Raw genomic sequence first — 55283 nt, forward strand, 5'->3', positions numbered from 1 at the left:
AGCAACTGATCCCCATCGTTGAAGAGATCGGCCATCTGTCATTGGGTGCGATTACTGGTGCGCGCCTCAAAAGCCTTGGCCCCAAGCTGAAACCTAAGGCTTGCACAGATACGTGGTGGCGTGAGATTGTGACGCCCGCGCGTGCGGTCATCAATAACGCGCACGAGCTGGAGGGCACGCCGCTCATTCGCGTGAAGGCTTACGACAAATTTGAACGGATTGCGCAGGACAAGTTTCGAGGCAAGCCAAGCCGTGTCGAACGCATGCCGTCGGACAAGAACTGGGTGGAGGCATTTTGTGCCGCCGCTGATCCTTACAATGCGGCTTTGTTGCGGTTCATGTTCGAGACTGCCGCCCGTATCGATCAGGCGACCTCGCTTGAGCCTGATGATCTGCGTCCCTCCGAAAATCAGGTGAGGCTGAAAGCGCAGAAAGGGCATCCCGATGAGTGGATCACTGTCTCACCGCAGATGATGCAGGAAATGTGCGCGCTCAGGCCCAAGCAGCCGAAGAACCGCAAGACGGGAAAGTTCATGAAAGCGCGGGTGTTTGGCTATGGCAGTCCGACTGGATACTCCAAGCGTTGGCGGACAATCTGCAAGCGTGCGGGCATTCCCTATTTGTCAGCGCACCGCGCGGGACGGCATGGGTTCTTCACCGAGCTTGTGGTGCGTCAAGGGATTGATCCCGTGACCGCAGCCAAAGCAGGCCGCTGGTCGGACCCGAATTTGCCGATGCGGATCTATGCCCATGCCGAGACGGACGAGGCCGATGTACGGGCGCTATTCAGAACGCGTACGGTACAAAATGACCACTAAAATGCATTCAACTATTTGAAAAACAACAAGGACAAGCGCAATGAAATACACCCTCCTAAGGGGCAGGTTACTGGTTCGAATCCAGTCGGGATCACCATTTCGATTGGACGCTTGCGGGCTGAATAGCCCTACACCATCTCGATGACGTCTTTTGAGACGGAGAGGACGTAGCCTTTGCGGGCGACGTTTTTCACCAACATTTCGCTGACCATTTGATTGCCGAGCGTGTCGCGTAGGCGTTTGATGCGTGTGGCGCCTGCGGCTTCGTCGCAGTCGGACACCAAGCGCCCCGAGATCATCGCTTCAATCTCTGCGCCCGAGAGCATATCGCCGTCGAGACGGGCTTCGGCGAGGATCGACATGGTTTCCATCGCGGCGGGGGTCAGTTGAAATGCCATGTCGTTGAGGTAGACGGCGTTCTCGGCGCGGGAGATTTGCAAGCTCGACACCTGCATCCCTGCGCGTTCAATCTCGCTCATGCGGCGGTTCATGGCGATGATGGTCACCACAAATACCAAAGATGCAACGAGCAACGCTGTGGCGAAAATCAACAGCACGAAGATCACCATGCGGTAGCTTGTCAGCGTGTCGGAAAAGGCCGTGCCCGATTGCGCGAGGATTTCGAGCAGTTTGATCTGTGCGTTTGTGGTCAGATCGTTCTCGACAAAGATGCGCTCCACCCGTGCGTTGAACGCATTGGCATCGGGCAGGTTTGCGAACAGGAAGGCCGCAGCCGCAAGCAGGATGACCACAATCGCCCCGACGCCAAGCGCCACAACCCGCGCGGATCGCGCACTATCAGTATTTGAGGAAAAACGCGCCAGCACTGTCTTTCAGAGCCTCCAGTTCGGTTTCGTCGACCATTGCGGCAATCGTCAAAAGAATCCACCCGTCTTTCGCAAGACGTGGGGCAAGCACCGTCGCTGCGGCGTCTTTTGAACACGCGGCATCGGGGACTTCCGCCACACCGAAATGAAGCTTCAACGGGTTTTCCCGCTTTGCCTTATAAGAGACGTAGCACTCCGCCTGCGCGATAGCGGGCAAGAGCGCGATGAGGCCAGTGGCCATCCCGATACGGGCGATTTTAATGAGGCGTGTCATGCCCACATCCTTGGGCAAAAACCGCGTGTTATTCAATAACAAAGCCCGCCTTTATGCCTGCTATCCAATATCACGCGGCTGATATTGAGCGATTTTGCGGATCTGGCCCAAAAGTGATCCATCACCGACGCATCCTGTCCCGTGTCGGTCACGTCACATAAAGGAACACCAGATGAGACATACCAAATTCACCGCAGGCCTCATGGCGTTTTCAATCTCCGTTGCAGCCTATGCCGCTCCCGCCCGCGCAGGTGACGAGGACGTTGCCCGCGCAGTTGGCGGACTTCTGACCCTGTTTGTTGTCGGCAAGCTCATCCACGAGTCGAATAAATCGTCCACGCCCGTGGCCGCCCCACAGCCGACCCACAAACCGCACAACAATAAAGGTCATAATGGTCCGTCCCGTCACAAGGCGCAGCCCTATTCCCATTTCGACATTCCCGCACAATGTGTTGTGAAGGTCGATCGCCGTCATGGTGCGGATACGTCGATTGCCGTTGAACGGTGCCTTGATAAAACCCGCCGCTCCAACGCGCCCCTGCCAAAGCGGTGCGAAACGGATATCCGCGCCAAAAGCGGAACGGTCGAAGGTTATGACATGAGCTGTCTGGGACGCTTTGGTTATAAGGTTGCCGACAACCGCCGCCATTAACACATACCCTGACACATCCTATACGCGGCACTCATGTCCCCATGGGTCGCGTCACTCGGGCGGGAGGTTTCATGCGGACCTTCCGCCTCTTTTCCAACCTGTTTCTTGCCATTCCCACCGCGATGGGGTTTCACAGGTCTATGGTAAAAACAGCTCCAGACTATTCATTTGAAACTCAAGCCGCCGCGCGGGGCTATGGCCGTATCGTCGGTGTGGATGAGGTGGGGCGTGGCCCGCTCGCCGGTCCCGTCACTGCCTGCGCCGTTTGGCTCAACCCTGATCGTATCCCCGAGGGGTTGAACGACAGTAAGGCGCTCACCGAAAAACGCCGAATCGCACTTTACGATCAGATCATGGAGGTGGCGGATGTCTCTATTGCCTCCTGTTCGGTCGAGGAGATCGACGAGATCAATATTCTACAGGCGTCCTTGCGGGCGATGGAGCGTGCGGTTGCAGGTCTTAAAGTGCCCGCTGACTATGTTCTTGTCGACGGGAACAAGATTCCCCCCGCCTTTGGCCTAGATGCCGAAGCCATCGTCAAAGGCGACGCGCGATCCGTGTCGATTGCGGCGGCCTCAATCGTTGCGAAAACATGGCGTGATCGGCTGATGGTGGATTTAGCGCAACAGCATCCAGGTTATGGATGGGAGAAAAACGCGGGCTATGGGACAAAATTGCATCTAGAGGGACTCCGAAATCTTGGGGTGACCCCACACCATAGACGTTCGTTCAAGCCCATACACAACATCTTGTATCAAGATAAATAACTAAGTGACTGATTCAAAAAAGAAATTGACCGGGAATCAACTTTGACTCATCTTTGTCCTCATAAAACGACGCCGAAAACGGTGCGGTAACGATGCCCCATAAGGGGCACGATAAGAGGCAGAGTATGACGACTAAAACACGTGAGGCAGCCAAAGAGCTGCCGCTAAACCAGATTCTTGGTGGCGATTGCATTGAGATCATGAACAGCCTTCCCGAAGGCTCGGTTGATCTGATCTTCGCAGATCCTCCCTATAACCTTCAGTTGCGCGGTGACCTGCATCGTCCTGACAACTCCAAAGTCGACGCAGTTGATGACTCATGGGACCAGTTCGACAGCTTCAAGGTTTATGACAATTTCACCCGTGCTTGGCTTGCCGCCGCGCGCCGTATTCTCAAACCGAATGGCGCGATCTGGGCGATTGGCTCCTATCACAACGTCTATCGCATGGGCGCCGAGCTTCAGAACCAAGGCTTCTGGATTCTCAACGATGTGGTCTGGCGCAAGTCCAACCCGATGCCCAACTTCCGTGGCAAGCGGTTCACCAATGCCCACGAGACGATCATCTGGGCATCGAAAAACGAGGCCGCCAAATACACCTTTAACTATGAGGCGCTCAAGGCGCTGAACGAAGGCATCCAGATGCGCTCGGATTGGGTCTTGCCAATTTGTAACGGTGGCGAACGCCTCAAAAACGAAGATGGCGAAAAGGCACACCCAACGCAAAAACCCGAAAGCCTGCTGCACCGTATTCTGGTTGGTACGACCAACCCCGGTGATGTGGTGCTTGATCCGTTCTTCGGGACGGGGACAACGGGCGCGGTTGCGAAAATGCTTGGCCGTGAGTTCATCGGCATCGAGCGCGAAGAGAAGTATCGCAAGGTTGCTCAGAAACGTATCGATTCCGTGCGCAAGTTCGACAAGGACGCGCTGCATGTTTCGACCTCGAAACGCGCCGAGCCACGCGTGCCGTTTGGCCAGTTGGTCGAGCGCGGCATGTTGCGCCCGGGTGAGGAGCTTTACTCGCTCAACGGTCGCCAGAAGGCAAAGGTCCGTGCCGACGGCACGCTCGTTGCCAATGATGTGAAAGGCTCGATCCATCAGGTCGGCGCACATCTAGAGGGCGCGCCTTCGTGCAACGGATGGACCTATTGGACGTTTAAACGCGATGGGCAACAGGTGCCGATTGACGTGCTGCGTCAGCAAATCCGCGCGGAGATGAACTAGCCCCCGCGGCCCTCATAACATTCGGCATCCGCCATTTTGCCCGACGCAAGTCCGACAGAGATCAGACGCGTCATTTGCGGGTGCCGAAATGCGAATTTTTCACCAGAATACCGCCAGGTGCCTGTGGTCTGACTTCCACGGCATCAACTTATGCCCCGCCTTTTGGCGGGGCCTTTTTTTGTCTGGCAGTTAAAGTTCAGGAAGCGGATTGCGACCGTATTTGTAGTCGTCCCAATCCTCGATGTCAGGATAGTATTGTTCGCGCCACGCCCGCACTTTCGGGTTCATAATGCGACGCCACAGCGGTGGGACCATCGCGGCAAAAGCGATCACGGTGTAGCCACGTGGAAGCTGTGGCGCATCGGTTTTGTCGTAGTTTTGCAGCAGGGGGAAACGGCGATCCGGTTTGTAGTGGTGGTCCGAATGGCGCTGCAAATTGATCAGCAACCAATTGGTCGCCATATGCGCGGCGTTCCAACTATGATGGGGTTTGACGTGTTCATATTTGCCGTCCCCGAGGTGGCGGCGCGTGAGCCCGTAATGCTCGATGTAGTTGGTCAATTCCAACTGCCAGATTGCGACAATGGCTTGCCAGAACAACAGCAACAGCCCCGTCACACCTCCAAGCAGCACAGCCAGAATCATCATCAAAATCTGGAGCGTCCAATAGCGGAAATGCGGATTGCGCGGGTGCCACGGCGACAGGCCGCGACGGGCCAACATCGCCGCTTCCGCCCGCCATGCCGAGCGAGGGCATTCGCGCAGAACGCGGAAGAAATACCGGTGGAACCCCTCGTTATAAAGCGCCGTCACCGCATCGCGCCGCGTGCCGACATGGACATGGTGGACAAGCAAATGCTCAGAGCGGAAATGGGAGTAGAGAACCGAAGCCAACAGCAGATCGGCAAGCCATCGTTCCATCGTATTGCGTTGGTGCATCAGCTCATGGGAATACACGATCCCGATGGTTCCTGACGACACGCCGAGGCCAAAGAACAGGACAATGGTGGCCAGTGTGGACAGGTGATCGGTGTGGGTGACAAAATAGATTAACCCAAAGATGTTCACGAACTGCAACGGGAACCAGATCAGCGTGACCAACCGATACCAGAATAACTCCTGTTCAGGCGTTTCGGGATCAGGGTTGTCGAGGTTCAGACCCAGTACGGCGTCCAGAGCCGCGAACAGATACCACGCGTAGAGTGGCACAAGGGTCGTCCACCAACCGCCTTTCACCGCGCCAATCCATAACAGGGGAACGATCCCAAGCGACAACCAGAAGGGTATCGCGTTTCGAGTAGAAATCTTGGCCATATTCATCTCGGCACCTCGTAATGTCACGTCACCGTGGTTTCTACCGCTTAATTGTCGAAGATTGCTTGAGAAAGATCAAATGCCTTTCGCATCAGGGTCGGCAAGTCGGAGGGCCGAAAGTCTGAATGATGCAGTAAAACGGCATGTTGTGGCGCCGTGACGGGATGTGACACATGCACACGCAAGATCAGATGGAAGTGGGTGAAGGTGTGGCGGATCGCGCCAATATCCTGCCATTCGGCATCAAAGGGCGGGCGGTCAGATGGCGCGTCGCTCCACTCCGAAGTGGGCCAACCCAGCATCCCGCCGAGAAGCCCCTTTTCGGGCCGTGTCTCCAACACCCATTCTTTCGCCGCTGTGCGTGAGACATAGATATGGCCCAAGCGCACAGGCTTGGGTTTCTTCGGCAGTTTCTTGGGTAGATCGGCAGCCACGCCTTCACGGCGGGCACGGCAATTCTCGCTGAGAGGGCAAATGCCGCAACTGGGTGATTTCGGTGTGCAAACCGTTGCCCCCAAATCCATGACCGCTTGCGCATAATCGCCTGCGCGGTGTTTGGGGGTGAGGCGCGTGGCTAAGGCCATCAGTTCGGGCTTTGAGGTCGGAAGCGGTGTCTCTACTCGATATAGCCGCGACATCACGCGTTCTACATTGCCGTCCAAAATGGTCTCGGGCGCATCAAAGGCAATCGCGGAGAGGGCTGATGCCGTGTAAGGCCCAATTCCAGGGAGGGTCAAAAGTGTGGCGTGATCATTGGGAAACACGCCGCCGTGATCCGCGACTATCACCCGCGCACATTTGAGCAGATTGCGGGCGCGGGCGTAGTATCCGAGCCCTGCCCATTCGGCCATAACCGCGTCGTCGGGAGCGGCGGCCAGATCCTGCACCGTTGGCCACAGCGCGGTGAAACGTTCGAAATAGGACTTCACCGCCGCAACAGTTGTCTGTTGCAGCATGATCTCGGAGAGCCACACCCGGTAAGGGTCGGGTGTGACGCCATTCGCGCGATCTTGGGGGGAGACACGCCACGGCAAATCGCGCGCATGAGTGTCGTACCACGCCAAAAGCGTGTCGGCGATTTCAATACATTTCAATTCGTCACGCAATGTTTAGCATCCGTCATCGGCTTTCTACTGGTGCAGGGCGTCGGGACCACTACAATAGGGCGCAGGGCCAAAGAGGCCAGATGGAGACTTGGAAAATACGATGGCAGCTAAATCGGGTAAAACATTCGCACGGAGACGAAAGGGGTTCGAGATGACCTCTGGTCTTTTGCAGTCGCGAATCCGAGCAGCAACCGAGGCCCGCGGATTTTCCGAGACGCGGTTGTTGACTCATTGGCCCGAGGTGGTCGGTGAGCAAACCGCCGCGATGGCCCGCCCGATCAAGGTATCCTATGCCAAGGGTGGGTTTGGCGCGACGCTGACGCTTTTGACGACGGGTGCATTTGCCCCAATGTTACAAGCCGAGTTGCCCAAAATCCGTGACCGCGTGAATGCGGTTTACGGATTTAGTGCCATCAGCCGTATTCATATTACACAGACTGCGCCCACGGGTTTTGCCGCGGGTCGCGTTCAATTCGAAACGACGAAAAAAGACACAAAACCCGCCCTTGATCCAAAGTTGGTTCATGAGGCGCATGAGATGTCGACGGGTGTCCATGACGAGGGATTGCGCGCTGCGCTTGAAAAACTCGGGGCAAACGTCCTAACCAAAAACGCCAACCAATCAAAGGTGGACCCATGAATAGACGTACTTTCCTTACCACAACCGCATTCGCTACGGTTGGCATGATGTCGGGCTTTGCTCTGCCGAGCTTTGCACAAGAAACAGAGAAGGCAGAGCCAGCTACCATTGTGGTGCCTGATTTGACGATGGGTGATGCAGATGCGCCGATCGAGATCATCGAATACGCGTCCTATACATGTCCGCATTGCGCAAATTTTCATGGGTCTGTCTTTAAACCTCTGAAAGCAGACTACATCGATACCGGAAAAGTGAAATTCGTCTACCGCGAAGCCTACTTTGACAAGTTTGGCCTCTGGGCGGCAATGGTGGCACGTTGTGGTGGAGCAATGCGCTACTTCGGTATTCAAAGCCTGCTTTATGAGCAGCAAACAGAGTGGCTTGCCGGTGGTAAAGATGCGATGCTGATCGTCGAAAACCTGCGCAAGATCGGTAAAACGGCGGGGCTGTCCGATGCCGAACTGGATGCCTGCATGAACAATGGCGAAATGGCGCTGGCAATGATCGATAAATCCGAGAAAGAGGCTGAGGCGGATGAGATCAATGCGACGCCGACCCTCGTCATTGATGGCGTGAAACACTCCAACATGTCCTACGCAGATCTCAAGAAAATTCTGGACAAAAAACTGGCTGAATAAGCCTTATTCCAGTCCGAGCCGAGCGAGGATGCCGTCGAGAACCGACCAATCCTCGCTCGTTAAGCGCACGGGCAGGGTGACAACCTTTTGGCGAAAGGCGCGGGGCAAACGCACCGCGTCTTTTTCCGTTGTGACCATCTGTGCGCCCAAGGCGAGGGCCTCGATCTCCAATCGTGTCATCAGCTGCGTCGACAAGGGTTGATGGTCGCTCAAGGCTTCGGCACGAAGGAGATTCGCTCCGAGGCCTTTCAGTGTGGCAAAGAACTTCTCGGGATGGCCAATTCCTGCGAAGGCCAGAACGGGTTGGTCGACCCAATCAAAGCCCGTTTGCAAGGGGGTCAGCGCGGCGCTCAGGCGCGGGACCGTCACCGCATTGGACCAAAGAGCGGAAAAGCGCTCTTGCGCTATCGCGTCTCCAATCGAGATGACTGCATCGGCGCGTGCAAGGCCGCGTGAGATCGGTTCGCGAAGTGGCCCTGCGGGTATGACCCGCCCGTTGCCAAATCCGCGATGTGCATCGACAACGACGAAGGTCGCGTTTTTCTCAACACTGCCATTTTGCATTCCGTCATCAAGGAGAATGACATCTGCACCGTCCTCTTGCGCGGCACGGACGCCTGCGGCGCGATCCTTGGAGATCCATGCGGGGGTGAATGCGGCAATCAGCAACGGTTCATCACCGACTTGGTCCGCGCTGTGGCGGCGCTCGTCGACACGTACAGGGCCATCGAGCGATCCGCCATAGCCGCGTGATACAACGTGTACCGACTTTCCGCGCTCTATGAGACGTTGGGCCAGAGCGATGACCGTCGGTGTTTTGCCTGTCCCACCAGCATTGATGTTGCCGATACAAATGACGGGAACGGATGCTTTGAGCCCGCTTTTTGCGACGCGACGAGCGGTTTGGTCTGCATAGATTGCGCCAAGAGGTGCCAGAACGCGAGCGGCAAGGCCCGGGCGGTCGGCAGGATTTGACCAGAATTTTGGCTCTTTCATGCGTCCATCGCCTCCCGTAGATCGAGGAGATCATGGAGCAGGTCGGCGGTGCGAGTCGAGACTTCCGCCCCTGATGACATCACCGTCCACGCCGCATTTGCGGCCAATGCGGAGGCATCGGGGGCCAGAAAGGCGCGAACGGCATCGCTCAAGTCACTGTCCGAGCGCACCATTCGTGTGGCGCCTGCTGCCGCCAAGCGGGCATAGGCATTTTCGTGATGAAACACATGTGGGCCGTGGACAATCGCCGAGCCGTAACCCGCCGCATCATTGGGGGAAATCCCACCATCCTTCGTCAGGGACGAGCCAAGAAAACTTGTCGGGGCGGCGCGATACCACAGGGCGCTTTCGTCTATTTCCGAGTCAGCAATGAGGACTTGGACCTCTTCGCTCACGGGGGTGTGGTTGTTGCGGTGGGCGACGCGCAGTCCTGCGCTGGCGGCCTGTTTCTCAAAGGTGTCTTGGGCTGCCGCATCCTTGAATGTTGCGATCAGCAAAAGACGGTGGGCATGGCGCATGACGGTTGTGTGGGATTTGATCACATCGGTAGCTTCGCCCGCAGACAGGCAGGCGGCAAACCACGTCGGGCGCGTTCCAATGTCTTGGGACAGTTCCACAAATCCGTGTTCCTCGAACCGATGCGACAGTGACCCTTCCTCAAGGGGGCCGACCACGTCGATCCGTTGTTCATTCACGCCCATACGAAGCCATGTTGTGGCATCGTTGTTATTGCTCGCGATGACATGATCGAACTGGGACAGGGTGGACTGGCGCAGTGACGGGAGAATAAACCGCGCGTCGAATTCGTGGGCGCACTCAGGGGCGGCAATGGCTACGCTCGGGATGCGGGCCTCTTGTACATGCCAGAGAAGTGACGGGCGAAACCCGTCTCCGACCCAGCCCAGAACGGTTGGAGACCAGTGGTCCAAAAAGCGTCTGACGACCATCACGCATTCCTCGGGAAGCGGCATATGGATGACGTTATTGAGGCGATCCATCTGTTCCGGAAGCGGGTCTGTCGTGGTTAGAAGGCAGGACAGATCAGGGCGTTCGTCGCGCAGTGTATCCAATAATTCGAGGGTTGCGGTAACGGAACGCGTACGCGCGACATGAAACCAGATCAATTCTCCCGCAGGACGCGGAGGCAAGGCTCGGGCAAGCCTGCAGTCAACGCCGTCTTGGGAGAGAACGCCAGAGGACTGAAGTCGCTTTAGCCGCTTGACGGCTTGCGATTCCGAGCGTGCGGTTGTGGCGAGATAGACGCGAAGAGATGTTGGTTTGGCCACGCGGCCGATCCTTAGGAATCAAGCTCTTCGGTAGAGCTCGCGGCGACTTCTTCGTCACGCAACCGATGGAGGTGAGCGATGAAGTAGCGCATGTGGGCGTTGTCGACGGTGCGTTGAGCCTCGGACTTCCACGCCGCATGTGCGGATTCGTAGTCAGGGAAAATGCCGACAACGTGGATGTCATCTGTATTGCGGAATGTCGTTTTGGTCGGGTCGACCAGTTCGCCACCGAAAACGAGGTGCAGTCGTTGAGCCATGATGTCCTCCGTCGGGTCATTGCGGGTGCACCCTATCCGATCCAGTTGGGCGGTCAAGACGATCCGGTGGCGGCGCGCGGGCGTCTGCCTAAAAAATGCGCAACGTCTCATTTATGAGGCTGAATTGTGCCGCTAGCTGTTTCTCTTGTTGGCGAGAGCGGTCAGTATTGATCCATGAGTTCAGATAACCCTATCACGCCCGCACTGATCGTGTTTTCCGATCTTGATGGGACACTCCTTGATCATGACACCTACGATTGGTCTGCGGCGATCCCTGCATTGGAGCGGATGAAAACCTTGGGTGTGCCTTTGGTGTTGGCGAGTTCGAAAACGGCGTTTGAACTTTACGAATTGCGGGCCGCGATGGGGTTTGCGGATGCTCCTGCTATTGTCGAAAACGGGGCGGGGTTGCTTCCTGCTGATGGGAAGCCGCGCGAGGATGCCAAGGTCTATAATGCGCTTCTCTCGGCGCTTGCTGATGTTCCATCCGCTTTGCGAAAGCATTTTCGCGGGTTCTCTGAGTGGACCACGTCGCAGGTCGCACGTGAAACAGGTTTGTCGCAGGCCGAGGCGGCCCTTGCCGCAAAGCGTCAGTTTTCTGAACCGGGACATTGGATCGGAAGCGAGGACCAACTGTCCGACTTTCTTGCGGCTCTTGCGGAGCGTGGGATTGTCGCACGGCGCGGCGGGCGGTTTCTCACGCTGTCCTTTGGCGCGACGAAGGCGGATCGTGTTGCGGAAATTACTCGTAGCTACGACCTGAAGCCCGTGACAATGGCGCTCGGCGACGCGCCCAACGATGTGGAAATGATCGCGGTGGCGGACTTTGGTGTGATCGTCGCAAACCCGCATGGCGCCCCGTTGCCTGCGATGGCGGGTGAAGCCACAGGGCAGATCACTCGAACCACAGATGCGGGCCCTGTCGGGTGGAATAAAAGCGTGTTGGCACGCATGGAACAAATTTACGGAGTAAAGAGGTGACTCATGGCTGATTTTCATCAAGGCGGACACGTCGCGACATTGCACAACCTGCGACACAACACGGCGGAGGATCTTGCGCGTGAACTGAACATCTTTGCGTCGAACCGAAAAATCACCCTTATCCTTCCGTCCCTCTTTTCTGAACTGGAGGGCGAGGCCCTGCCCGCGATTATTGACGAGTTGAACAAGGTGGATTTCATCCACCGGATCGTCATCGGTTTGGACCGTGCTGATGAGGCCCAATACCGCTATGCGCGAAAGTTCTTTTCCAGACTGAAGGCGGATCACGTGGTGCTGTGGAATGACGGCCCACGTCTTCGGGCGGTAGATGCGCGGTTGCGCGAATTGGAATTGTCACCCGCCGAACCTGGGAAGGGGCGCAATGTCTGGTTTTGTATGGGCTATACAATCGCGCGGGCGGATAGCGCGGTTGTGGCGGTCCATGATTGTGATGTTGTGACCTATTCGGCCGATATGCTGGCGCGGTTGGTCTATCCCGTCACCAATCCGAATTTCCCCTACCAGATGTCGAAAGGATTCTATCCGCGTGTGGCGGATGGCAAGTTGAACGGCCGTGTGTCGCGCCTCTTGGTCTCGCCGATGTTGGCTGCTTTGCGAAAGGTGCTTGGGCCGCGTGAGTATCTCGATTTCCTGTCGGATTTTCGCTACCCGCTCGCGGGGGAATTTGCCATGCGGACGTCGATCCTTCCCGATATGCGCATTCCGTCTGATTGGGGATTGGAGATCGGTCTGCTGTCTGAGGCTTGGCGCAATCTGAGCCCGCGTGCCGTGTGTCAGGTCGAGATTTCGGACCGCTACGATCACAAGCACCAAGACCTCAGTGAAGAGGATGCGAACCAAGGGCTGTCGCGGATGTCCGTGGATATCTGTAAGGCGCTCTACCGCAAGCTCGCCGCTGATGGCACGGTGTTTTCCGAGGAGATTTTCCGCTCGATCAAAGCCACTTATTACCGTGACGGATTGGATCTGATTGAAACCTATTTCAATGATGCACGGATGAACGGGCTGCATGTGGATCGCCATGTCGAGGAACGTGCGGTGGAACTGTTTGCCTCGAACATCATGCGGGCGGGGCAGGTGTTTTTGGACAACCCAATGGAGACGCCATTCATCCCGAACTGGAGCCGCGTTCACGCCGCCGATCCCGATCTTGTTGCCAATCTGGTTCAGGCTGTATCAGAGGATATGGCGGACTATGAGGAGCGTTGAGTGAGGCGTTCAAGGATGGCGTTTGAAAGCGCCGCGCTGCCCGCGACAAGGCCATCAATTGCGGGGTGAGGTTGGTTGAACAGAGGGCGCGCTCCCGTGCGATCCGTGACCACGCCGCCTGCTTCTTCCATGATCAAAACCCCTGCGGCCACGTCCCATTCCCATGTCGGGCGCAAAGTGAGCATTGCGTCATAACGGCCTTGTGCCACAAGCGCGAGACGGTAGGCCAGTGACGGGCGGAATTTGTGGTCGAACAAGGGGGGGAGACCCTGCCAATGCTCAGCGGCCAGAATGCCCTTTTTCATCAAAACGCGCGCTCCGTCCAAGGTGCCGCACTGGCCAACGTGAATCGGCTCACCATTCAATGTCGCGCCGCCGCCTTTGGTCGCCGCAAACAGGCGGTCGCGTAGCGGCAGGTAGACGACGGCCGCAATCGGTTCGCCGAGTTCAACAATGGCCAGTGAGTGCGCCCAATTTGTATCGCCTTGGATAAAGCTGCGCGTGCCATCAATGGGATCGACGATCACCACACGCTCTTTGGTCAGGCGGGCGTCGGTGTCGGTGGTCTCCTCGGAGAGCCATCCATAGGTCGGACGCTCTGCCGCAAAGCGATCACGGAGATAGCGGTCAACGGCCAAGTCCGCCTCCGTCACGGGGCCTGCGCCGTTGCCTTTGTCCCATACTTCGGGGTTCGATTTCCAAAACGGTGTGGCCAAGCGCCCCGCCTCGCGGGCGGCGTCGATCAGCAATGCGAGGTCATCAGTCACCGGCAAGGGTCATTCCTTCGACCAGAAGCGAGGGCACCACGGTGCTCAGGTGCGTGCGGGCATCGTTTGCGGGAATGATCGTGGCGAGCATGTCGCGCAGATTGCCCGCGATGGTGCATTCATTCACGGCATAGGCGATCTCGCCGTTTTCGACCCAAAAGCCTGCCGCGCCGCGTGAATAGTCGCCCGTCGTGGGGTTGATGGTCGAGCCGATCATCGAGGTGACGAGCAGGCCCGTTCCCATATCGGCGATTAACTCGTCTCGGCTCTTCGTGCCCTGCGTCAGGCTTACATTGGACAGCGATGGGGAGGGCGGGGATGACACGCCCCGCGAGGCATTTGCGGTGCTTTGCATGTCCAGTTTGCGGGCGGATGCGAGGTCAAGTGTCCAGCCCATGAGGCGTCCGTTTTCAACTATCGCCCGTTCCTTGGTGGGCAATCCTTCTCCATCAAACAGACGCGAGGCGGTGACGCGTTTGCGGTGCGGTTGTTCCATAATGGACAGGTTCGCAGGCAAGACGAACTCACCCATAGCATCGCGCAGCCAGCTTGAGCCGCGAGCAATCGAAGCGCCGTTCACCGCAGCGAGTAAATGTCCGATCAGTGAAGACGAGATGCGTTCATCGTACAAAACAGGGTAGCTGCCCGTCTTCGGCTTGCGTGCGCCGATACGGTCCACGGTGCGTTGGCCTGCGAGCGTGCCGATGTCCTCGGGTGTGGGCAGGTCGGTTTGGAACACCCGTGACTCGCCGCAGTAATCACGCTCCATGTCGGCGCCTTCGCCCGCAATGGCCACGCAGGAGGTCATACGGTCGGAGCGCATGTAACTGCCTTCAAACCCGTTTGAGGCGGCCATCTGGATGCGGCGACGGCCATAGGCGGCGGAAGCGGATTGGACTTGGCTTACGCCGTCAACGGCCAAGGCCGCAGCTTCTGCGCGGGCCGCGTCCTCTTGGAGCGCGGCGGGGCTTGGCTCGTCTGTCGGATCGTAGAGTTCCAGAACAGAGGTGTCGCGGTCTTGGGCCAACTGGCTCTCATCCGCCAGACCGATATAAGGATCTTCGGGTGCCATGCGGGCCATCGCAACCGCCCGCTCGGCCATTGTCGTGAGCGTTTCCTCACGGGTGTCCGACGCCGAAACACTGGCTTGTCGTTTCCCGATCAAAACACGCAAGCCGATATCGACGCCCTCGGAGCGCTCTGCATGTTCCAGCGCGCCTGCACGCACGTTGATGGACACAGATGTGCCATCCACCGCAACCACATCCGCCTCTTGTGCGCCTGCGCGCTGCGCTGCATCCAAAAGCTGTGCGGCCAGTGCCGAGAGGTCTTGCGCCATGTCATTTCCTTTGTCTCGTTTGGATAGAGGACTTAAGCCGCATGGCTCGGTCTCGCAAGGGTGTGCAGGGCGCCTGCGCGGTGCTTAGAACGGAAGCGGCAAGCCGTTGGCGAGGATTTGTCCGTCTTCGGTGCGTTCGATATGGGACACCAAAACCCCTGGCTCCGAGCCCGGACGCGCGAGCATACCGAGCATCATCTGTGCCATGCCACCAAATTCAGGTGGCGCGAGGCCGATGCGTGTCAGCGTGTCGATGAGCGAGGTGACATTTGTCAGCGTTGCGTCGATGCTGCCGATCAAATCTGGGAAGCCCATAGTGGCCATGCCGCCCTCGTTTGCCTTGAAGGCACCTGTGGCGTCGATTTTCGCGCCAGCGAAGGATATCAAGAGTGTTTCGAGATTGAGCGTTTCGAGCGTTGGCATGTCGTTTTCTGCAAATGCGGTCGGGTTTGAGGGCGTGAGATCCTCTGATACCAAAGCGCTTCCGCTCAACTGCACAGTCACGGTTGCAGGCTCTTGGTTCAGCTCGCCAAGCGGGTCGAACATCGCCCAAAGCGCCGAGGATACCCCGAGACCCTCAAATGACATGCCAAGGCCGAAGGGTTGCGGCGTGTCGCTTCCGGTCATGGGGAGCGTGATGTTCGACGTCATTTTGGACACAAAGAACTGCGCATCCTCGACTGGCACGGCGGGGCCGGAGAGTTTCGCGGCAAGGTCGCTGCTGCTGGTCTCATAGCTGACGTTGCCATCCAAGGTCGACATGTCGATCCACGTGTGACCGATGGTGCCTGTCGCATTTGTGGAAGAGGGGCTGTCACCGTCCGCAAATTTTGCGTCGAATGTGCCTGCTTCAAAGGATTGAGCGAAACGGGCCGAGATGGCCTCCAGAGCTGAACCCATGTCCGCAGTGTCTGTGCTGCCTTCGTAATCCCCTTCGCTCGCCACACCTGTCATCGTGGCATTGATTTGGGTGCGTGGACCCTCGGCACCCGGTTGGTACATCTGGAAGGTATATCCGTCAGCGTCGAGTTTGAACTGACCCTTGATATTGCTCGCATCCCGTTTTGACGTCCACGCGCCGGATACGTCAGTCATCGCCATTTCAGTGGTTTGATCCAAGGCCAGATCATCATCGGCTGACACTTCGGACAAGAACTCGAAATCGATCCCATCAACGGTGTAGGTCAGGTCATCGGGATCGCCAGAGACGATGATATCCCCTTTGATCAATATGTTGCTCGTCATTTCTGCGAGGGCTTCGTCTTCTGTAAGCGTGCCGTAGGATGGGAAGGATGACTGGCTTGTCACTGGGGAGACGAACACCATTTTCACCGAGCCATCGCCCAGATTGACGAGGTCCAGTTGTTCCGTCGTTGTCACGGTTTCAAACCCGTCTTCTTCGGCGGAGCGGAATTCGATGTTGCGCGCGATGAGCGTTTCTCCGTCGCGCTCCAAATCTGCGGTGAGAGTTTGGCCAAACAATTTGACTGTCGCTAATGTGTCATTCCACACATCCTCTGGCGTCACATCCGCGACGGCGGGCATGGCAATGGCGCTGCAAAGCAGAGTGGGTGGGATGAGTGCGAAAATGCGCATGGAATATCTCCTCAAAGAAAGTTGTGCATAACGTTTCTCGCTTTGCTCGCAGGGTCAAGGCTCGAACGTACTTGCGGCTCAACTTAACATGAGCCAATCAGGTCATATACATTCGTTTTAGGCAAAACGTGGCCGATGGCTTGCGATAAGGAGGCATAGGATGATCGATGTAGAAAAAGAGGGCGAACGTTGGGTTGTGATCATCAATCGGCCTGAAAAGGCAAATTCGCTCACCGCAGATATGCTTTCCGCATTGATCGATACCGTTAAGGCCGCGCGAAGCGAGGCAAAGGTTTTGGTGCTCACTGGAACGGGAAAAGTTTTTTCTGCAGGGGCGGATTTGGACGCAGCGAAAGCGGGTCTTGCCGTGTCGCCGCTTTGGGAAGACCTGTCGAGCACATTGGCTGAATTGCCGTGTCTGACGATTGCCGCATTAAACGGGACGCTTGCGGGTGGTGCGTTCGGTATGGCGTTGGCCTGTGACCTGCGTCTGTGTGTGCCGGATGCTAAGTTCTTTTACCCCGTGATGAAGCTCGGCTATTTGCCGCAGCCGTCCGACCCCAAACGTCTCGCCGCACTTGTCGGGCCAGCGCGGGCCAAAATGATCCTGATGGCGGGTCAAAAGATTACCGCAGATGAGGCGCTTTCGTGGGGGCTTATTGAGCGGATCGTGGAGCGCGAGGCGCTTATGACGGCCGTGTCTGAATTGAGCGAAGCCGCACTTACGGCCTCTTCTTATCACGTCGCAGGGATCAAGGAATTGATCAAGTGATGCCCTAACAGTCCTCGGCCCGACATCTTACCCGTTCAGAACAATGAGTTCGGTGTCATTTTGAAAAGCGGTAGAGGCGGTGGGCGTTGCCAGCGAAGAGCGCTTTGCGTTCGTTCCACGTGAAGCTCGCGGTGATCTCGTCAAAGGCCCGCCAGATCGTGCTCATGTCACTGAATTGTTTGTCGGTTGGGAAGTTGGAGGCAAAGCTCACGCGGTCGGTGCCGAAAATATCTATCGCCTCAAGGACGTAATCGCGGATGCTCTGCGTGGTCCAGTTCGGCACCGTATTGCCAAGGCCAGAGATTTTCACATCCGCATGGGGAAGCGCGGCAAGTGCCTTCATCCCCTTGCGCCAGACCTCGCGGCCTTCGTCGCTGTGGTCCCACGGCAGGGCGGCGTGTTCGAGATGGACGGGAATGTCGGGGTGCAGTGCGGCCAGTTTGGCAAAAGGCTCAAGCTGGTGGCCAAAGCACATCAGGTCGAAATCCAGCCCATATTTGCCCAAGAGCCCGTATCCCGCGCGCCACGTCTCGTCATCGAGATATTCGCGGTCGGCCCAACATAGCGCGGGATTACCCTCGACCCGATTGAGGATATGGCGGATGCCGCGTGTCAGGGGCATGGCCGCATGGGCGTCAAGGATGCCCTCGACCTCGGAGACAGGTTTCGAGAGATCGCAAAAGCCCATGACCACCAAGGGCAGGCCCGTCGTTTTCCTGCCTGTAGCGAGACCGTGCAGCCAACGGGTTTCGCCCACCGGATCCGCCTTGCTCCATTCCGCCTCGATATGGACCACGCCGACCACATCGACGTCCGCAGCATCGGCACGGTAATCCTCGGGCAGATAGGGCTGCACCTCTGCGCCGCCGCGATTGCCGTTCTCGTCAACGGTATCGGACAGCGCCTCATAAGGGTTGATCGGGTCGCGCCAATGCACATGGCTGTCGATGATCGGTGGCAGCATGGTGGTTCCTCCCTTTGCCGCGTGTCAGGCCTCGGGTTTGAGCAGGATTTTCCCCGCGGCCTTGCCCGCCAGCATGTAGTCTAACGCGTCCTGAGTCTGCGCCAGCGGGAAGCGCGCGGCAATCAGACTGTCGAAAACATCGCCGTTTTGCGCGATCAAGTCGAGGGACTGTTTGAACTCGACGTTGAACTGGAACGAGCCGTTGACGGAGATTTCCTTGAGCATGATCTTGTGCAGGTGGATGGCCGTTTCCGAAAGCTGGATGTTGGAGAGGATCGACAGCGTGCCGCACCGTTTGACCGCATCAAGCGCCCCGTTGAAGGCATGGGGCGAGCCGCTGGCCTCGATCACGGCGTCATAGCTGTTTGCGGGGGGCGTTTGGTCCGGGGCGACAAAACCTTCGCTCGCGCCGACTCTCTTGGCCATTTCCACAGCACTGTCGCGCACATCGGACACGTGGACCTCGATCCCCCGCGCCTTTGCCGCGACAACCGCCAGAAGCCCCATCGGGCCGCAGCCAGTCACGAGCAAACGGTCGCCCGCTTTCGCACCCGACATCGTGACGGAATGCATGGAGCAGGCGAGCGGCTCGGTGAAGGTGATGTGGTCGGGGTTTGCGCCCTCTGGCGTGGGGTGGCAGCAGGCGGCGGGAAAGTCGAATTCCGCCTGAAAGAAGCCGTCGATATGGGGCAGGGTAGTGGCGGAGCCCGGAAATTTCTTGTTGGCGCAGTGGTTTTCCTTGCCCGCCTTGCAGGCCTCGCAGGTGCCGCAGTTGATGATCGGGTTGAGCGCGACGAGCTGCCCCTTTGTCAGGTCCGATTGCGCGGGGTCAGTGACATAGGCGCAGGCCTCGTGCCCCAAGGTAACGGGGCGCTGCATCTCGAAGCCCGCATTGGAGAAATGGCGGTAGTAGTGCAGGTCGGTGCCGCACAGGCTGGCGGTGGCCAGTTTGAGCCGCACGTGGCCTTCAGGGATATCTGAGGGCAGATCGCGCTCAATCGTGTCGATGGTCATTGCGGCGCTCAGAACGGTGGCGAAATGGGTCATGGTGTGGTCCTCAAAATCCGATGGAGTAGCCGCCATCGACGGGCAGGGCGGTTCCGTTCACATAGGTGGCATCATCGCCCAAGAGAAAGGCAACGGTCGTGGCGACGTTTTCGGGCGTGCCGAATTTGTGCGAGGGGATGCGGCCCTCGATCTTGTCGCGGCGCGCGGGGTCTTTGGCGAGGACCGCGCGGGTCATATCCGTGTCGATGAATCCGGGGCAGACCGCATTGGCGCGGATGCCGAAGGGGGCTGCGTCCACCGCGATGGAGCGGGTCAGCCCGATGACGGCGGTTTTCGCAGTCACATAGGCGGCGGCACTGGGCAGCGCCATCAGCCCGCCCATTGAGGAGATATTGACGATCGCCCCGCCGCGCTCCTTATGCAATTCGACATAGCGGCCGCAGGCGGCGAACATGGCTTTCACGTTGATGTCCAGCACCTGTTCCAGGGCGTCGGCGTCGACCTCCCACGCAGGTTTTTTCAGATGGACGCCTGCGTTGTTGACCAACCCGTCAATGCCGCCCGTTTGCGCGTGAATGGCCTCAAGCCATGAGACATCGCGCCAGTTGGACAGATCGGCCTTGTGGTAGCTGAGACGGTCGCTTTGCAACCTGTCCAGATCGCCTTCGCTACGGGCCACCACATGTACATGGGCGCCGCGTTTGAGAAGGGTTTCGGTCTGGGCGAGGCCGAGGCCCTTGTTGCCACCCGTGATCACGATATGCGTCATTGGTCTGCCTTTTTGAGTGCGTTTTGGTAGAGGGCATTGAGCTGGTCCATGAAGGCGCTTTCGCTCATGTCCTTGAGAAAGAAGTCGGGGAATACGGCGCAGGCGTCGTCTACGAAGTGCAGGAACCATGCATCCCGCGGACGGGTCCATGCGGTGCGCATGGTCTCGAAGCCCCCTTTGAAGAATCCCGCGTAGGTCGGGTCGTTCTGCTTGGCGCGCCATGTGTCGATATGGGCGGGCTGGCCCTCGTTTTCGAGGTAGACGCCCGACTGTATCGGTTCGGATGTGACCCACGCGGCGAAGTCTTTGGCCGCCTCGGCGTTCTGGCGACGGGCCGATACTCCAATCCCCGCGCCGCCTAGAATGGAGCGCCGCGCCCCCGTGTCAGAAAAGACGGGGAGGTCAACGTAGCGCAGTTGGTGTTTGCGGAAGCCGGGCCGCGCGTAGTTCACATAGCCGAACAGCGCAGGCGATCCCGCAAAGTCGTCGCTCTCGGAGAGGATTTCGAGCACGTGGATCGGGTTCCACTCGACCGCCTCTTGCGGCCCGAATTTGAACAGGGCCTTGAGAACGGCAAGCGCTCTCTCCCCGTTGGCGCGTGAGCAGAATTCGGTCGCGCTGAATGGCAGCTTCTCCTCGCCACGGCTTGCAACCATCGTGAGCATAAGATCAAAGGCGTCCACGGGTTTGAGCGCGGTGACAAGGCGGAAATCGGTGGCGCTTGCGGTCAGCACCTCGTCCCAATGAGTGGGGAAGGGCGCGTCCATATCGGGGCGGACCACCGCCATCTGGCAGGCGCCATCAATGGGCCACGCCCAGTATTTCCCGTTCCACATATAGGATTCGACCGAGCCGCCCATCGAGGTCTCGATAGGCATGGGGGGCAGCGGCAAGAGGCAGCCGCTTTCCGCGATCTGGCCCACATGCGGGTGGTCAAGGATCACGAGGTCATAGGCATCGGCGAGGCTGTGGATCGGGACATCGGCGAAGTCCTGAAGGCTGCGCTTCTCCCAGTTGATCTGGACGCCTGTCTGCGCGTGCCAACGTGCGGAGGCGGCAACAAGGCTGTCATATGCGCGCGGGTGATCCCACGTCATGCCAGTCAGGGTCACGGGGTTTGTCATGGATAGGGCTCCTCCCAAGCCAGAATCATTTTCGAAACACACTCTCCAATATAAAAATAAGTTTTGCAATGGTTTGGCGTGAACGCACAAGTGCGGGCATATATATGTGCAAAAATTAGAAATTGGCGCTTTTCTTGCAGGAGAATACTGCGCCAGTAAAAATGTGTTGCGATCTCTTTGGTAAAATGTTTTTTTATATACGAATCGTGGAGGATGGATGTGACGCATAATTTTGTGCAGGTAGAATTGCCGCTGGATGGCGTGCGGGTGTTGGATTTTTCGCAATTTCTGGCGGGGCCGGCATGCGCGATGCGTCTGGCTGATCTGGGCGCGGAGGTCATCAAGATCGAGCGCCCGCGTGGTGGTGACCAATGCCGTGCTATGGCGGTGGCGGATCAATGGGTTGCTGATGACAGCCTGCTCTTCCACACCATCAATCGCGGTAAAAGCAGCGTCGCGGCCGACCTCAAATCCGAGGCTGATCTCGACGCAGTCAAATCGCTCATCGCCTCCGCTGATGTCATGATCCATAATTTTCGCCCTGGCGTGATGGAGCGTATCGGGCTTGGTTTTGACGAAGTTTCCGCGCTCAACCCGCGTCTCGTTTATGGCGTGGTGTCGGGCTATGGCACGCAAGGGCCATGGCGCGACCTTCCGGGGCAGGATCTTCTGGCGCAGGCGCGTTCGGGCATGGTTTGGCTCTCGGGGAGCGATGGCGATGCGCCGATCCCCTTTGGCGTTTCGATCACCGATATCGCCGCAGGTGCCCACCTTGCCCAAGGCATCCTCGCTGCACTCTTCCGTCAGGCCCGCACGGGGCGCGGCGGTCTTGTTGAGGTGAGCCTGCTGGCGACGGCGATGGATTTGCAGTTTGAGCAATTCACCAGCTATCTCAACGATACCTCCGACGCGCAGCCTCGCCGCTCAGCGGTCAACGGTGCAAACGTTCACGCGACGGCCCCTTACGGTCTTTACGAGACACGCGACGGGCATCTCGCGCTGGCCATGGTGGCAATTGCGCAATTGGCGGAGCTTTTGTCGATCCCCGCACTAGACCCCTACGCCGACCCCGATCTGGCCTATTCACGCCGCGACGAGGTCAAGGCGATCTTGCGCGATGCGTTGAAAACTAAGCCGACGCAGCACTGGCTGTCGCTGTTGGAGCCTGCGGGTGTGTGGTGTGCGCAGGTGCTGGACTACCCCGCACTTTTGAAAAGCGGGGCGCTGGAGGCGCTCGGCGTCGTGCAGGATGTGGGCGGGATCGAGACGACCACCTGTCCTATTCGTCTCGACGGTGCGGTGCTGCGCAACAGTATGCCTGCACCGCAACTGGGTGCGGATACCGCCCGCGTCCTTTCAGAACTCAACAACAAGAAAACGGGAGTGAGCGCATGATTGTGGAGGACTATTTCGAGGACTACGAAATCGGGTTTACCCGTACCACTTTCGGGCGGACGATTTCGGAGGCCGATATTCTCGCCCATGCGGGTCATACGGGAGATTTCTTCCCGCACCACATGGACAAGGAATGGTGCGCCACCCAGCCGTTCAAGCGTCGGATTGCCCACGGCACTTTGGTTTTTTCGGTCGGTATCGGGCTGACCGCCTCGACCATCAACCCGCACGCCATGTCCTACGGCTATGACAAGCTGCGCTTCGTGCGCCCTGTCCATATCGGCGACACGATCAAGGCCAAGGCAACAATCACGCAAAAGCGCGATCATCCCAAGAAGCCTGACTATGGCTATGTCCACGAGGCTATCGAAATTACCAACCAGAACGATGAGACCGTTCTGGTCTGCGACCACCTCTATCTGGTCAATCGCAAGGAGGCGCTTGGTTAGCAAAAGGGTGACGGAGGACGGTGCATTTGCACCGCAGCATAATTGCTCAAAACATTTCGGGAGGAACCAAAATGACAAAAATACTCACAACATTAGCAAGTGCATCCGCACTGGCGATTAGCCTGTCTACCGCGGCCTATGCCGACGGCGCATCCTATGGCATTTCCAGTAACGGCTTGAGTGGAACGTTTTCCTCAGCCGTGGCGCGAGGCTTTTCGGAAGCCGCAAAAGAGCAAGGGGTCAACGCGATTGTGCTTGATTCACAAAGCGATGTGCTCAAGCAGACCAATGATATTGCTGACCTTGTTTCGCAAGGAGTGGATGGAATCGCCATTCACCCCAATGATTCCGTTGTCGCGATGTCTTGGGTAGACAGTGCGATCGCTGCGGGTATTCCCGTCGTTGCGGCCGCGTCGATGGTTGGTGACCCGACCGCGCGTCCGATTGACGACGTTTATGAGGGCATGGTTGCACTCGTGACTCAAGAAGAGGTCGGTGCGGGCTATCAGATCGGTGAAATGGCGGCGAGCCTCCTGTCCGAACGCGGCATCGAGACAGCAAAGATTGCAATCGTCGAAGGTAGCGCGGGCAACTCCGAGGTTGCACAGCGCACACAGGGTTTTGAGGCCGCGCTGAAGGAAGCCGGACAAGCCTATCAGATCGCGGCAACGCAACCTGGTGATTGGACCATCGAAAAAGGTGAATCTGCCTGTCAGAACATGGGTGCAAGCAATCCCGATATTGATCTCTACTTCACCCAATCCGACGATATGGCTGTCGGTTGTGCGAGGGCAATCAACAGCGCAGGATCGGATGCTCTGGTTCTGGGGATGGGCGGCTCGCAGCTCGGCATAGATGCGGTAAGCGAAGGCAAGATTGACGGAACGATTTGCTACAAGCCTGAGGAAATCGGGCGCCGTGCCTTTGCTGCGCTGCATGAGGCGGTCAGCAATGAGGCAAGCGGTGGTGAACAGTTCATCACCTATCCAACTCCAACTATTACCCGCGACAACATCACGGACTGCGTACCCCAGTGGTAAGCGCCGGTTTTACTGATGCCCTGAAGGAGAAGGGCTGTTTCCTGATCACACGCTGTGGATGCGGCGGGGGATCATCTATCGGCCATAGGGCCGGATTTTTACTGAGGAGGAGAAAACAATGACATCTACATTCAAACTTATGGGCTGCGCTTCGGCGCTTGGTCTCGCGATTGCTGGTGCTGCTAACGCACAGGAAACGGGCCCTTTTGGGCACTCTAGCAATGGCCTGAGCTTCCCTTTTGCTGCCGCAATTGCCAAGGGCTTTGCCGATGCAGCTGCCGAAGTGGGCGCAGAGGCGATCATCCTTGACTCGCAAGGTGACGTGCTCAAGCAGACCAATGACATCGACGACCTTCTGGCGCAGGGCGTGGTCGGGATTTCCGTGCTGCCCAATGACTCTGTTGTGGCGACCGCATGGGCTGATAAAGCTGCCGCTGCGGGTGTGCCCTTCGTGGCGTCTGCGGGTCAGGTCGGTGATCCAACCACTCGTCCGATTGATGACGTCTACGAGGGCATGGCTGCGCTTGTAACCCAACACGAGGTGACTGCGGGCCATCAGATCGGGCTTTTGGCTGCGAAACTTCTCGATGACGACAAAACCGCCAAGGTCGCCGTGATCGAAGGCGCCGCTGGGTATGCCGAAGTTGGTCTGCGCACCGAAGGGTTCGAAGCAGGCATGAAAGAAGCCGGTCAGCCCTATGAAATCGTCGCGGCGCAACCGGGCGACTGGACCTCGGAAAAAGGGGAGTCCGCTTGTCAGAACATCCTTGCGTCCAATCCTGACGTGGATCTGTTCTTCAATCAGGCTGACGATATGGTTGTCGGCTGTGCCCGTGCGGTAGACGCCGCAGGATCTGACGCGCTTCTGTTGGGCTTTGGTGGTTCCAAACTGGCCATCCAAGCCATCAAAGACGGCGCCGTGGACGGCACTGTCTGCTACAAGCCAGAAGAAATCGGGCGTTTGTCCTTTAACGTCCTGCACGACATCGCCACGGGAACAGCGGATCACAAGGAGGAGTTTGTGACCTACGAAACGCCTGCTGTGACCATCGACAACATCGACCTTTGTGTCGGGCAGTGGTGATCGGGCGTGACCCATTCCGACTATCATAAGGGTGAGCAGCCGCTTCTAGAGCTGCGCGGAATCCAGAAGACATTCCCAAACGGGACGGTCGCCCTCAAGGGTGTGGATTTCGCTGCCTATGCGGGCACTGTTCACGGTCTTCTCGGTGCCAATGGTGCCGGGAAGTCCACACTGATCAATGTCCTGTCTGCAAGCTATGGATCTTCGGGGGGCACGATGTTGTGGAAGGGGGCTGAGGTCGCCTTTTCCGCGCCGCTTGAAGCCAATAAGGCAGGCATCGCGACGATCCATCAAAATATCCCTTTGGTTCCGACCCTGTCGGTGCTCGAAAACGTCTTTTTGTGGAAAGAAAAGGGGTGGCGGCGCACAGCCGAGGACGTTGCCACCTTTGCTGCGCTGTGTGAGGACGTGGGCTATTCGGTGCGTCCCGACACGTTGGTCGAAGACCTCTCCATCGGCGCACGCCAAATGGTCTGTATCCTTCAGGCGCTCAGCCTCGGGGCCGATCTGATCGTGATGGACGAGCCGACCGCCTCTTTGGCGAAAGAAGAGCGCGAGATCGTTTATTCCACCGTGCGCCGTCTCGCGTCGCAGGGGAAAGGCATTATTTTCGTTAGCCACTTCCTCGACGAGATCGTCGCACTAACCGATGAACTCACTGTTCTGCGTGACGGGCGTACGGTGATGTCGGCGCGGACAAATGATGTAGGTGAAAGCGAAATTGCCGAGGCCATCGCTGGTAAAACGGTGAACGCGCTTGAACATCTGCGCCACCAACGCGGGACAATCCGCGATGAAGTGGTGCTTGAGGTCCGTGATCTAGCCTCTCCCGAAGGGCTTGAGAAAACCGATCTGACAGTACGTGCAGGCGAAGTTGTCGGCATCGCGGGGCTATTGGGGTCGGGGCGATCGGAACTGGTCCATGCCATTTTCGGCTCGGATAAACAGGCCACAGGTGAAGTGCGTTTCGACGGTCGCCTCATGGCCCGTTCGCCGCGCAAATCGGTCAAGGCTGGCATGGCGCTTGTCCCCGAAGATCGCGACCAACAGGCCATTGTGCCCGTGTTCGAGATCTGGCGGAACAACTCACTTCCTTACCTCGACAAGACCGCCAAATGGGGTTGGTTGTTGCAAAACGATGTCGAGATGCAATGGGCCGACAAGGCGATCGAGACGCTCAAGATCAAGACAGACAGCCCCGAAACCTTGGTAACAGAGCTTTCGGGTGGCAACGCCCAGAAGGTGACGATCACACGTTGGCTCTTTGGCGATGTCAAACTCCTCATCCTCGACGAACCCACCGCAGGGATCGACGTGGGGGCCAAGGCAGACATTCTGTCCTTGGTGCGCGAAATGGCGGCCCAAGGGGTCGCAGTGATCATTATTTCCTCGGAGTTCGAGGAAATTCTTTCCGTCTCCGACCGTGTTCTCGTGATGCGCGATGGGGAAGTCGTGGCCGAACGTGACGCTGCCGATACGAGCGACCACGAGTTGATCTTGCTTGCTAGTGGCAAGAGCGAAACGCATGAACAAACAACCTCGGACACAGGTGTTCCGACTGAAGAAAGGCTGCACCATGCTTAAATCCGATTGGAAACGTCATTTTGGCCTGCGCGAAGCAGGTGTGTATTACGCCCTGATCATTCTGATGTTGATCTTGGGACTTGTGACCCATTTTGCGGGACGGCCCGCCTATTTGAGTGCGACCAACCTCACCAATATTCTCTATCAAGCCTCTATGGTGGGGATGATGGGGGTTGCGATGACCGTGATCCTGATCACAGGCAACTTTGACCTCTCTGTGGCCTCTGTGGCCGCGCTCGGGGCGGCCGTTACTGTGGCGCTTGCGGGGCCTTTGGGCTTTTGGGCTGCGGCAGGGATTGCCTTGCTTTCGACCATCGGTGTGGGCGTTCTGAATGGCACGATTGTGCAGGTATTGGGGATCAACGCCTTTATCGTGACCCTTGGCACATTGACCGCAATTCGCGGCCTCGTTCTGATCCTGACCAACGGGCGTTCGTTGCTAGTTTCTACTCCTGAAGCTAAGGCGCAGATGGTCGCCTTTGAGGGTGGTAAAGTGCCCATGCAGATGGCGCTTCTGGTCATCGCCGTTCTCTTGGTTGTGTGGTTCGGTAGCAAGCTGTTGCGCGCGCGTTCCAAAGGGGAAGCTATGCCCGTCTCCACACCCGGTGGTGTGGTCGCAGGGCTCGTTGTCGCTGCAATTGCGCTGATGGCGGGGCCGGAGTTAACAGTGGCCAAACCTGTGATCTATGCGGGCATCTATACAGTTGTGGTCTGGGCTGTTCTATCCTTCACGACCGTGGGGCGCCGCGTCTATGCTGTGGGTGGCAACCCTGTTGCAGCGCGTTTGGCGGGGATTAACGTCAATGCCTACAAAATGGCGGGTTTTATTCTGGCAAGCGGCACGGCAGGATTCGCCGGCATCCTGTTCGCCAGCCGTCTGGGGGCGGTGAACCCGACCGCCTTGCAAGGGGCTGAGTTGACCGTCATCGCGGCGGCAATTCTCGGCGGCACCTCGCTCTTTGGCGGCGCGGGCAGCGTGATCAAAACTCTCGTGGGTGCATTGCTGTTGTTTACGCTGACCAATGGTTTCAATATCCTTAACCTTGGTGCAAATTACCAAGGGGTGATTGAAGGCACTGTGGTGGTTGCCGCTGCGGCGATCTACACTGTAGGCGGTAATAAACGCAAAAAGGCCGCTGCCTGATCCAATCTGATCTGGTCGTGCCTTGTGACCAAGGCGCGGCCAACGGGTCGGGACGGTAGCTACGAAAGGCGCGAAAGGTACATTTATGGCAGACCAAGACAAGACCACAGGTCGCAAGACTGGCCAGAAATATACCGTGCCCGCTTTGGACAAAGGCTTGGACGTCATCGAGCTTTTGAGCAAAAGCGCCGCTTCAATGTCACAGGCTGATATCGGCCGGGCCATGGGGCGCAGTGCCAGCGAGATTTTCCGCACGCTTTCTGCCTTGGAGGCACGCGGTTACATCCGCCGGACACAGGGTGGGCAGTACCGTCTGACGCTCAAGCTTTTCGAGTTGAGCCGCACTCACTCGCCCTATGAGGAGTTGCTGCGCGTTGCTCAACCTGTGATGCGTGATCTGTCCGAAGAGGTGGGTGAGACCTGTCATTTGACCACCCTGCGCGAAGGCGAGATTGTCGTTCTGGCACAGCATGAAAGCCCAAAGCCGCTGCGCCTGTCCATCGAAGTGGGCTCACGACATTCGCCTTTGGCGACATCCTCGGGGCGGATCATTCTCTCTGCTATGGGCGATGATGAGCGCCTCTCGTTTTTGCGAGCTTACACCGAGTATTTCGACCTTCCCAAGGAGGTGCAGGATGCCTTTTTGGTCAAGGTCAAGAATGCGCAGGACTGCGGCTATGAAATCTCTGTGGGCGAACGGTTTGTCGGCGGGCTGGACGTAGGCGTGTTGATTGGCTCGCCAAAGTCAAAGGTCAAAGCCGCGCTTATCGTGGCCACGTTGCAGAGCGCGCATGGCCCTAATCTGGAACAAATTCGTGAAGCGGCCCTGCGTGCGGGCCGCAAGATAACGGAGTTGGTCGGCATCGACTGACCTGACCACTACATCGAAGGAAATAGCGCTATGGGATTCAGTCAGAATTGGCCCAGACCAGAGAAGGCACGCCCGATTGTCATTATCGGTGCGGGCGGGATTGTCGTCGACAGCCACATGCCCGCCTATCGTCAGGGCGGCTACGAGGTCGCGGGGATTTGGAACCGCAGCCGCGACCGCGCCGAGGCCGTGGCCGAGACATTCGGTATTCCCAAGGTTTTTGACAGTATCGAGGAGGTGGCCGCGCAAAAGGATGTGATCTTCGATCTTGCATCCAGCCACCACGTCCACGCCGACATGCTCGAAAAGCTGCCCGATGGGGCGCCCGTTCTGATCCAGAAGCCTCTGGGCGTGGACCTTGCCGAGGCGAGTCGCATTCTTGAGATTTGCCGTCGCAAATCGCTAACCGCGGCTGTGAATTTCCAGTTGCGCTATGCGCCGATGATGTTGGCGGTGCGCGATGCCATGGCCAAGGGGTTCTTTGGCCAGTTGACCGAGATCGAGGTGCATCTCAACCTTGTCACTCCGTGGCATCTTTTCCCGACCTTGGAGCGTGATCCTCGGGTCGAAATTGTCTCTCATTCGATCCATTACATAGACCTGATCCAGAGCCTCGTGGGTCTGCCCAAGGGTGTCGTGTCGCGCAATTACAGCTACCCCGGATCAAAGCTGACCGACACGCGGACCACGGCCATTCTCGAATACGACAATGACCTGCGCGTGGCGCTGTCGATCAATCACCACCATGATTTCGGCCGCTCCCACCAAGATAGCTCCATCCGTTTCGAAGGCGACGAGGGCGCGGCGGTGGTCAAGCTCGGCGTGCTGCTCGACTACCCCCACGGTGAGGCCGACGAGCTGTGGATGGGCAAGCGCGGAGGGCCGATGGAACAGGTGCCGCTTAATGGCCATTGGTTCCCCGATGCTTTCGAGATGATCATGAACAACATGCAGCGGTTCGTGTCTGGCGAGGACGACGTGCTGATGACCAATGTTGAAAGTGCGTGGCAGACCATGGCAATTGTCGAGGCCTGCTACGCCTCCGCAAACCGCCCTCTGGAACCCGTGCCCAACCTGTCGAAAGGAGCATCGTGATGGAACGCAAAGGTTTTGCCATTCGGGTCAAACCCGAGTTTATGGAGGACTACAAACGGGTGCACGCCGATGTCTGGCCCGAGGTGCTCGACAAAATTCGTGATTGCAACATCCGCAATTATTCCATTTATCTCCACGAACCCGAACACCTGATGTTCGGCTACTACGAGTATTTTGGAACCGATTACGAAGCGGACATGGCCAAGATGGCTGCGGATGCCAAGACGCAGGAATGGTGGGCGCTGTGTATGCCCATGATGGCGCCGCTGGAGACCCGTAAGGACGGGGAGTTCTGGGCCGAGATGGACCGCATATTTTTGATGGAAGAGTAAACGTGTCAGACACTACAGCCTTGCTCGACGGAATTCTCGTCGTTGACCTGTCCCAGTTTCTCGCAGGGCCCTATGCCTCTTTGCGGCTTCAGGATCTTGGCGCGCGGGTGATCAAGATCGAACGCCCCGACGGCGGCGATCTGACCCGTTCGCTTTACCTGTCGGACACTGTGGTGGACGGGGAAAGCACGATCTTCCATGCCATTAACCGCGGCAAGGAAAGTCTTGCGCTCAATCTAAAAAAGGCGGGGGATCTGGCCGCGCTCAAGAAGCTGATTTCCAAGGCTGATGTGGTGATCCAGAATTTTCGTCCCGGCGTGATCGAGCGGTTGGGCTTGGGCTATGAAGACGTCAAACACTTTGCCCCTCAGGTCGTTTATGGTTCGGTTTCCGGCTATGGCCCCGACGGGCCTTGGGTCAAGCATCCCGGTCAGGATCTGCTCGCACAGGCCCGTTCGGGTGCGATGTGGCTGAACGGTCATGAGGGGGATGGTCCTGTCCCCTTCGGTCTGGCCGTGGCGGATATGTTTGCGGGCGCAAACCTGTGCCAAGGCATTCTCGCTGGCCTCGTGCGCAAGGGTATTACGGGAAAGGGCTGTCTGGTCGAGACCAGCCTTCTGGAGAGTATGGTGGATTTCCAGTTCGAAGTTCTGGCCACCCATCTCAACGACGGCGGGCGCTTGCCCGAGCGGGCGGGATATCGCAATGCCCATGTCGGACTGTCCGCGCCCTATGGTGTCTATCCTGCGGCGGACGGCTATCTGGCCTTGGCGATGACCCCGCTGGACCGTCTGGTTGGGCTGCTCGAACTGGATGCGCTGGCCCCCTTTGCCGCGCAACCCGACACGTGGTTTTCCAAGCGTGACGAGATCAAGCAGATCATCGCGGAGCGTTTGGCGACGCAGCCGACCGAGCATTGGCTGTCGATCCTGCAACCCGAGGATATCTGGTGCGCCAAGGTTTTGGATTGGTCTGAATTCCTGCAAGAGGATGCGTTCAAACGTCTCGATATCATTCAGCAGGTCGAGAACATGCACGGCACATCACTGCGCCTGACGAGAGCGCCGCTGCGCATAAACGGTGAACGCGCCCGCTCCACCACCGCCGCGCCCGACATAGGCGCGCAGTCCGATAGTATTCGTCGCGAGTTTGATCTGTAGGACCATGCGGCATTCGCGTCGGTTTTAAGAACGAAAAAGCCAGCCCCGAGAAATCAGGGCTGGCTCTTTTGTCTAAAGGCATAAGGAGTGGTGGCTTACCGCCCCATCCATCCGCCATCGACGACGAGGATTTCACCGTTGACGTAGTCGGAGGCATCTGAGGCGAGGAAGACGGCGGGGCCGGCGAAGTCTTCGGGTTTGCCCCAACGGCCTTGCGGGATTCGTTCAAGGATCGCCTTGGAGCGCACGGAATCGTCTTGCAACGCCTGTGTGTTGTCCGTGGCGATATAGCCCGGTGCGATGGCGTTGACGTTGACGCCTTGCCCCGCCCATTCGTTGGCGAGCGCCTTGGTCAACTGGCCGATACCGCCCTTTGAGGCTGCGTAGCCCGGCACGGTAATGCCGCCTTGGAAGGTCAGCAGCGAGGCGGTGAAGATGATTTTGCCCGACCCGCGTGCCAGCATTCCGCGTCCGATCTCGCGGCTCAGTACAAATTGCGAGGAGAGGTTCACGTCGATCACCTCGTCCCACCATTCGTCGGGATGCTCGGCGGCGGGTTTGCGCTTGATGGTGCCTGCGTTGTTAACAAGGATATCGGGCGCGTGGCCGTCATCCTCGATCGCCTTGGCAAAGGCATGAACGGCGGCACGGTCGGAGAAATCGCATTGGTAGGCGGTAAACTTGCGCCCCATGGCGGTAACAGATTTCTCCACCTCGGAGCCTTCCAGCTCCAGCGTGGCAGACACACCGATGATATCCGCGCCCGCCGAGGCCAGCCCCTCGGCAATGCCGCGCCCGATGCCGCGTTTGGCACCTGTCACCAGTGCGGTTTTTCCTGTCAGGTCGAAGGTCTTGAGAATGCTCATGCGTCTGCTTCCACTTTGATAAGGCTTTTCATGGCGGTCGGGCTGCTGTCGAGGGCTTCAAAGGCGGCCTGAATGTCGGACAGCGGGGCCACGTCGGTGATGATGGTCTCCGCATCCACACCCCCCGCGGCGATGATCGCGATGGCCTTCTCGTAATCTTCAGGCTCGTAGACCCGCGCGCCGATCAGTTGCAACTCGCGCCAGAAGAACTGGAACATGTCGATCTCGGGCTTCTTGGCGTGGATCGCAACCATGACGATGCGGGCGCGGGTGGCGGCCACGGCGGTCATGGCGTCAACACCGGGCTGGGTGCCCGAGACTTCAAAGACCACATCCGCGCCCTTGGTGCCTGTGCGTGTGTTGATCTCTTCCTTGAGGTCCACTTCGGCGGGATTCACGGTGTCGAACCCGAGTTTCTGCGCGATGGCGAGGCGGTTGGGGTTCACTTCAGAGATTACCACATTGCCGCCCGCATCACGGGCAACCATCGCCACGAGAATGCCGATGGGGCCGCCGCCGATGACGACGACATCCTCACCCGCTTTTAGCCCCGACATACGCACATCGTGGCAGGCTACGGCGACAGGTTCGATCAGCGCCGCATGGTCGAGGCGCAGTCCGTCAGGCAGTTTGTGCAGCGTGTGGGCAGGCACGTTCCAAAGCTCCTGCATCGCGCCGTCCGTGTCGAGGCCGAGGAATTTCTGGTTGTGGCAGATATGGGAATGACCCGCCTTGCAGGCAGGGCAGTTGCCGCAGGGATCAAGCGGGCGGACGACAACGTTTTGTCCGACCAAATCCTGAGAGACGCCTTCGCCGACGGATTCCACTGTGGCCGACATTTCGTGGCCGATTGTGCGGTTGGTGTCCACGCGGGCGTCCATGTTGCCGTGGAAGACATGCATGTCGGTTCCGCAGATCCCGCAATAGGCAATCCGCAACCGTGCCTGACCCTTTGCGGGTGGCGCTGCCTCGATCTGCTCGACAACGAATTGCTTGTTCCCGCGATAAAATGCGGCGTTGATTTTCGGAGTGCTCATTTGTGCATATCCTCATGTGCGGCTTGAAGTTTGTCCCAGTCGAAGGTGACACCGATCCCTGCTTCGGAGGGGGCAACGGCCATGTGGTCTTCGACCACGAGGGGACGGGTTGTGTATTCGTCGATGGGGAAGGAATGGACCTCGATCCACTCCGCGCCGGGCTGGCCCGAGACGAGGCTGACGTGGAGTTCCTGCATGCCGTGGGAGCAGACGGAAATCCCGTGTTTACGGCCCAATGCAGCGGCCCTGAGCCAACCCGTGACCCCACCACAGTTGGAGGCGTCGGGTTGGAAATAGCCCAGTTTGGCGTCGTCGACCGCGTATTCAAATTCGTGGATTGTATGGAGGTTCTCGCCCATGGCCAGCGGGATTGAGGTGGCCTCCGCGATGCGGCCGAAGCCCTTGTAGTCGTCAGGGATTGTCGGCTCCTCGAACCACGTCAGGTTATAGGGTTCAAAGGCTTTTGCTGCCTCTATTGCCTGCTCGACGCTCATCGAATAGTTGGCGTCCACCATGAAAGGCATATCCGGCCCGATCAGCTCGCGCACGGCGCGCACGCGCTCCACGTCCTCGGCGAGAGTGGGCTGGCCGATCTTGATCTTTACCGCATTGAAGCCACGGTCGAGATAGCCGCGAATGCTGTCGAGCAGCTTGGGCAGGGGGAAGTTGAGGTCAATCCCGCCTGCATAGGCGCGGCAACGGTCACTGTCCCCGCCTGCCATTTTCCAAAGCGGTTGGCCCGTGCGTTTGCCGCGCAAGTCCCACAGGGCAATGTCCACGGCGGAGATGGCAAAGGAGGCGATCCCGCCGCGCGCCACGTAATGCACATGCCATTGCATCCCGTCATAGAGCGCGTCGATGTCGCCTGCGTCCTTGCCGATCAGGAATGGAGCAAGGTCATGCTCGATCATCGCCGCAATGGCGCGTCCGCCTTTTCCGCCTGTGTAGGTATAGCCCGTGCCGGTTGTACCGTCGGCGAGCCGCACGGTGGCGCAGACGAGTTCGAAGTGGGTGTGATCACCATGTTTCGCGTCGGTGAGAACTTCGGCGAGGGGGACGTCGAACAATCTGACGTCAACGGCAGTGATGCGTGTGTCTTGGGAGTTTGTGGACATATTTGCTTTCTCTTTTGGTCGGACCAAACATAACCCAAATATCTATTAGATCCACCGAGAGTCAACAAGAACTCCACAATCTTGATATTTTGTTGTACAAAAATCGGAAATCACTAGGTTTGCACCAAGACAGAGCCGACAGGGGCAGGCAGGACACTGGACATGAAAGAACATAATGCAGCGCACCGCGCGTCCGATCAGGTGGTTGCTGAAATCGAAAAACGCATCCACACCCGCGAATTGGCCGAGGGGCAGCCTCTGCCGCCCGAGCGCGATTTGATGGAGGAATTCGGCATCTCCCGCACGGTCGTGCGCGAGGCGGTGCGCATCCTTTCGTCGCGCGGTTTGGTCGAGGCGCGGCCGCGCTTTCGCCCCGTGGTGCGTAAGCCCGGCTATGACGGGGCCGTGGACGTCCTGAGCGGTATCGTCCCCAATCTGTTGACCACGAAGGACGGGGTGAAAAACCTCTTTGACACCCGTGTGTTGATCGAAGGGGCGCTGGCCCGTCAGGCAGCGCTCACCGCGCGCAAGGACGATATTGCCGATCTGAAAGCGGCCCTTGAGGCCAATGAGGCGGCGATGGAAGACAGCGACGAATTTTACGCCACGGACAAGGCGTTCCATAACGTTCTCTACAAGATTTCGGGCAACCCCGCGCTTCTGGCTGTGCATCGCGCCTATACCACGTGGCTTGAGCCGCACTGGTCGCAGATGCCCCGCCTCAAGGAACGCAACGCGCGCAACTATCAGGCGCACAAGGATATTTTTGACGCAATCCTGATGCGTGATCCCGATGCTGCCGAGAAGGCACTGGTCGAACACCTCGAAAATGCCTGGACGCAGGTTAGCTCCACCTTCGACAATTCGGAGGCCTGAAACGCAACGGACCGCCTCAAGTGAAGCGGTCCATCGAAGGGCTTTACAGGGATCGCGTAGGAGCGGTGGGCGCGGGCACGTTTCGTTTAAAGGCTATGGATACGATGTTTCTCCAAGAGATCCGTCAGAATATCGCGGGCATGTTCACGGTGGGCATGGTGAATACGTCGTGCAGTATCCGCATCGCCTTTGAGGATGGCGCGATAGACCGCGCGGTGATCCTCATTGGACTGGACGGGTAAGGGGCGGATAAAAAGAGTCGATGCTTTGGCGCGTCGCACTTGATCACTCATCATCGCCACAATCGAACTGACGCGGGAGTTGTCGCCCAGACGGACAAGTTCGGCATGAAACCGGTCGTCGGCCTCGGCCCATTTGTCGAGGCTCTCTTCTTTAATCGCTTGATCCATATCGTGAATCGCGGCTTTGAGGTCGGCAAGCTCTTCTTTCGAATAGCCCGCCTCGGCAGCGCGGGCGGCGGCCAGACTTTCAAGCTCGGTCAGCACATCGTAGATTTCGCGCATATCGCTGGCAGAGACCGGCAGGATGCGTACACCTTTGCGCGGGCGCATTTCCAACAACCCCTGACTTTCCAGCATCAAGGCTGCCTCGCGGATCGGCGTGCGCGACATACCCAGTCGCGCCGCCAGTTCTGTTTCCAGATGGTCTGATCCCGCTGCAAGCTCGCCCGAAAAAATCAGGCCGCGAAGTTCCTGAACTGCCCGTTGGGCATTAGATGCAGGTTTAGACGTGTCTTTGTTCACGGATGGTTGATTCCCAACTGGATCTTCCTTGCCTCGGCGGCCGAGGTATAGACCGCTTCCTCGATTTCGATCACCTTCAAATAGGCGGGTGCTGTGTTCTCCAAAACACCGTCGCCTAAAAGAGCGGAAATTACATGGCTCTGCAAGGCATGAACGCAATCACCGCCAAAACCCTCCCATGTATCAGGGCCGCGCAGGGTCTCCTCGGTCTGTGATTTAAAGGGACGCAAATGCACCGCGCCGTCACCTGTAATGCGGATGCTGCCCTCCGTGCCTTCGAAATAGGCCTCGCCCATCGTGCGGCGCAGGTTGTCGGCGTCATGGTCAAGATGCCGGTTGCCGTCAAAAATGGCTCGTACTCCGTCGGGATGATCAAAGAGGACATAGCCGGCATCTTCGCCCCGTATCGCCGAATTGATCCTGCGGAGATCGGCATAGACATGTGTGGGGTCGCCGAGCAGGTAGCGGAAGGTGTCGATCCAGTGAACCCCAGTCTCGTGGATCAGGAACTTCTCCATCTTTTGAAAATAGGGCTGGCGATCGAGATAGGCCTCTGGCCCCTGTCCGTCTCCCGGGCGAAAGCGGAAGGTCATTTGTTGGAGCTTTCCGATCCGACCCGCATCAAGTGCGGCTTTCACCGTCCGATACCACGGTTGGAAACGGAAATTTTCATGCACCACTATGGTCGCGCCCGCAGCATCGGCTTCGGCGGTGATCTGGCGCGCCTCGTCGAGGCTTGTGCAAAACGGTTTCTGGCAAATCATGTATTTCACACCTGCCGCCAATGCGGTGCGGATGGTTGTGGCATGTGCCTCCGGCGGCAGGATGATGTCGAGCAGGTCGGGAGACGTCTCGGAGAGCATCCGCGCCAGATCGTCATAAGCGGGCAAACCCGTTGCCTGCGCTCGAGTGATATCGCGGTTGCATGAGGCCACGGCACGCGCATTTTTCATGCGTGCCCAACTGTCGTAATGGAAACGGCTAAAGTAGCCTGCACCAACGCAGGCTACTCTCACCAGGGAGGTTCGTAAGGGGGTCATTCGCGTTTCAACAGACGCAACACGGCGTCCGCTGCCTCTTTCGTCCCTGCAACACCGCCTAGATCGCGGGTGAGGCTGTCGGCACGGGCAACGACGTCCTCAACCGCCTCACGAAGGCGTCGGCCATCTTGGGCCATTGCTGCATTGTCATGTTTCACGGCGAGCCAGTCGAGCATCATTGCGGCCGACAGGATCATGGCGTGGGGATTGGCCACACCGCGGCCCGCGATATCGGGTGCGGAGCCGTGGCAGGGTTGGAACACGGCCTGTTGCAGACCGATGTCGGCGGAGGGTGCAAGACCAAGCCCACCCATCAGACCAGCACCGAGATCGGATAGGATATCGCCGAACATGTTTTCGGTCACGAGCACATCGAACTCCCACGGTTTTTGGACCATCCAGAGCGCGGTTGCATCCACATAGGCGTGGTCCGCAATCAGGTCAGGATGACTATGGGAAATGTCGTCAAATATTTCACGGAAAAAGGCGAAGGCGCGGAACACATTGGCTTTGTCGACACAGGTCACACGACCGGGGCCGCGACCATTTTTCTTACGTGTGGCGGCCAAATCGAAGGCAAACCGGAAAAGTTTTTCGGAAACATCGCGGGTGATGCGCAGGGTTTCCGTCGCTTCGTCCTCCGAGACTTCACCACGCCCTTGGGAATAGAATAGGCCTTCAGTACTTTCGCGGATCAGCACAAAGTCGATCTCGCGTCCTTCGGGTAGATTGAGGGGGCTTGCCTGTCCCGCGCTAAGGCGCACAGGACGCACTCCAGCGAACAGTCCGAAGGCTTTTCGAAGCTCGATTTGCGGCGAAATTTCGGTGCCATCGGGGTAGCGCACATCGGGCAGACCCATGGCGGACAGCAGGATAGCATCGGCTTTTCGTGCGCCCGCGAGTGATGTTTCAGGAAGCGATTCTCCGGTTTTTGCATAGTGGGCAGCACCCGCAGGTAATGTGTTGAAATTGAATGCGTAACTATTTGAGTGCGAAGCGATATTCTTAAGAATGTCGACCGTGGGCGCCATGATTTCAGGGCCGATTCCGTCGCCCTCGAAGACTGCGATTTCAAACGTCTTGGTCATTTCTGACTGCGCCTTTCTTTGTTTGTTCTAAACGGAGCAACGTCATTGATGCATCCGGCATTGACAGCTTGCTATTTAATGCATACATAAAAAAATGCAATACTAAACGCAATGCAGTTGGGAGGAGCTAACTGATGAAAATTTCTATTTCCGCAACACTAGCGGCGCTTTCGCTTGCTATGGGGGTTTCAACGTCCGTACAGGCGCAAGATTATCCCTATCGTGACATCACCAACGCTGTAGTCTGGGGGGCCGGCGGCGGCACTGACACAATCAACCGTATGATCATGGCGGAGATGGAAAAGCATCTACCTGTCTCCATCAACGTCGTGAACCAGACAGGCGGCGTCGCAGGGTCCAACGGGATGGTGTATGTCGCCAACCAGCCTGATGATGGATACACGCTTGTGGGTTTGTCAGAATCCAATGTCACCGCCGCAGTGCAGGGCGGATGGGATAAGAAATTCGATTTCTGGTATCCCTTCATTGTCGGCGGTTCGCCTGACTTGATTTCGGTTCCGGCAGACAGCCCTTTCCAAACCATCGACGATCTTGTGAGTGCTGCTAAGGCAGACGCAGGTTCCATTCCCGCTGCCGCTGGCGGTGCGGGTTCTATCCACCACCTCAACTTGCTCGCGCTTCAGCACGGGACATCCGCAGAATTCAAATTCGTGCCCTACAAAGGGTCGGCTGCAGGCCAAGAAGCTGCGATTGCGGGCGAAGTGCAGGCCGTTGTGACGTCGCTTGCTGAACAAGCGCCGCTCATCTCAGGTGGTCAGTTGCGTCCATTGGCAACGCTGACGCCAAGTGCAGCAGAGTTCAATGGCCAGACCATTCCTTCGGCGCTTGAGATTTATCCTGCGCTCACGGATTTCCTGCCACTTAAACAGGCCATCGGGTTCGCCGTTCATAATTCCGCACCCGACGATGTAAAAGCCACTCTCGCCGCGGCGTTTGAAAAAGCGATGGCGTCGGATGCCGTGGCGGAATGGGCCAAAACAAACAACTATGACCTCAGCGGTCAATATGGTCCTGAAGCACAGGCGCTGTTCGCGACGCTCGAGAGCAACTTTGCCTATACGTTGCAGGATCTTGGTGTCGCGACTGTCGATCCCGCATCCCTTGGAATTGAAAAACCATAAAAGCCTGAAATCCCATTCGGGACAGTTCGGGTGAATGCTCACGATTTGGGGCGGACGGAGTGTCCGCCCCAGCATGGGAAGGGAGAGGCAGGCCTTTGGATTTACATGTTACATCTGTCGCGGAGGACAAACAGGCCCTTCGCGCGCGCGATTTTTGGAGTGCATTGGTACTCATCGCGCTATCTTTGTTCTTTTTAGCCAAAACGTTGGAGCTGCCACTCGGGACTCAGACGGGTGGCGGCGTGTCGAGCGCGGGGTGGTACACTTCGGCGGCAATTGTGCCTTTGGGCATATTTGGTTCTGTGTTGTGCCTGTCGATCATTCTTCTGGTCATTTCGATCCGTTCGGGTGGCGCGGCACATGCACTTTCGGCCGCGGGCGTGGATTGGCAGGGCCGCGAGGTTCTGCGTTTTCTCGCCGTGGCGGTCATGCTTCTGGCCTATATCGTGGGTCTCGTGCCTCGTGTTGATTTCATCCTTGCCTCAGGGCTTTTGATAACAGCGCTTATTAGCGGATTTCATGGCCGTGAAACCCCACGGCCTCTAGTGCCGGTCTTGGTGATTTCAGTGGCCGCGCTCTTTGCCTTTCTGGTCTACGGACCTCAGTCACGTTGGTCGGCATGGGGGGATGATATCGTTGCGCTTTGTGCGTTGGTGGTGCTGACGGTTTGGCATCAAATGACGGGTGTAAAAGGAACAGCCCGCAAAGTAACTCCGCTGCTGGCTATCGGGGTTCCTCTGGTTCTGGTTTGCGCAATGGCCTTCGGGTTTCGTCAGAACGTACCCAATCGCGGCGGGCTGATCTTCTCGAAAATTGAGTACAGCTATTACGTCCACCTTCGTCCGCTTTGGAGACCGTGACTATGGAATTTGTGCTTGGACAACTTATCGGTTTTGGCGGGGCCTTTTCCGCTCTCGTTTCGGACCCTTTGACCTATGTATATTTGATTTCTTCGGTGTTCCTAGGAATTGTTTTCGGGGCATTACCCGGTTTGACGGCAACGTTGGCCGTGACGATTCTCACAGGTTTCTTCGGCAATAAAATCCCACTCGATTATGCGCTGATTGCCTTACTCGGGGCCTATGTGGGCGCGATCTATGGCGGGTCATATCCGTCCATTTTGCTCAACATCCCAGGCACTGCGGCGAGTGCGGCCACGGCAATGGATGGCTACCCGTTAGCGCGTGAAGGGCGCGGGGCGGAGGCTTTAGGGCTGACCACCACTGCGAGTTTTATCGGGACACTCGTGGGGACCGTGGCCCTCTTGATTTTCGTCTGGGTGCTTTTGTTGATTTCCAAGAATATCGCCAGTCCTGAAAAGGCGCTTTTGGCTCTCTTTGGCATTCTGCTTTCGGGTACGTTGATGAGTGAAGATTTGGCGATCAAAGGATGGATTGCGGGCTTTATCGGTTTGGCCTTGGCGATGGTTGGTATGGACCCGATTTTAAGCGAGGCACGCTATACCTTTGGGTGGTCCTATCTGTTGAGCGGAATAGCCGTGGTGCCTGTGTTGATGGGGGCTTTTGCTGTGCCGCAGATCATCAATGGGCTGCGCTATGTCAAAACAGGTGAAGTCATCGAAATTTCGGGTCGAATCCTGCCCAACATGGCTGCTGTCCGACATTTCTTGCCGACAATCGGGCGCTCGGGAGTGATCGGTACTGGTGTGGGTGCCTTGCCCGGTGTGGGTGAAGACGTTGCAGGTTGGGTCAGCTACGGCGTGGGTAAGGCCGTCTCTAACGAAGGCGACAAGTTTGGCAAGGGCAGTCTCGAAGGATTGCTCTGTTCGGAAACGGCCAATAACGCTTGTATCGGTGGGGCATTGATCCCGCTTTTGGTGCTGGGCATTCCTGGTTCCCCGCCCGCAGCGGCGCTGATGGGAGCGTTCAAGATCAACAATGTGATCCCCGGCCCTACAATTGATCCGGCGATCATCCTGCGTGTTGTCGCGATTATGGTGTTGGCGAGCTTTACCATGTTCGTGATGGGCCTGTTTACAGCACGGGTGTTCATTAAAGTGCTGCGCATTCCCCAAACAATGTTCCTGCCGCTTGTCATGATCCTGACGACCATCGGCTCTTTTAGTGTCGGTGGCGGGTTGAATGATCTCTATCTGATGCTTGGCATCGGTGTGGTCGCTTATCTAATGAATATGCTCAAATACCCAATTGCGCCTTTGGTAATTGGTGTGATCCTCGGGGGCATGTTCGATGAAACTTTCCGCAGGACGCTGTTCCTATCCGATGGGGATCTTATGGCCTTTGTTTCTCGTCCTGGTGCGGCCATTCTACTCTTTCTCAATGTCGCCCTTATCCTTGGCCAGTTGCCAGTGGTGAAGCGGGTTATGAAACGCCAGAAAGGACGTGCAGCCTGATGTTTGTTGTCGCTGTAACACTCACCTTAAAAGAGGGTGCCGAGGCGGCGTTTATGCCGCTGATGATTGAAAATGCCCGCCTGTCGCGTGAGACGGAAGTGGGCTGCCATCTCTTTGACATTTGCGTAGGTGAGAACGAGACTGGGGCACGTGAGGTCTTTCTCTACGAGATCTACACTGATGCCGCAGCCTTTGAGGCACATTTGCAAACCCGTCACTACAAAAGCTTTGATGCGGCGGTGTCGGAGATGATCGCCACAAAGGTGCTGAAAACCTATGACGAGGTGATCCGATGAGCAATTGGGAAGTCCATGCCGTCAAATACGCCGAGCGCAATGAGCGGGTGCGCGGCGACAGCTTTATCATTGATGACAATCACGATGCCCCTCATGCGATGGATTACTACATCTGGGTTCTGCGCAGGGCAGGGCGTGTGATCGTGGTGGATACAGGCTATGACGAGGCCGAGGCCACGGCACGCGGGCGGCCGATTATTTTGCCGCCGCAGCTCGCGCTCAAACCGCTCGGGATTGATCCCGCGACCGTCAGTGATGTGATAGTAACCCATCTGCACTATGATCATGCGGGCGGGCTGCACCTCTTTCCCAACGCGCATTTGCATATGCAGGCGGCGGAGATGACTTATGCCACTGGTCCGTGCATGTGCCACGACCATTTACGTGCGCCCTTTAGTGCGGGTCATGTCTGCGAAGCGGTCAAGCGGGTCTACACGGGAAAGATGACCTTTTACGAGGGCGACGGTGAAATCGCTGAGGGGATCACCGTGCACTGCATTGGAGGGCATTCGCGCGGGCTGCAATGTGTGCGTGTGCGCACTGCGGCAGGGTGGTTGGTGTTGGCCTCGGATGCGGCGCATTACTTTGAAAACGTCTATGCGGGGAAACCCTTCCCGATTGTGGTGGACATGCAAAACATGCTCGACGGGTTCACACGGCTCAATGCCTTGGCCTCAAGTCCCGAACTGATTGTTCCCGGGCATGATCCGATGGTGCGCGCGCTCTACCCGTCCGACGTTGCGCCACATATTTTTAGGCTCGATCATGGCCCAAATCGTGATCCCCGTGCGGAAGTGACGCCACAAAGCTGAGTAGGGGAAAATAGCGTTGGAATAAGGATCGCGCTTACATCACGGCGCCGATTTGCCACGGCACAAATTCGACCGCGCCGAAGCCTTGCGCCTCGCTCTTGGTCTTCTCGCCAGAGGCCACGCGCAACATCAGGTCAAAGATCTCCTGACCCTTGTCTTCGATGCTGACGCCGTTGAGGATTTCTCCGCCGTTTACATCCATATCGCCTTCCATCCGTGTCCAAAGGTCAGGGTTAGAGGCGATTTTGATCGAGGGAACGGGCTCGTAGCCCGACACCGATCCGCGGCCTGTGGTGAAGGCAATCAAGTTTGCGCCCGAGGCTGTTTGTCCCGTCACCGAGCAGGGGTCATAGCCTGGACTGTCCATAAAGACGAAGCCCGCTTGGTCGATAGGTTCAGCGTATTTGTAGACGCCCGCGAGCGGCGCGGTCCCGCCTTTTGCAACGGCTCCGAGGGATTTTTCCAGAATGGTCGTCAGCCCGCCGCGTTTGTTACCGGGACTCGGATTGTTGTCCATCTCGCCAAAGTTGCGCGCGGTGTAATCTTCCCACCAGTCGAGAAGGTCCACCAGTTTGCGTCCTGTTGGCTCATCCACAGCACGGCGGGTCAAGAGATGTTCTGCGCCGTAAATTTCTGATGTCTCCGACAGGATCGAAGTTCCACCGTGGCGCACCAAGAGATCGGACGCCACGCCAAGGGCAGGGTTGGCAGTAATGCCCGAATATCCGTCCGAGCCGCCGCATTGCATTCCAAGCACCAGATGCTTGGCGGAAACGTCCTCGCGTACGGCTCGATCTGCCTCGGCGGCGAGATCGCGCAAAATGGACAGGCCTTTGTCGATAGTGGCGCGGGTGCCGCCTTGTTGTTGAATCGTCATGTAGCGGAAACGAGCTGAATCACGCAGCACTTTGCGGTCGATGAGGTCGGGAATTTGCATGACTTCGCAGCCAAGCCCGATCATCAGGATTGCACCGAAGTTGGGGTTGTGTCCGTAGCCCGCGAGCGTCCGGAACAGCGTATCGTAGCCTTCGTCCTTACTTGACATGCCACAGCCCGTCCCATGCACGATTGGCACGATACCGTCGACATTGGGAAACGCTGCCAAAAGGTTCTCGCGTGTCGCTGCTTCGGCGATGAAACGGGCGACGGAGCCTGCACAGTTCACCGAGGTGAGAATGCCAAGATAGTTACGTGTGCCAACCCGCCCCGAAGAACGTTTGTAGCCCTTAAACGTTGCCGCGCTTTCTATTGGCGCGAGTTCCTGCGCGGCGCTTCCGAACCCGTAGTCTTGCTTGTGCTCCCCCATGCCGAGGTTATGACTATGCACATGAGACCCTACGGCGATATCCGTTGTCGCCGTTCCGATGATCTGCCCGTATTTCAGAACATTCTCTCCCGCGCCAATCGGTTTGGCAGCGACTTTATGGCCTGCTGGAATAGGTTCGCGTGTGACCAGATTGTCGGGCAGAATTGTTCCCTCTGGAATGGCGCGTAATGCGATCAGGATATTATCCGTGTCTTGCAAGCGCAGCGCGAAGGGCTGTTTCGTCATTGTCGCATCCTTTACGGGGTCACAAGCACCTTGATGATGTGGTCACGGTTTTCGACAAAGCCGGCAAAGCGCTCGGGCAGTTCAGCCAAAGGAACAACTGCCGAGGCAATAGCATCGGTCGGGATGTCGCCAGCGCGAATGGAGGCGATCACATGGTCGAAATCCTCTTTCAGCGCGTTGCGGCTGCCGATGATGCGCATTTCCCGCTTGTGAAATTCGGAATCTGTGAAGGTCACGGTATCTTTGACCACACTTACGAGCACGCTGGAGCCGCCATGAGCGATCAGTGGGAAACCGGCCTCGATTGCATTCACGTTCCCTGTCGCGTCGAAAACCACGTCGAACCCTTCGGAGAGATCGCCGGTTAGGATTGTTTCGTCGGGAGTGTGGATTTGGGTGAAACCGAACAAGTCTCTTGCGGTTTCAAGCCTTGGTCGGCTGATATCCATCAGATGCACCTCGGCTCCTGCGAGCCGCGCAAAGAGCGCTGTGCCGAGACCAATCGGTCCCGCACCCGTGACGAGCACCTGATCTCCTTTGCCGCATTGAGACCGCGCGACGGCATGGGCGCCGATTGCGAGAAACTCGACCATAGCCGCCTGTTCTGGGGTCAGGCCCGTTGCGGGATAGAGGTTCGCTTCGGGCACCGCCAGGCGGGCGCACATGCCCCCATCACGATGCACACCAAAAACGCCGATCTGCGTGCAACAATTCGGTTTGCCACGTCGGCAAGCGCGACATGTTCCGCAAGAGACATAGGGGTTGATCACGACAAGATCGCCCGCGTCGGGGCCGGAGGCCAAGTAGCCCGAAAGCTCGTGTCCGATCACACGCGGATAGTCGAGAAAGGGATGTTTTCCTTCGAAAATATGATAGTCGGTGCCACAAATGCCAATCGCGGCAATATCAACAAGGCGATAGCCGTCCGGAGCCTCTTGCGGCAGTTCGCGGGCCTCGAGAGCAAAGGTGCCCGGTTCGACGCAAACGCCGCATGTCATCATGTCTTGGTTCAGATCCTTCATCATACGGCCTCTAGGTTGCGTGCAGACCAGTCAGCGGGCAGTTCGCCTTTGACGATTAGGCTCAGGACATCGTCCTTCGTCACTTCGTCGATGCCATGTGCCCCGACCAAGCGCCCTTTGTTCATCACCACGACCCGATCACACAGGTCAAACACATCATGCATGTCGTGGCTGACCAGAAAGATGCCTATCCCTTCGGCGCGCAACTGGCGGATAAGATCGGCAACCATGGCCGTTTCGGACGGACCGAGCGCCGCTGTGGGCTCATCCATGATGAGAATTTTCGTGTCGAAATAGATCGCTCTGGCGATGGCGATGACCTGACGCTGACCGCCGGACAGGCTCGACACGGGGTCGCGCAGGTTTTTGAAATTCGGGTTGAGGCGCGCAAGCACCTTGCGTGCTTCTTCATGCATACGTGCATCATCAAGATTGCCAAAGCGCGTCTTGAGTTCGCGGCCCAAGAACAGGTTTTTGGGCGCGTCGAGGTGATCGGCCAGGGCCAGTGTCTGATAGATTGTCTCGATCCCAACCGCGCGGGCGTCGTTGGGTTCGGTCATGTGTACGGGCGTGCCGTTGATCCGGATTTCTCCGCTATTGGGCTCCATCGCTCCCGACAGAATCCGCATCAGGCATGACTTCCCTGCGCCGTTGTGCCCCAACAGTCCCACGACTTCGCCAGGAAAGAGATTAAGGGAAACATGATCGACGGCGCGGACGCCTCCAAAGTGCTTTTCGATGCCTACCATCTCGACTAAGGGCGTTTTCGCCATGGCACTGCCTTTCTTTAACGCATGGTTGTATGCGAGGCCGCATGAGGCGGCCCCGCACTAAAATTAGTAGAGAACGTTTTGCGCGACCGGAGTGTCGATATTGTCTTTGTCGACAAGCACAACGCCGGTATCAACGAAGTCAGGGACTTCTTTGCCGCTGAGAAGATCAACGACAGTGTCGACACCCATCTCACCCATCTGGAAGGAGCCTTGAACGGCGGTCGCTTCAAGCACACCATCCTTGATGAACTGTTGAAGGTCCTCGTTGCCGTCAAAGCCAAGTGCTACAATCGAGCCTGCTTTGCCCGCTTGCACGATTGCGCGGCCCATGCCTACGGCCGTGGGTTCGTTTGCGCCGAAGATGCCGACAAGATCAGGGTTGGCCGAGAGCACGTCGGTGGTCTGATCAAGTGCTTTGGCCATCTGGCTTTGCGAGTAGAAGGTGTTCACAACTTCGAGGTTCGAATGCTCGCTGATGTAGTCTTTGAAGCAACCTACACGGCCGATTTCAGAGCCAACGCCAGGCACATAGGACATGACGGCGATTTTGCCGCTGTCGCCTGCTTTTTCGATCATCCGTTGAGCAACGGCTTCGCCGGCTGCGCAGTTGTCAGTAGACAGGAACGCTTGGAAATATCCATTTCCGCCTTCTGCCAATGCGCTGTCGATGATGATGACGGGGATGCCGGCCTCATAGGCGCGTTTGACCGAAGGTACGAGCGCTTCAGGATCAGATGGAGCCAAAACGATGCCGGAAACGCCACGGTTGATTGCGTTTTCGACCATGTTCACCTCGTCAGCCACGGCGCTTTCGCTAGCAGGACCGTCAAAGCTGATGGTGTAGTCGCTGTGATCTGCAATCGCAGCTTCGGCACCCTTATGGACGTTTTGCCAGTAGTTCGAGTTTGTGGTCTTGACGATAACCGCAATCTCTCCCGCCTGAACTGTTCCAGCTGTAAGTGCAAGCGCACTCGCTGCCACCAAATGTTTCACATACTTCATATCTTACTTCTCCTCCTCGTTATAAGATTGAATTCACTTTCGTTCAGCGACGATTGCGTATCTGGTCGATCCAGACCGCACCAATCACCACGAACCCGATTACGATCTGCTGGATGAAGGCCGAAACGCCGGCCATGTTCAGTCCATTGCGCAAGATCCCGATGATAAAGGCCCCGATCATCGTTCCCGATATCGTTCCCACACCACCATTTAGAGACGCCCCGCCGATCACTGCTGCGGCGATGGCGTCAAGCTCGGCCATGACGCCTTCGCTTGGCTGGGCCGTCACAAGGCGAGACATCAACACATTGCCTGCAAGCCCAGCCAAAGCGCCGGACATCGTATAGGCGTAGAGCTTTGTCCAATTGACGCGCACCCCAGACAGACGTGCGGCCTCTTCGTTGGAGCCTGTCGCGTAAATGTGGCGGCCAATTTGACGTCGATTGAGCAGATAGGCCCCGAGAATAGCGATGATCAGCAACAGGATTGCGGGGTAGGGGATGCCTGGAAAGATCACCCGTGGGAAGCCGTTCGGCATCATTTCGGTCATCCGGAACAATGCTCCGTTGCCCAAAACCCCGAAGGCGTCACCCAATCCGGAAACAGGCATTGCGCCCGTGATTTGCAGCGCAATGCCGCGTGCAATGAGCATCATTCCCAGTGTGGCCACAAAGGGAGTAATCTTCATGCGGGTAATGACAAAGCCATTGAATGCGCCACACGCGGCTCCTGTCAGAATACCCAAAGCCATCGCTGGTACTACGGGCAAGCCTGCTTTTACGGAAAGTCCGGAAACAACCCCTGAAAGGGCGAGAACCGATCCCACGGACAGGTCAATGCCGCCGGTAATGATGACCATCGTCATGCCGATCCCCAGAAGACCAATAACCGAGGTTTGCAAAAGGACCGTCAGGCCGTTGTTGACGGAAAAGAACGCAGGGCTGGATAGAGAAAAGCCAAGAATAAGCAAAAGCAACGTCATAAGCGCGGAAAGCCGGTGCAGCTGGTTTTCCGCCGGCATAAAGCGCGCGAACTGGGTTTTCTGGACTGGCTTGCTGGTATCCGACATATACCTCTACCCCACATATGGATTTTAATTATTTAAAACCAATCTATGTCCTATTGATTCCTGTCAATAGTTTTTTATAATTCAATACAAATACAATATCCGTAATGTTCAGAGCTTTTGGAAAGGCGCAGAGCCATGGCGCGCAGAGATACCCGCTACAGAGAGGCCTATAATGACTTGCTCGCGCATTGCGATGGTCTGCCAGTTGGCAGTGTGCTGCCCTCGGAAACGGCTTTGTGCAAACAGCTCAATGTGAGCCGCACGGTCGTTCGGCGGTGTTTAGGGAAACTCGAAGAGTTGGGTGTTATCAGTTGGAATGGGCGTGAGAAGCATATTTTGCGCCAACCTCGCGAAGAGGACAGTATCGCGATGTCGCCTTCCAGCGGGTCTGGGGAGGATCTTGAAAAGCGGTTTCTGGATTGGATTCTGCGTTTTGACGTCCCCGCGAATACACCGCTTTCCGTGGCTGAACTGTCGCGCACGTTCGATGTCCCGCAGCATGAGTTGAAAGAGTTTCTTGCGAGTCTGAGCCGCTTTGGTCTTGTGGCGCGGCGCAAGCAAGGCGGGTGGATGCTCCTTGGGTTCACGCGGGAGTTTGCTATTGAGCTGTCGGATTTCCGTTCGGTTCTGGAGCTAAATGCTGTGGCCAATGTCGCGGAGGCTCCAATTGACCATCCCGTGTGGGCACGGTTGGCAGAACTACGTCTTGAGCATATGTCTTTGAAAGAGCGGATCGATACAGATTTTCACGAGTTCTCGAAACTCGACGAAGAGTTCCATGAAGCGATCAATTCGGTAGTGCGCAACCGCTTTGTTATGGAGTTCCAAAAGGTAATCTCTTTGGTGTTTCACTATCATTTCATGTGGGACAAAACTGATGAAAAGGTGCGCAACATCGCGGCGATCGACGAACATCTCGCTATTATTGATGCACTCGACGCGCGCGATAAAGAGACCGCAGAGGAGGCAGCCCGTCGACATTTGCGCACGTCGAAATCAACGTTGCTGTCCTCTCTGCGTCACCACGACTTAGGCTAAAATTTCGTCTGCCCCTGTGGGTAGTCCCTGTTCAATCGCCGTCAGATTGCGAGTGAGTGAGGACGGTTTCGCGGTGCCCAACAAGATCGAGGCGGTGGCTGGTTGACGTAACGCGAAGTGCAAAGCGGCGGTGGCCAAAGGTACGTCGAAACGCGCGGCACGTGCCTGCAATTCGGCGACGCGATCCAACACGTCTTTCGGCGCGGGGCCATAGTCGTATGTTGCGCCCGCCACTGGTCCAGTTGCAAGAATACCCGAGTTAAAAATACCGCCCAGCACAAGACTTGTGCCCTCCGCCAAACAGCGTGGCACCAACTCAGGCTCCGCGGAGCGGTCAAGCAATGTCAGTCGACCTGCGAGCAAAATGACGTCAATTGGGCCGTGATCCATCACGTCGAGACAGACCTGACATTCATTCACGCCCAATCCGAAAGCGCCGATCCGACCCGACTCTTTGAGGCGTACCAAACGCTCGTAACCAGAGCTGAAAAACGCATCCATATGCGCAGCATTGCCTTCGCCGTGGGTATATGTCCCGATGTCATGAACAAAAAGTATGTCTATGCGGGATTGACCCAAGCGCTCGCAGCTTTGCTCGAAACTTTCCTCTATCCCGTCTCCGGAATAGTCATAGTGCACATCATTCTGTTCTGGATTTACGAAACCGTCGACCTCGGAAATCGGTGATTTTGCGGGAGAGAGGACGCGCCCAACCTTTGAGGATAAAACATGACCTGTGCGTCCTTTCAAGAAGCGACCAAGTCGCGACTCGGAAAGTCCGCGTCCGTAATGCGGCGCCGTGTCGAAATAACGAATGCCCGCGTCCCAAGCGGTTTGCAGTACGGCTTGCGCCTCCGCCTCATCGACCTCGCGGTAGAGACTTCCGATGCTTGCACAACCAAAGGCGACCTCGCTGACATGTATGTCCGTTTTGCCGATCTTCCGCGTTTTCATGTTCGGTCTCCGTTCATTGCTTCCGTGAGCATCGGTTTGTCTGAAACGTCGCCGTTTTTACGTGCCCATTCGAGAAAGGCGCCAATTCGGCGCTGCAATTTTTCTACGTGGTTTTGTGCGATGTCTTCGAGTTTGTGATCGAGAAACGGGTTGGCAAAACGCTCTTTGGTGATGTCGATATACGCAGCGATCCCTTCGCCCTCTCCTGCAGCTTTAAAGCCGGGGAGGACCTCTTGGTGATAGAGAGCTGTGAGTCGTGCGACCTGATCCGGATCAGCCATCACATCGCGTACATAGGTGGCACCTTGACGGTCGCGAGAAAGCCAATCGGCAACCATCCAGCTATGCCCGAGGTTCAGCACGAAAAGCTTGCGCCGCTCGATGGGACCAAGATCGGGGACAACCTGAATGGCAGAATGGGAGCAGGGCATAACCAGACGTGGTTGGTCTTCAATCGCCCACAGTGCGTAGGGTTCTGCAACTGCACCTGCGGGTTCCAACGGCTCTGACACAATGCGGTCCACGAGGGAATTGACCCAAACAACCTCATGTTCGAGCCAATCGCGATATTCGGCATCCATTGACGCGGCCACATCCAAGACAAGGGATTTGAGGACATCACCGTTGTTTTGCACCAACTCGGTTGGCATGATCTGTGGCGCCTTACCACCTGCAGCGAAGCGGGCGCGCAAGAGATGCGCGAGCTTGGCGGGATAGGACATAGCGGGATCATATTGCGTGGCCTTGTCGACCTCTTGTGGGCGAAAACCCGCGTCGGCGGTGTTCGACAGGATGATCTGTGCGTCTTTGGCGATGAGGCGCTGAACCTCGCCGAAATCTTGCGTCAAAGAGAGAGCATTCTTGACGCTGGTCGCTTGTCGGCTTTCGTCGCATTGCTCCCCGTTGGAAATTCCGCGCACCCGAACTTCGTATCCTTTTGTAAGCGCCTTTAGGCGGCGGGCACGACCGGCGTCACCGCTGCTTTGCACGACGGTAATAGCGCCGAGAGCCTCATCTCTTGTCATCGCCTCTGACACGAAAAGATCCACATGAGCCTGAAGAAAGCGGCTGGTTCCAAATTGTAGGATTGGCGTTGTTGACATGAGTTCTTCTCCCTGACTATTGTTTCTTATTATTTAGAACCGAACTTCTGGACAAGGAAAAATCGTGACTATCGACGCACATCAACACTTTTGGCGTATCGCTCGCGGCGACTACTCGTGGATGGATGGCAGCGTAGCTGCAATTTCTGTGGACCATCTGCCTGAGGATTTGGCGCAGACTGCCGCTGATTGTGACGTCACAAAAACCGTTGTTGTGCAGGCCGCACCGACGATAGCCGAGACGAAATTCCTGTTGGAGCTAGCGGAGACGTCAAACTTGATCGGTGCAGTTGTAGGGTGGATCGATCTGGAGGGAGATGTGGCGGGACAACTCGCAGATATTGCTCATCCTGCGCTGCGAGGCATTCGTCCGATGCTACAAGACATCGAGCAAACTGATTGGATTTTGCGCCCCGATGTGATCAAGGGGCTTCGGCAGATCGCGGAGGCGGGTCTCCGCCTTGATGCGCTTGTCACGCCGCGTCATTTGGACGTGATTGACCACCTTGCCCAAGAGATCCCTAATCTCCCAATCGTAATCGACCATTGCGCAAAGCCCGTGTTTAACGGGACCGATCCAGGTGACGATTGGCGCGAGGGCATGAGCCGCCTTGCTTCCCACCCGCAGGTGTATTGCAAGCTTTCTGGTCTGGCCAACGAGTTTGGCACGGGCTGGTCGGCGCGTACATTGCGTAGCGTATTCGATCATGTGATCGTGAGCTTTGGAGCGCAAAGGGTGATGTGGGGCAGCGACTGGCCTGTTTTGAATCTGGCAGGTGACTATCGTGGTTGGTATGCTGCGGCGCAGGAATTGGCTCGCGACCTCACCGAGGAAGAGCGTGATTATCTTTTTGAGCGCACCGCCTCCGCATTTTACGACATTACGGCCTAATGCCACGATTGCCTCTGATCTTGTGGCGCGCAATCTGTGGGGTTCACAAATAGCCTTGGCCATAGTCATGAGACTATGCAATTTTACATGGCTCAGACTATAGAGTGACACCCAACAGAAAGTGCGCCGCTGTGTCCGATACAGATTTCGATAACGCTCCACCTGTGAGCTGTGATGCGCTTGTGGTCGGCGCTGGGCCTGCGGGGCTTATGGCGGCGGATGAGATGTCGCGGGCGGGCTTGAATGTTGTGATTGCGGAAGCCAAGCCCTCACCCGCCCGCAAATTTCTTATGGCGGGAAAATCGGGTCTAAACCTCACAAAAAACGAGGATCTGGACACCTTCATCGCAGCCTATGATCCCTGTCCACCCGCAATGAAAGAGGCGTTGCAAGATTTTGGTCCGCAGGACGCAATCGCGTGGGCTGAGGCCTTGGATCAAGAGACGTTTACAGGCTCCACGGGTCGGGTGTTTCCAAAGGGCATGAAGGCCTCGCCTCTCTTGCGGGCATGGTTGTCAAAACTGGATGTCCAAGGTGTCACGTTGCGCCGCAACTGGCGTTTGACGGGAATAGAAGACGGGTATTCTTTTGAAACGCCAGAGGGTGCGCGCCGCCTTGTCCCGATAGTCACGGTTTTGGCGCTTGGAGGCGCAAGTTGGGCGAGATTAGGGTCGAATGGCCAATGGCAAGACATGATCGAAGGCGTCGGGGCCGTCGCCCCGTTTCGCGCCTCGAATGTCGGAGTGCGCCTGTCGTGGTCGCCTCACATGGAAAAGTTCTTTGGAACCGCCGTCAAGAATATCAGCCTGAGCGCGGGGGCTTATGCTTCACGCGGAGAGATGGTTATTTCGCGAAAGGGCCTTGAGGGCGGGGGCGTCTATTCAGTGTCGCGCGGCTTTCACGATGGCGCGCCTTTGGTCGTTGACCTGATGCCAGATTGGGATGAGGCACGTCTCAAACAGGCTCTAAAGCGGCGTAAATTGAAAGAAACCACCGCAAATTTTTTGCGTAAGACGTTGCGCCTGCCGCCTGAAAAAATCGCTCTTTTGATGGAATTCGCGCGGCCCTTACCCGCTGATCTTGCTCCAGTTCTCAAGGCGCTGACGATTGGCGATGCACAACCCGCGCCGCTTGATGAAGCAATCTCTACGGCGGGGGGCGTCTCGTTTGATGCGCTTACATCCGAGCTTGCGTTCAAGGCCCGTCCAAATCTGTTCGCGGCGGGAGAAATGCTGGATTGGGATGCGCCGACAGGGGGCTATCTGATCACGGGGTGCTTGGCCACGGGACGGATTGCGGGACGCGGCGCCATCAGCGCCTTTGCGCGAGCATCGCAAGGCGGATAAGGGCGCGTTCCATTACTGCCATCGTCGGGGCGCGTGAGGCGGAGCGCAAAGTCAGGTCGGTTTCCGTCAAAATCTTGAGTGCGTTTTCGAGTTTGAACATGCCCCAATTCTGGGCCTGTCGTGTCATGCGGTCACGGCGCGGGCCGAAAATCGGCGGGCGGGCGCGGGCAATGCCCGAGGAAGCGCCACCCGGATCAGAGGCCGCGGCATGTAACGCGCGAAAGTGGCGCATAGTGAAGATGGAGAGCGCGACAGCATCTATACCTTGTCCCTCGATCTTTTTCAGGATGGGACCGAGATCCTTCGTGCGTCCATCCGCAGTCGCGTTGAGAACATCATCCACATCAGTTTCGGTCGTCACAGGCGCGCAGGCCTCGATTTCGGCGCTGGTTAGCTCCGTGTCGTCACCGATTTTATAGAGAGAAATTTTGTCGAGTGTCTGGCGGAAATCTCCCGGATCAAGGACGCGAGCCAAAGCTTCGATATCTGCCATCGCATTTGGTGAGATGTTCTTTAGCCCCGATTTAGCCAGAGTCGCCTCTATTTCGCCACGTGACGGCGGGTCTGAATAGATTGCGGCAGCATAGGCGCGGGGATGCCCCTCAAAGGCTTTGCGCAGCTTTGATGTGGCCTTCAAATTGCCTGCGGTAACAACAATCTGCGCATCGCCCTCTTGCCAGTCGTTGAGCGCTTCGACGATGAGAGGACCGACCAATTCGGTGGCTTCATCCACAAAGGCAACGCGGGGGCCGGGAAAGAAGCCTTGGCTTTTGACAGCGTCCGAGAGCAGGGATTTGTCCTTGCGAAGCTCGCCGCCCGACATACGGGTGAGGCGCATCTCCTCTTCGCCCTGCGGCCCGATGAGCGCAGAGATCAGTTCCTGACGCTTTAGCGCAATCCGCATGGTGTCGGGACCATAAATCAGCACACCTGCCCGATTTGGGTCGGGCTTTGCAAAGTAGCCGACAGCATCACGTGGCGACAGTTTCATCCCGAGGTTCCAACCACCGCAAGAATTTTTGCCACAGTTTTCTCCGCCAGTTGAACGGTGAGGCGCTCATAGGCATCTCGCGTCGCCGAGAGCGCCGCAAAGGTTGATTCCGATGCGGAGTAGGCCGTGAAGGCGGTGACTTTACCACTGCTAATCACTGCGCCAGAGGCCTGATCGGTCAGTGTGAAATCCACCTCGCCCGTTACATGGTAGCGATAGATCTCTTGGTCACGGGTCAATTCGATTGAGTTTTTATCGGTAGAAATCTTGTAGTCGAGTTTGAACCGTGGCGTGCGAGCCGCGCCGAGTTGGGCTTCTACGGCCCGCACGAATGTATAGTCCTCACGCGTATCGGGTGCTGTCAGTTGGACAGCTTCACGCAACACGCTCGCCCGTCCGTTCGGACCATAGACAGGCGCAAAGCCACAGCCCGCCAAGCCGCCAAAGGCGGTGGCGGTCATTAGAAAGCTGCGGCGGTTAAATGACGACATTTACAATACGGCCTGGCACAACAATGAGTTTCTTGGGCTGCCCACCATCGAGCGCCTTGAGGACAGCATCGTTTGCCAGCACCAGTTTTTCAATCTCTTCTTTTGGCATGTCGGCGGGCACCGTGATTTCATCAC

The 55283-nt window shown here is 57.3% G+C and carries 58 protein-coding genes (2 of these 58 cut by a window edge); 28 read left to right on the forward strand and 30 right to left on the reverse strand.

Features of this window, described 5'->3' with window-relative positions; genetic code table 11:
* Positions 1–818, forward strand: the 3' portion of a protein-coding gene (locus ACN0TS_RS07300; protein WP_417258673.1) for a tyrosine-type recombinase/integrase. The gene continues 241 nt to the left of window position 1, outside the view; 818 of the gene's 1059 nt are visible here — the last part of the coding sequence; its start codon lies off the left edge, out of view; it ends in the stop codon at positions 816–818.
* Between the two features lie 128 nt (positions 819–946).
* Here the strand turns inward: ACN0TS_RS07300 and ACN0TS_RS07305 are convergent, their stop codons facing one another.
* Both ACN0TS_RS07305 and ACN0TS_RS07310 read right to left on the reverse strand, forming a co-directional pair.
* Positions 947–1645: a winged helix-turn-helix domain-containing protein gene (locus ACN0TS_RS07305; RefSeq protein ID WP_417258674.1), complete on the reverse strand. Its 699-nt coding sequence runs from the start codon at positions 1643–1645 to the stop codon at positions 947–949.
* Entirely contained in the window at positions 1617–1919 is a 303-nt protein-coding gene (locus ACN0TS_RS07310; protein ID WP_417258675.1) for a hypothetical protein, read from the reverse strand. Before ACN0TS_RS07310 ends, ACN0TS_RS07305 begins: the two co-directional genes overlap by 29 nt.
* Before the next feature lie 172 nt (positions 1920–2091).
* Here ACN0TS_RS07310 and ACN0TS_RS07315 point away from each other — a divergent pair, with 172 nt between their 5' ends.
* The 3 genes from ACN0TS_RS07315 to ACN0TS_RS07325 all read left to right on the forward strand — a co-directional run bounded on the left by ACN0TS_RS07315 (position 2092) and on the right by ACN0TS_RS07325 (position 4564).
* Entirely contained in the window at positions 2092–2571 is a 480-nt protein-coding gene (locus ACN0TS_RS07315; RefSeq protein WP_417258676.1) for a hypothetical protein, read from the forward strand.
* A gap of 140 nt (positions 2572–2711) precedes the next feature.
* The gene (locus ACN0TS_RS07320) at positions 2712–3338 is read left to right on the forward strand and encodes a ribonuclease HII (RefSeq protein ID WP_417258745.1); all 627 of its coding nucleotides are present in this window, start codon (positions 2712–2714) and stop codon (positions 3336–3338) included.
* A 125-nt stretch (positions 3339–3463) separates the two neighbouring features.
* Entirely contained in the window at positions 3464–4564 is a 1101-nt protein-coding gene (locus ACN0TS_RS07325; RefSeq protein WP_417258677.1) for a site-specific DNA-methyltransferase, read from the forward strand.
* Between the two features lie 189 nt (positions 4565–4753).
* On the opposite strand, the gene ACN0TS_RS07330 is transcribed toward ACN0TS_RS07325, so the two are convergent.
* A complete protein-coding gene (locus ACN0TS_RS07330; RefSeq protein WP_417258678.1) occupies positions 4754–5884 on the reverse strand; it encodes an alkane 1-monooxygenase in 1131 nt (376 codons plus the stop codon).
* Positions 5885–5925: 41 nt separating this feature from the next.
* The gene (gene mutY / locus ACN0TS_RS07335) at positions 5926–6984 is read right to left on the reverse strand and encodes an A/G-specific adenine glycosylase (protein WP_417258679.1); all 1059 of its coding nucleotides are present in this window, start codon (positions 6982–6984) and stop codon (positions 5926–5928) included.
* 151 nt (positions 6985–7135) lie between these two features.
* Between mutY and ACN0TS_RS07340 the strand changes: the two genes are divergently transcribed.
* The gene (locus ACN0TS_RS07340; protein ID WP_417258680.1) at positions 7136–7624 is read left to right on the forward strand and encodes a DUF721 domain-containing protein; all 489 of its coding nucleotides are present in this window, start codon (positions 7136–7138) and stop codon (positions 7622–7624) included.
* A complete protein-coding gene (locus tag ACN0TS_RS07345) occupies positions 7621–8262 on the forward strand; it encodes a DsbA family protein (RefSeq protein ID WP_417258681.1) in 642 nt (213 codons plus the stop codon). The genes ACN0TS_RS07340 and ACN0TS_RS07345 overlap by 4 nt, the downstream gene beginning before the upstream one ends.
* Before the next feature lie 3 nt (positions 8263–8265).
* Here the strand turns inward: ACN0TS_RS07345 and lpxK are convergent, their stop codons facing one another.
* Genes lpxK through ACN0TS_RS07360 form a run of 3 tightly spaced genes read right to left on the reverse strand, consistent with a single transcriptional unit; the run spans position 8266 to position 10801 of the window.
* Positions 8266–9258, reverse strand: a complete 993-nt coding sequence (gene lpxK / locus ACN0TS_RS07350) for a tetraacyldisaccharide 4'-kinase (RefSeq protein ID WP_417258682.1) — start codon at positions 9256–9258, stop codon at positions 8266–8268.
* Complete coding sequence (locus ACN0TS_RS07355) at positions 9255–10544, reverse strand: 3-deoxy-D-manno-octulosonic acid transferase (protein ID WP_417258683.1); 1290 nt, start codon at positions 10542–10544, stop codon at positions 9255–9257. The genes lpxK and ACN0TS_RS07355 overlap by 4 nt, the downstream gene beginning before the upstream one ends.
* Before the next feature lie 11 nt (positions 10545–10555).
* Positions 10556–10801 (reverse strand): DUF4170 domain-containing protein, encoded by a 246-nt coding sequence (locus tag ACN0TS_RS07360; protein ID WP_417258684.1) that lies wholly within the window; start codon positions 10799–10801, stop codon positions 10556–10558.
* Between the two features lie 174 nt (positions 10802–10975).
* Between ACN0TS_RS07360 and ACN0TS_RS07365 the strand changes: the two genes are divergently transcribed.
* On the forward strand, positions 10976–11782 hold the full coding sequence (locus tag ACN0TS_RS07365) for an HAD-IIB family hydrolase (RefSeq protein ID WP_417258685.1): 807 nt from the start codon (positions 10976–10978) through the stop codon (positions 11780–11782).
* Positions 11783–11785: 3 nt separating this feature from the next.
* On the forward strand, positions 11786–13012 hold the full coding sequence (locus ACN0TS_RS07370) for a glycosyl transferase (RefSeq protein ID WP_417258686.1): 1227 nt from the start codon (positions 11786–11788) through the stop codon (positions 13010–13012).
* On the opposite strand, the gene ACN0TS_RS07375 is transcribed toward ACN0TS_RS07370, so the two are convergent.
* The 3 genes from ACN0TS_RS07375 to ACN0TS_RS07385 form a co-directional block, all read right to left on the reverse strand.
* Positions 12997–13785 (reverse strand): 3'(2'),5'-bisphosphate nucleotidase CysQ, encoded by a 789-nt coding sequence (locus ACN0TS_RS07375; RefSeq protein ID WP_417258687.1) that lies wholly within the window; start codon positions 13783–13785, stop codon positions 12997–12999. The genes ACN0TS_RS07370 and ACN0TS_RS07375 overlap by 16 nt on opposite strands.
* On the reverse strand, positions 13772–15118 hold the full coding sequence (locus ACN0TS_RS07380) for a TldD/PmbA family protein (RefSeq protein ID WP_417258688.1): 1347 nt from the start codon (positions 15116–15118) through the stop codon (positions 13772–13774). The genes ACN0TS_RS07375 and ACN0TS_RS07380 overlap by 14 nt, the downstream gene beginning before the upstream one ends.
* Before the next feature lie 84 nt (positions 15119–15202).
* On the reverse strand, positions 15203–16714 hold the full coding sequence (locus ACN0TS_RS07385) for a hypothetical protein (RefSeq protein ID WP_417258689.1): 1512 nt from the start codon (positions 16712–16714) through the stop codon (positions 15203–15205).
* A gap of 160 nt (positions 16715–16874) precedes the next feature.
* Here ACN0TS_RS07385 and ACN0TS_RS07390 point away from each other — a divergent pair, with 160 nt between their 5' ends.
* Positions 16875–17486, forward strand: coding sequence for an enoyl-CoA hydratase/isomerase family protein (locus ACN0TS_RS07390; RefSeq protein WP_417258690.1), 612 nt, complete (start codon positions 16875–16877; stop codon positions 17484–17486).
* Between the two features lie 55 nt (positions 17487–17541).
* Here the strand turns inward: ACN0TS_RS07390 and ACN0TS_RS07395 are convergent, their stop codons facing one another.
* The 4 genes from ACN0TS_RS07395 to ACN0TS_RS07410 are packed head-to-tail and all read right to left on the reverse strand — an operon-like array spanning position 17542 to position 21351.
* Entirely contained in the window at positions 17542–18450 is a 909-nt protein-coding gene (locus tag ACN0TS_RS07395) for an amidohydrolase family protein (RefSeq protein ID WP_417258691.1), read from the reverse strand.
* A gap of 24 nt (positions 18451–18474) precedes the next feature.
* Positions 18475–19497, reverse strand: coding sequence for a zinc-dependent alcohol dehydrogenase (locus ACN0TS_RS07400; RefSeq protein WP_417258692.1), 1023 nt, complete (start codon positions 19495–19497; stop codon positions 18475–18477).
* A 10-nt stretch (positions 19498–19507) separates the two neighbouring features.
* Entirely contained in the window at positions 19508–20227 is a 720-nt protein-coding gene (locus ACN0TS_RS07405; RefSeq protein WP_417258693.1) for an SDR family NAD(P)-dependent oxidoreductase, read from the reverse strand.
* Complete coding sequence (locus ACN0TS_RS07410; protein ID WP_417258694.1) at positions 20224–21351, reverse strand: ABC transporter substrate-binding protein; 1128 nt, start codon at positions 21349–21351, stop codon at positions 20224–20226. Before ACN0TS_RS07410 ends, ACN0TS_RS07405 begins: the two co-directional genes overlap by 4 nt.
* A 219-nt stretch (positions 21352–21570) precedes the next feature.
* On the opposite strand from ACN0TS_RS07410, the gene ACN0TS_RS07415 reads away from it, so the two are divergent.
* The 10 genes from ACN0TS_RS07415 to ACN0TS_RS07460 all read left to right on the forward strand — a co-directional run bounded on the left by ACN0TS_RS07415 (position 21571) and on the right by ACN0TS_RS07460 (position 31505).
* Entirely contained in the window at positions 21571–22746 is a 1176-nt protein-coding gene (locus ACN0TS_RS07415; RefSeq protein ID WP_417258695.1) for a CaiB/BaiF CoA transferase family protein, read from the forward strand.
* The gene (locus ACN0TS_RS07420) at positions 22743–23195 is read left to right on the forward strand and encodes a MaoC family dehydratase (protein WP_417258696.1); all 453 of its coding nucleotides are present in this window, start codon (positions 22743–22745) and stop codon (positions 23193–23195) included. The genes ACN0TS_RS07415 and ACN0TS_RS07420 overlap by 4 nt, the downstream gene beginning before the upstream one ends.
* A 71-nt stretch (positions 23196–23266) precedes the next feature.
* Entirely contained in the window at positions 23267–24235 is a 969-nt protein-coding gene (locus ACN0TS_RS07425) for a sugar ABC transporter substrate-binding protein (RefSeq protein WP_417258697.1), read from the forward strand.
* A 118-nt stretch (positions 24236–24353) separates the two neighbouring features.
* The gene (locus ACN0TS_RS07430; protein WP_417258698.1) at positions 24354–25319 is read left to right on the forward strand and encodes a sugar ABC transporter substrate-binding protein; all 966 of its coding nucleotides are present in this window, start codon (positions 24354–24356) and stop codon (positions 25317–25319) included.
* A gap of 6 nt (positions 25320–25325) precedes the next feature.
* A complete protein-coding gene (locus tag ACN0TS_RS07435; RefSeq protein WP_417258699.1) occupies positions 25326–26903 on the forward strand; it encodes a sugar ABC transporter ATP-binding protein in 1578 nt (525 codons plus the stop codon).
* On the forward strand, positions 26845–28047 hold the full coding sequence (locus ACN0TS_RS07440; RefSeq protein ID WP_417258700.1) for an ABC transporter permease: 1203 nt from the start codon (positions 26845–26847) through the stop codon (positions 28045–28047). Before ACN0TS_RS07435 ends, ACN0TS_RS07440 begins: the two co-directional genes overlap by 59 nt.
* A gap of 85 nt (positions 28048–28132) precedes the next feature.
* Positions 28133–28918 carry an IclR family transcriptional regulator gene (locus ACN0TS_RS07445; protein ID WP_417258701.1) on the forward strand — a complete coding sequence of 262 codons (786 nt, stop codon included), beginning with the start codon at positions 28133–28135 and terminating at the stop codon, positions 28916–28918.
* 30 nt (positions 28919–28948) lie between these two features.
* The gene (locus tag ACN0TS_RS07450) at positions 28949–30013 is read left to right on the forward strand and encodes a Gfo/Idh/MocA family protein (RefSeq protein WP_417258702.1); all 1065 of its coding nucleotides are present in this window, start codon (positions 28949–28951) and stop codon (positions 30011–30013) included.
* Positions 30013–30345: an L-rhamnose mutarotase gene (locus ACN0TS_RS07455; protein ID WP_417258703.1), complete on the forward strand. Its 333-nt coding sequence runs from the start codon at positions 30013–30015 to the stop codon at positions 30343–30345. Before ACN0TS_RS07450 ends, ACN0TS_RS07455 begins: the two co-directional genes overlap by 1 nt.
* Positions 30346–30347: 2 nt before the next feature.
* The gene (locus ACN0TS_RS07460; protein WP_417258704.1) at positions 30348–31505 is read left to right on the forward strand and encodes a CaiB/BaiF CoA transferase family protein; all 1158 of its coding nucleotides are present in this window, start codon (positions 30348–30350) and stop codon (positions 31503–31505) included.
* A 95-nt stretch (positions 31506–31600) separates the two neighbouring features.
* On the opposite strand, the gene ACN0TS_RS07465 is transcribed toward ACN0TS_RS07460, so the two are convergent.
* The 3 genes from ACN0TS_RS07465 to ACN0TS_RS07475 are packed head-to-tail and all read right to left on the reverse strand — an operon-like array spanning position 31601 to position 34523.
* Positions 31601–32365 (reverse strand): SDR family oxidoreductase, encoded by a 765-nt coding sequence (locus tag ACN0TS_RS07465; protein ID WP_417258746.1) that lies wholly within the window; start codon positions 32363–32365, stop codon positions 31601–31603.
* A 2-nt stretch (positions 32366–32367) separates the two neighbouring features.
* Positions 32368–33408, reverse strand: a complete 1041-nt coding sequence (locus ACN0TS_RS07470; protein ID WP_417258705.1) for a zinc-dependent alcohol dehydrogenase — start codon at positions 33406–33408, stop codon at positions 32368–32370.
* Positions 33405–34523 carry a mandelate racemase/muconate lactonizing enzyme family protein gene (locus tag ACN0TS_RS07475; RefSeq protein WP_417258706.1) on the reverse strand — a complete coding sequence of 373 codons (1119 nt, stop codon included), beginning with the start codon at positions 34521–34523 and terminating at the stop codon, positions 33405–33407. The genes ACN0TS_RS07470 and ACN0TS_RS07475 overlap by 4 nt, the downstream gene beginning before the upstream one ends.
* A gap of 162 nt (positions 34524–34685) precedes the next feature.
* Between ACN0TS_RS07475 and ACN0TS_RS07480 the strand changes: the two genes are divergently transcribed.
* Complete coding sequence (locus ACN0TS_RS07480; protein ID WP_417258707.1) at positions 34686–35399, forward strand: FadR/GntR family transcriptional regulator; 714 nt, start codon at positions 34686–34688, stop codon at positions 35397–35399.
* An 86-nt stretch (positions 35400–35485) separates the two neighbouring features.
* Here ACN0TS_RS07480 and ACN0TS_RS07485 read toward each other — a convergent pair whose 3' ends face one another.
* From ACN0TS_RS07485 to ACN0TS_RS07495, 3 genes are read right to left on the reverse strand one after another with little or no spacing between them, the layout of a single operon-like run.
* Positions 35486–36163: a GntR family transcriptional regulator gene (locus ACN0TS_RS07485; RefSeq protein WP_417258708.1), complete on the reverse strand. Its 678-nt coding sequence runs from the start codon at positions 36161–36163 to the stop codon at positions 35486–35488.
* Positions 36160–37179: a Gfo/Idh/MocA family protein gene (locus ACN0TS_RS07490; RefSeq protein WP_417258709.1), complete on the reverse strand. Its 1020-nt coding sequence runs from the start codon at positions 37177–37179 to the stop codon at positions 36160–36162. Before ACN0TS_RS07490 ends, ACN0TS_RS07485 begins: the two co-directional genes overlap by 4 nt.
* 20 nt (positions 37180–37199) lie before the next feature.
* Positions 37200–38291, reverse strand: coding sequence for an isocitrate/isopropylmalate dehydrogenase family protein (locus ACN0TS_RS07495; RefSeq protein ID WP_417258710.1), 1092 nt, complete (start codon positions 38289–38291; stop codon positions 37200–37202).
* 134 nt (positions 38292–38425) lie between these two features.
* Between ACN0TS_RS07495 and ACN0TS_RS07500 the strand changes: the two genes are divergently transcribed.
* From ACN0TS_RS07500 to ACN0TS_RS07520, 5 genes are all read left to right on the forward strand, one after another.
* Complete coding sequence (locus ACN0TS_RS07500; RefSeq protein ID WP_417258711.1) at positions 38426–39433, forward strand: Bug family tripartite tricarboxylate transporter substrate binding protein; 1008 nt, start codon at positions 38426–38428, stop codon at positions 39431–39433.
* A 95-nt stretch (positions 39434–39528) separates the two neighbouring features.
* Positions 39529–40293 carry a hypothetical protein gene (locus ACN0TS_RS07505; RefSeq protein ID WP_417258712.1) on the forward strand — a complete coding sequence of 255 codons (765 nt, stop codon included), beginning with the start codon at positions 39529–39531 and terminating at the stop codon, positions 40291–40293.
* Positions 40294–40295: 2 nt separating this feature from the next.
* The gene (locus ACN0TS_RS07510) at positions 40296–41807 is read left to right on the forward strand and encodes a tripartite tricarboxylate transporter permease (protein WP_417258713.1); all 1512 of its coding nucleotides are present in this window, start codon (positions 40296–40298) and stop codon (positions 41805–41807) included.
* Positions 41807–42103 (forward strand): putative quinol monooxygenase, encoded by a 297-nt coding sequence (locus tag ACN0TS_RS07515; protein ID WP_417258714.1) that lies wholly within the window; start codon positions 41807–41809, stop codon positions 42101–42103. Before ACN0TS_RS07510 ends, ACN0TS_RS07515 begins: the two co-directional genes overlap by 1 nt.
* Positions 42100–42915, forward strand: a complete 816-nt coding sequence (locus tag ACN0TS_RS07520) for an N-acyl homoserine lactonase family protein (protein ID WP_417258715.1) — start codon at positions 42100–42102, stop codon at positions 42913–42915. The genes ACN0TS_RS07515 and ACN0TS_RS07520 overlap by 4 nt, the downstream gene beginning before the upstream one ends.
* 34 nt (positions 42916–42949) lie before the next feature.
* Here the strand turns inward: ACN0TS_RS07520 and ACN0TS_RS07525 are convergent, their stop codons facing one another.
* The 5 genes from ACN0TS_RS07525 to ACN0TS_RS07545 form a co-directional block, all read right to left on the reverse strand.
* Positions 42950–44467: a UxaA family hydrolase gene (locus ACN0TS_RS07525; RefSeq protein ID WP_417258716.1), complete on the reverse strand. Its 1518-nt coding sequence runs from the start codon at positions 44465–44467 to the stop codon at positions 42950–42952.
* A gap of 11 nt (positions 44468–44478) precedes the next feature.
* Positions 44479–45492, reverse strand: coding sequence for a zinc-binding alcohol dehydrogenase family protein (locus tag ACN0TS_RS07530; protein ID WP_417258717.1), 1014 nt, complete (start codon positions 45490–45492; stop codon positions 44479–44481).
* Positions 45489–46262 carry an ATP-binding cassette domain-containing protein gene (locus ACN0TS_RS07535; protein ID WP_417258718.1) on the reverse strand — a complete coding sequence of 258 codons (774 nt, stop codon included), beginning with the start codon at positions 46260–46262 and terminating at the stop codon, positions 45489–45491. Before ACN0TS_RS07535 ends, ACN0TS_RS07530 begins: the two co-directional genes overlap by 4 nt.
* Before the next feature lie 63 nt (positions 46263–46325).
* A complete protein-coding gene (locus ACN0TS_RS07540) occupies positions 46326–47264 on the reverse strand; it encodes an ABC transporter substrate-binding protein (RefSeq protein WP_417258719.1) in 939 nt (312 codons plus the stop codon).
* A gap of 43 nt (positions 47265–47307) precedes the next feature.
* The gene (locus tag ACN0TS_RS07545) at positions 47308–48333 is read right to left on the reverse strand and encodes an ABC transporter permease (RefSeq protein ID WP_417258720.1); all 1026 of its coding nucleotides are present in this window, start codon (positions 48331–48333) and stop codon (positions 47308–47310) included.
* A gap of 135 nt (positions 48334–48468) precedes the next feature.
* Between ACN0TS_RS07545 and ACN0TS_RS07550 the strand changes: the two genes are divergently transcribed.
* The gene (locus tag ACN0TS_RS07550; RefSeq protein WP_417258721.1) at positions 48469–49371 is read left to right on the forward strand and encodes an FCD domain-containing protein; all 903 of its coding nucleotides are present in this window, start codon (positions 48469–48471) and stop codon (positions 49369–49371) included.
* Here ACN0TS_RS07550 and ACN0TS_RS07555 read toward each other — a convergent pair.
* Entirely contained in the window at positions 49363–50325 is a 963-nt protein-coding gene (locus ACN0TS_RS07555) for an aldo/keto reductase (protein WP_417258722.1), read from the reverse strand. The genes ACN0TS_RS07550 and ACN0TS_RS07555 overlap by 9 nt on opposite strands.
* Positions 50322–51428, reverse strand: coding sequence for a mannitol dehydrogenase family protein (locus tag ACN0TS_RS07560; RefSeq protein WP_417258723.1), 1107 nt, complete (start codon positions 51426–51428; stop codon positions 50322–50324). The genes ACN0TS_RS07555 and ACN0TS_RS07560 overlap by 4 nt, the downstream gene beginning before the upstream one ends.
* Positions 51429–51492: 64 nt before the next feature.
* Here ACN0TS_RS07560 and ACN0TS_RS07565 point away from each other — a divergent pair, with 64 nt between their 5' ends.
* Positions 51493–52320 (forward strand): amidohydrolase family protein, encoded by an 828-nt coding sequence (locus tag ACN0TS_RS07565; RefSeq protein ID WP_417258724.1) that lies wholly within the window; start codon positions 51493–51495, stop codon positions 52318–52320.
* A 131-nt stretch (positions 52321–52451) separates the two neighbouring features.
* A complete protein-coding gene (locus ACN0TS_RS07570; RefSeq protein WP_417258725.1) occupies positions 52452–53666 on the forward strand; it encodes an NAD(P)/FAD-dependent oxidoreductase in 1215 nt (404 codons plus the stop codon).
* Here ACN0TS_RS07570 and holA read toward each other — a convergent pair.
* From holA to ACN0TS_RS07585, 3 genes are all read right to left on the reverse strand, one after another.
* Entirely contained in the window at positions 53632–54657 is a 1026-nt protein-coding gene (holA, locus tag ACN0TS_RS07575) for a DNA polymerase III subunit delta (protein WP_417258726.1), read from the reverse strand. The two genes, ACN0TS_RS07570 and holA, sit on opposite strands and share 35 nt — an antisense overlap.
* Positions 54654–55148, reverse strand: coding sequence for an LPS assembly lipoprotein LptE (gene lptE, locus ACN0TS_RS07580; protein ID WP_417258727.1), 495 nt, complete (start codon positions 55146–55148; stop codon positions 54654–54656). Before lptE ends, holA begins: the two co-directional genes overlap by 4 nt.
* On the reverse strand, positions 55135–55283 hold part of the coding region annotated (locus tag ACN0TS_RS07585; RefSeq protein WP_417258728.1) for a class I tRNA ligase family protein (this coding region is incomplete at its 5' end). 498 nt of the annotated region lie beyond the right edge of the window; 149 of 647 annotated nt are visible. The genes ACN0TS_RS07585 and lptE, both read right to left, overlap by 14 nt.

Source organism: Celeribacter sp. (assembly GCF_048266405.1).
In the GTDB taxonomy this organism is placed as follows: domain Bacteria; phylum Pseudomonadota; class Alphaproteobacteria; order Rhodobacterales; family Rhodobacteraceae; genus Celeribacter.

Excerpts from the sequence above, each read along its gene's own strand:
- ACN0TS_RS07310 (WP_417258675.1), bottom strand. The coding sequence starts at position 1,919 with ATGACACGCCTCATTAAAATCGCCCGTATCGGGATGGCCACTGGCCTC.
- ACN0TS_RS07315 (WP_417258676.1), top strand. The coding sequence starts at position 2,092 with ATGAGACATACCAAATTCACCGCAGGCCTCATGGCGTTTTCAATCTCC.
- ACN0TS_RS07320 (WP_417258745.1), top strand. The coding sequence starts at position 2,712 with ATGGTAAAAACAGCTCCAGACTATTCATTTGAAACTCAAGCCGCCGCG.
- ACN0TS_RS07325 (WP_417258677.1), top strand. The coding sequence starts at position 3,464 with ATGACGACTAAAACACGTGAGGCAGCCAAAGAGCTGCCGCTAAACCAG.
- ACN0TS_RS07330 (WP_417258678.1), bottom strand. The coding sequence starts at position 5,884 with ATGAATATGGCCAAGATTTCTACTCGAAACGCGATACCCTTCTGGTTG.
- ACN0TS_RS07340 (WP_417258680.1), top strand. The coding sequence starts at position 7,136 with ATGACCTCTGGTCTTTTGCAGTCGCGAATCCGAGCAGCAACCGAGGCC.
- ACN0TS_RS07345 (WP_417258681.1), top strand. The coding sequence starts at position 7,621 with ATGAATAGACGTACTTTCCTTACCACAACCGCATTCGCTACGGTTGGC.
- lpxK (WP_417258682.1), bottom strand. The coding sequence starts at position 9,258 with ATGAAAGAGCCAAAATTCTGGTCAAATCCTGCCGACCGCCCGGGCCTT.
- ACN0TS_RS07360 (WP_417258684.1), bottom strand. The coding sequence starts at position 10,801 with ATGGCTCAACGACTGCACCTCGTTTTCGGTGGCGAACTGGTCGACCCG.
- ACN0TS_RS07365 (WP_417258685.1), top strand. The coding sequence starts at position 10,976 with ATGAGTTCAGATAACCCTATCACGCCCGCACTGATCGTGTTTTCCGAT.
- ACN0TS_RS07370 (WP_417258686.1), top strand. The coding sequence starts at position 11,786 with ATGGCTGATTTTCATCAAGGCGGACACGTCGCGACATTGCACAACCTG.
- ACN0TS_RS07380 (WP_417258688.1), bottom strand. The coding sequence starts at position 15,118 with ATGGCGCAAGACCTCTCGGCACTGGCCGCACAGCTTTTGGATGCAGCG.
- ACN0TS_RS07385 (WP_417258689.1), bottom strand. The coding sequence starts at position 16,714 with ATGCGCATTTTCGCACTCATCCCACCCACTCTGCTTTGCAGCGCCATT.
- ACN0TS_RS07390 (WP_417258690.1), top strand. The coding sequence starts at position 16,875 with ATGATCGATGTAGAAAAAGAGGGCGAACGTTGGGTTGTGATCATCAAT.
- ACN0TS_RS07395 (WP_417258691.1), bottom strand. The coding sequence starts at position 18,450 with ATGCTGCCACCGATCATCGACAGCCATGTGCATTGGCGCGACCCGATC.
- ACN0TS_RS07400 (WP_417258692.1), bottom strand. The coding sequence starts at position 19,497 with ATGACCCATTTCGCCACCGTTCTGAGCGCCGCAATGACCATCGACACG.
- ACN0TS_RS07405 (WP_417258693.1), bottom strand. The coding sequence starts at position 20,227 with ATGACGCATATCGTGATCACGGGTGGCAACAAGGGCCTCGGCCTCGCC.
- ACN0TS_RS07410 (WP_417258694.1), bottom strand. The coding sequence starts at position 21,351 with ATGACAAACCCCGTGACCCTGACTGGCATGACGTGGGATCACCCGCGC.
- ACN0TS_RS07420 (WP_417258696.1), top strand. The coding sequence starts at position 22,743 with ATGATTGTGGAGGACTATTTCGAGGACTACGAAATCGGGTTTACCCGT.
- ACN0TS_RS07425 (WP_417258697.1), top strand. The coding sequence starts at position 23,267 with ATGACAAAAATACTCACAACATTAGCAAGTGCATCCGCACTGGCGATT.
- ACN0TS_RS07430 (WP_417258698.1), top strand. The coding sequence starts at position 24,354 with ATGACATCTACATTCAAACTTATGGGCTGCGCTTCGGCGCTTGGTCTC.
- ACN0TS_RS07440 (WP_417258700.1), top strand. The coding sequence starts at position 26,845 with ATGAACAAACAACCTCGGACACAGGTGTTCCGACTGAAGAAAGGCTGC.
- ACN0TS_RS07445 (WP_417258701.1), top strand. The coding sequence starts at position 28,133 with ATGGCAGACCAAGACAAGACCACAGGTCGCAAGACTGGCCAGAAATAT.
- ACN0TS_RS07450 (WP_417258702.1), top strand. The coding sequence starts at position 28,949 with ATGGGATTCAGTCAGAATTGGCCCAGACCAGAGAAGGCACGCCCGATT.
- ACN0TS_RS07455 (WP_417258703.1), top strand. The coding sequence starts at position 30,013 with ATGGAACGCAAAGGTTTTGCCATTCGGGTCAAACCCGAGTTTATGGAG.
- ACN0TS_RS07470 (WP_417258705.1), bottom strand. The coding sequence starts at position 33,408 with ATGAGCACTCCGAAAATCAACGCCGCATTTTATCGCGGGAACAAGCAA.
- ACN0TS_RS07475 (WP_417258706.1), bottom strand. The coding sequence starts at position 34,523 with ATGTCCACAAACTCCCAAGACACACGCATCACTGCCGTTGACGTCAGA.
- ACN0TS_RS07480 (WP_417258707.1), top strand. The coding sequence starts at position 34,686 with ATGAAAGAACATAATGCAGCGCACCGCGCGTCCGATCAGGTGGTTGCT.
- ACN0TS_RS07495 (WP_417258710.1), bottom strand. The coding sequence starts at position 38,291 with ATGACCAAGACGTTTGAAATCGCAGTCTTCGAGGGCGACGGAATCGGC.
- ACN0TS_RS07500 (WP_417258711.1), top strand. The coding sequence starts at position 38,426 with ATGAAAATTTCTATTTCCGCAACACTAGCGGCGCTTTCGCTTGCTATG.
- ACN0TS_RS07510 (WP_417258713.1), top strand. The coding sequence starts at position 40,296 with ATGGAATTTGTGCTTGGACAACTTATCGGTTTTGGCGGGGCCTTTTCC.
- ACN0TS_RS07515 (WP_417258714.1), top strand. The coding sequence starts at position 41,807 with ATGTTTGTTGTCGCTGTAACACTCACCTTAAAAGAGGGTGCCGAGGCG.
- ACN0TS_RS07520 (WP_417258715.1), top strand. The coding sequence starts at position 42,100 with ATGAGCAATTGGGAAGTCCATGCCGTCAAATACGCCGAGCGCAATGAG.
- ACN0TS_RS07525 (WP_417258716.1), bottom strand. The coding sequence starts at position 44,467 with ATGACGAAACAGCCCTTCGCGCTGCGCTTGCAAGACACGGATAATATC.
- ACN0TS_RS07530 (WP_417258717.1), bottom strand. The coding sequence starts at position 45,492 with ATGATGAAGGATCTGAACCAAGACATGATGACATGCGGCGTTTGCGTC.
- ACN0TS_RS07535 (WP_417258718.1), bottom strand. The coding sequence starts at position 46,262 with ATGGCGAAAACGCCCTTAGTCGAGATGGTAGGCATCGAAAAGCACTTT.
- ACN0TS_RS07540 (WP_417258719.1), bottom strand. The coding sequence starts at position 47,264 with ATGAAGTATGTGAAACATTTGGTGGCAGCGAGTGCGCTTGCACTTACA.
- ACN0TS_RS07545 (WP_417258720.1), bottom strand. The coding sequence starts at position 48,333 with ATGTCGGATACCAGCAAGCCAGTCCAGAAAACCCAGTTCGCGCGCTTT.
- ACN0TS_RS07550 (WP_417258721.1), top strand. The coding sequence starts at position 48,469 with ATGGCGCGCAGAGATACCCGCTACAGAGAGGCCTATAATGACTTGCTC.
- ACN0TS_RS07555 (WP_417258722.1), bottom strand. The coding sequence starts at position 50,325 with ATGAAAACGCGGAAGATCGGCAAAACGGACATACATGTCAGCGAGGTC.
- ACN0TS_RS07560 (WP_417258723.1), bottom strand. The coding sequence starts at position 51,428 with ATGTCAACAACGCCAATCCTACAATTTGGAACCAGCCGCTTTCTTCAG.
- holA (WP_417258726.1), bottom strand. The coding sequence starts at position 54,657 with ATGAAACTGTCGCCACGTGATGCTGTCGGCTACTTTGCAAAGCCCGAC.
- lptE (WP_417258727.1), bottom strand. The coding sequence starts at position 55,148 with ATGTCGTCATTTAACCGCCGCAGCTTTCTAATGACCGCCACCGCCTTT.